General features: G+C 71.5%; 54 protein-coding genes and 1 pseudogene (2 of these 55 running past the window's edge). 19 read left to right on the top strand and 36 right to left on the bottom strand.

Features of this window, described 5'->3' with window-relative positions; all coding sequences use genetic code 11:
* The 3 genes from ABD998_RS12000 to guaB form a co-directional block, all read right to left on the bottom strand.
* Nucleotides 1–1,080, bottom strand: partial view of a GuaB3 family IMP dehydrogenase-related protein gene (locus tag ABD998_RS12000; protein ID WP_345439428.1) — the 5' portion only. The gene continues 39 nt to the left of window position 1, outside the view; 1,080 of the gene's 1,119 nt are visible here — the first part of the coding sequence; its start codon is at nt 1,078–1,080; its stop codon lies beyond the left edge, outside the window.
* A gap of 37 nt (nt 1,081–1,117) precedes the next feature.
* Nucleotides 1,118–1,396 carry a DUF2277 domain-containing protein gene (locus ABD998_RS11995; protein WP_345439426.1) on the bottom strand — a complete coding sequence of 93 codons (279 nt, stop codon included), beginning with the start codon at nt 1,394–1,396 and terminating at the stop codon, nt 1,118–1,120.
* A 77-nt stretch (nt 1,397–1,473) separates the two neighbouring features.
* The gene (gene guaB, locus ABD998_RS11990; RefSeq protein ID WP_345439424.1) at nt 1,474–2,976 is read right to left on the bottom strand and encodes an IMP dehydrogenase; all 1,503 of its coding nucleotides are present in this window, start codon (nt 2,974–2,976) and stop codon (nt 1,474–1,476) included.
* 212 nt (nt 2,977–3,188) lie between these two features.
* Here guaB and ABD998_RS11985 point away from each other — a divergent pair, with 212 nt between their 5' ends.
* The 4 genes from ABD998_RS11985 to ABD998_RS11970 are packed head-to-tail and all read left to right on the top strand — an operon-like array spanning nt 3,189 to nt 7,221.
* Nucleotides 3,189–4,517 carry an ABC transporter permease subunit gene (locus tag ABD998_RS11985; RefSeq protein ID WP_345439422.1) on the top strand — a complete coding sequence of 443 codons (1,329 nt, stop codon included), beginning with the start codon at nt 3,189–3,191 and terminating at the stop codon, nt 4,515–4,517.
* Between the two features lie 10 nt (nt 4,518–4,527).
* Complete coding sequence (locus tag ABD998_RS11980) at nt 4,528–5,508, top strand: branched-chain amino acid ABC transporter permease (RefSeq protein WP_345439420.1); 981 nt, start codon at nt 4,528–4,530, stop codon at nt 5,506–5,508.
* Nucleotides 5,509–5,551: 43 nt separating this feature from the next.
* Nucleotides 5,552–6,490: an ABC transporter ATP-binding protein gene (locus ABD998_RS11975; protein WP_345439877.1), complete on the top strand. Its 939-nt coding sequence runs from the start codon at nt 5,552–5,554 to the stop codon at nt 6,488–6,490.
* A complete protein-coding gene (locus tag ABD998_RS11970) occupies nt 6,487–7,221 on the top strand; it encodes an ABC transporter ATP-binding protein (RefSeq protein WP_345439418.1) in 735 nt (244 codons plus the stop codon). The genes ABD998_RS11975 and ABD998_RS11970 overlap by 4 nt, the downstream gene beginning before the upstream one ends.
* A gap of 51 nt (nt 7,222–7,272) precedes the next feature.
* On the opposite strand, the gene ABD998_RS11965 is transcribed toward ABD998_RS11970, so the two are convergent.
* From ABD998_RS11965 to groES, 6 genes are all read right to left on the bottom strand, one after another.
* A complete protein-coding gene (locus ABD998_RS11965; RefSeq protein ID WP_345439416.1) occupies nt 7,273–8,130 on the bottom strand; it encodes a metal ABC transporter permease in 858 nt (285 codons plus the stop codon).
* Complete coding sequence (locus ABD998_RS11960) at nt 8,127–8,870, bottom strand: metal ABC transporter ATP-binding protein (protein WP_345439414.1); 744 nt, start codon at nt 8,868–8,870, stop codon at nt 8,127–8,129. Before ABD998_RS11960 ends, ABD998_RS11965 begins: the two co-directional genes overlap by 4 nt.
* The gene (locus ABD998_RS11955) at nt 8,867–9,772 is read right to left on the bottom strand and encodes a metal ABC transporter substrate-binding protein (protein ID WP_345439412.1); all 906 of its coding nucleotides are present in this window, start codon (nt 9,770–9,772) and stop codon (nt 8,867–8,869) included. Before ABD998_RS11955 ends, ABD998_RS11960 begins: the two co-directional genes overlap by 4 nt.
* A gap of 108 nt (nt 9,773–9,880) precedes the next feature.
* Nucleotides 9,881–11,170 (bottom strand): ABC transporter substrate-binding protein, encoded by a 1,290-nt coding sequence (locus ABD998_RS11950; protein ID WP_345439410.1) that lies wholly within the window; start codon nt 11,168–11,170, stop codon nt 9,881–9,883.
* A 205-nt stretch (nt 11,171–11,375) separates the two neighbouring features.
* Nucleotides 11,376–12,317 (bottom strand): EamA family transporter RarD, encoded by a 942-nt coding sequence (gene rarD / locus ABD998_RS11945; RefSeq protein WP_345439408.1) that lies wholly within the window; start codon nt 12,315–12,317, stop codon nt 11,376–11,378.
* Nucleotides 12,318–12,509: 192 nt separating this feature from the next.
* The gene (gene groES, locus ABD998_RS11940; RefSeq protein ID WP_067242196.1) at nt 12,510–12,806 is read right to left on the bottom strand and encodes a co-chaperone GroES; all 297 of its coding nucleotides are present in this window, start codon (nt 12,804–12,806) and stop codon (nt 12,510–12,512) included.
* Nucleotides 12,807–12,957: 151 nt separating this feature from the next.
* Between groES and ABD998_RS11935 the strand changes: the two genes are divergently transcribed.
* Nucleotides 12,958–14,145 carry a class I SAM-dependent methyltransferase gene (locus ABD998_RS11935; RefSeq protein ID WP_345439406.1) on the top strand — a complete coding sequence of 396 codons (1,188 nt, stop codon included), beginning with the start codon at nt 12,958–12,960 and terminating at the stop codon, nt 14,143–14,145.
* Nucleotides 14,146–14,244: 99 nt separating this feature from the next.
* Here ABD998_RS11935 and ABD998_RS11930 read toward each other — a convergent pair whose 3' ends face one another.
* The 13 genes and pseudogenes from ABD998_RS11930 to ABD998_RS11870 form a co-directional block, all read right to left on the bottom strand.
* A complete protein-coding gene (locus ABD998_RS11930; protein WP_345439404.1) occupies nt 14,245–14,592 on the bottom strand; it encodes a hypothetical protein in 348 nt (115 codons plus the stop codon).
* Nucleotides 14,589–15,656 (bottom strand): tRNA (adenosine(37)-N6)-threonylcarbamoyltransferase complex transferase subunit TsaD, encoded by a 1,068-nt coding sequence (tsaD, locus tag ABD998_RS11925; RefSeq protein WP_345439402.1) that lies wholly within the window; start codon nt 15,654–15,656, stop codon nt 14,589–14,591. Before tsaD ends, ABD998_RS11930 begins: the two co-directional genes overlap by 4 nt.
* Nucleotides 15,656–16,144: a ribosomal protein S18-alanine N-acetyltransferase gene (rimI, locus tag ABD998_RS11920; RefSeq protein WP_345439400.1), complete on the bottom strand. Its 489-nt coding sequence runs from the start codon at nt 16,142–16,144 to the stop codon at nt 15,656–15,658. The genes tsaD and rimI overlap by 1 nt, the downstream gene beginning before the upstream one ends.
* Nucleotides 16,141–16,893 (bottom strand): tRNA (adenosine(37)-N6)-threonylcarbamoyltransferase complex dimerization subunit type 1 TsaB, encoded by a 753-nt coding sequence (gene tsaB, locus ABD998_RS11915; protein WP_345439398.1) that lies wholly within the window; start codon nt 16,891–16,893, stop codon nt 16,141–16,143. The genes rimI and tsaB overlap by 4 nt, the downstream gene beginning before the upstream one ends.
* Before the next feature lie 99 nt (nt 16,894–16,992).
* Nucleotides 16,993–18,444 carry an APC family permease gene (locus tag ABD998_RS11910; RefSeq protein WP_345439396.1) on the bottom strand — a complete coding sequence of 484 codons (1,452 nt, stop codon included), beginning with the start codon at nt 18,442–18,444 and terminating at the stop codon, nt 16,993–16,995.
* Nucleotides 18,441–18,944 (bottom strand): tRNA (adenosine(37)-N6)-threonylcarbamoyltransferase complex ATPase subunit type 1 TsaE, encoded by a 504-nt coding sequence (gene tsaE / locus ABD998_RS11905; RefSeq protein WP_345439394.1) that lies wholly within the window; start codon nt 18,942–18,944, stop codon nt 18,441–18,443. Before tsaE ends, ABD998_RS11910 begins: the two co-directional genes overlap by 4 nt.
* A complete protein-coding gene (alr, locus tag ABD998_RS11900) occupies nt 18,941–20,158 on the bottom strand; it encodes an alanine racemase (RefSeq protein ID WP_345439392.1) in 1,218 nt (405 codons plus the stop codon). The genes tsaE and alr overlap by 4 nt, the downstream gene beginning before the upstream one ends.
* A 107-nt stretch (nt 20,159–20,265) precedes the next feature.
* Nucleotides 20,266–20,619 (bottom strand): annotated as a pseudogene (locus tag ABD998_RS11895) (holo-ACP synthase); the annotation flags it as partial.
* 187 nt (nt 20,620–20,806) lie between these two features.
* Nucleotides 20,807–22,660 (bottom strand): glutamine--fructose-6-phosphate transaminase (isomerizing), encoded by a 1,854-nt coding sequence (gene glmS / locus ABD998_RS11890; RefSeq protein WP_345439390.1) that lies wholly within the window; start codon nt 22,658–22,660, stop codon nt 20,807–20,809.
* A gap of 310 nt (nt 22,661–22,970) precedes the next feature.
* Nucleotides 22,971–23,291 (bottom strand): universal stress protein, encoded by a 321-nt coding sequence (locus ABD998_RS11885; RefSeq protein WP_345439388.1) that lies wholly within the window; start codon nt 23,289–23,291, stop codon nt 22,971–22,973.
* Nucleotides 23,288–24,790 (bottom strand): tripartite tricarboxylate transporter permease, encoded by a 1,503-nt coding sequence (locus tag ABD998_RS11880; protein WP_345439386.1) that lies wholly within the window; start codon nt 24,788–24,790, stop codon nt 23,288–23,290. Before ABD998_RS11880 ends, ABD998_RS11885 begins: the two co-directional genes overlap by 4 nt.
* Nucleotides 24,791–24,803: 13 nt before the next feature.
* Entirely contained in the window at nt 24,804–25,322 is a 519-nt protein-coding gene (locus ABD998_RS11875) for a tripartite tricarboxylate transporter TctB family protein (protein ID WP_345439384.1), read from the bottom strand.
* Between the two features lie 47 nt (nt 25,323–25,369).
* Nucleotides 25,370–26,353: a tripartite tricarboxylate transporter substrate binding protein gene (locus ABD998_RS11870; protein ID WP_345439382.1), complete on the bottom strand. Its 984-nt coding sequence runs from the start codon at nt 26,351–26,353 to the stop codon at nt 25,370–25,372.
* A 140-nt stretch (nt 26,354–26,493) separates the two neighbouring features.
* Here ABD998_RS11870 and ABD998_RS11865 point away from each other — a divergent pair, with 140 nt between their 5' ends.
* From ABD998_RS11865 to ABD998_RS11840, 6 genes are all read left to right on the top strand, one after another.
* Nucleotides 26,494–27,366: a LysR substrate-binding domain-containing protein gene (locus ABD998_RS11865; RefSeq protein WP_345439875.1), complete on the top strand. Its 873-nt coding sequence runs from the start codon at nt 26,494–26,496 to the stop codon at nt 27,364–27,366.
* Between the two features lie 102 nt (nt 27,367–27,468).
* Nucleotides 27,469–28,407, top strand: coding sequence for a 5-dehydro-4-deoxyglucarate dehydratase (gene kdgD, locus ABD998_RS11860; RefSeq protein ID WP_345439380.1), 939 nt, complete (start codon nt 27,469–27,471; stop codon nt 28,405–28,407).
* On the top strand, nt 28,404–29,990 hold the full coding sequence (locus ABD998_RS11855; RefSeq protein ID WP_345439378.1) for an aldehyde dehydrogenase (NADP(+)): 1,587 nt from the start codon (nt 28,404–28,406) through the stop codon (nt 29,988–29,990). The genes kdgD and ABD998_RS11855 overlap by 4 nt, the downstream gene beginning before the upstream one ends.
* Complete coding sequence (locus ABD998_RS11850) at nt 29,987–31,309, top strand: enolase C-terminal domain-like protein (RefSeq protein WP_345439376.1); 1,323 nt, start codon at nt 29,987–29,989, stop codon at nt 31,307–31,309. The genes ABD998_RS11855 and ABD998_RS11850 overlap by 4 nt, the downstream gene beginning before the upstream one ends.
* Before the next feature lie 107 nt (nt 31,310–31,416).
* Nucleotides 31,417–32,547, top strand: coding sequence for an L-talarate/galactarate dehydratase (locus tag ABD998_RS11845; RefSeq protein WP_345439374.1), 1,131 nt, complete (start codon nt 31,417–31,419; stop codon nt 32,545–32,547).
* 75 nt (nt 32,548–32,622) lie between these two features.
* On the top strand, nt 32,623–33,300 hold the full coding sequence (locus tag ABD998_RS11840; protein WP_345439372.1) for a FadR/GntR family transcriptional regulator: 678 nt from the start codon (nt 32,623–32,625) through the stop codon (nt 33,298–33,300).
* Between the two features lie 48 nt (nt 33,301–33,348).
* Here the strand turns inward: ABD998_RS11840 and coaA are convergent, their stop codons facing one another.
* Nucleotides 33,349–34,293 (bottom strand): type I pantothenate kinase, encoded by a 945-nt coding sequence (coaA, locus tag ABD998_RS11835; RefSeq protein ID WP_345439370.1) that lies wholly within the window; start codon nt 34,291–34,293, stop codon nt 33,349–33,351.
* 108 nt (nt 34,294–34,401) lie between these two features.
* Here coaA and ABD998_RS11830 point away from each other — a divergent pair, with 108 nt between their 5' ends.
* From ABD998_RS11830 to ABD998_RS11815, 4 genes are all read left to right on the top strand, one after another.
* Nucleotides 34,402–34,818, top strand: coding sequence for an arsenate reductase ArsC (locus ABD998_RS11830; protein WP_345439368.1), 417 nt, complete (start codon nt 34,402–34,404; stop codon nt 34,816–34,818).
* A gap of 295 nt (nt 34,819–35,113) precedes the next feature.
* Entirely contained in the window at nt 35,114–36,043 is a 930-nt protein-coding gene (locus tag ABD998_RS11825) for a Ppx/GppA phosphatase family protein (protein WP_345439366.1), read from the top strand.
* A gap of 52 nt (nt 36,044–36,095) precedes the next feature.
* Nucleotides 36,096–36,449, top strand: coding sequence for a YidH family protein (locus tag ABD998_RS11820; RefSeq protein ID WP_345439364.1), 354 nt, complete (start codon nt 36,096–36,098; stop codon nt 36,447–36,449).
* On the top strand, nt 36,446–36,784 hold the full coding sequence (locus ABD998_RS11815) for a DUF202 domain-containing protein (protein WP_345439362.1): 339 nt from the start codon (nt 36,446–36,448) through the stop codon (nt 36,782–36,784). Before ABD998_RS11820 ends, ABD998_RS11815 begins: the two co-directional genes overlap by 4 nt.
* Before the next feature lie 448 nt (nt 36,785–37,232).
* On the opposite strand, the gene ABD998_RS11810 is transcribed toward ABD998_RS11815, so the two are convergent.
* The 7 genes from ABD998_RS11810 to ABD998_RS11780 all read right to left on the bottom strand — a co-directional run bounded on the left by ABD998_RS11810 (nt 37,233) and on the right by ABD998_RS11780 (nt 43,838).
* Entirely contained in the window at nt 37,233–37,703 is a 471-nt protein-coding gene (locus ABD998_RS11810; protein ID WP_345439360.1) for a MarR family winged helix-turn-helix transcriptional regulator, read from the bottom strand.
* The gene (locus ABD998_RS11805) at nt 37,700–38,314 is read right to left on the bottom strand and encodes a GTP cyclohydrolase II (RefSeq protein ID WP_345439358.1); all 615 of its coding nucleotides are present in this window, start codon (nt 38,312–38,314) and stop codon (nt 37,700–37,702) included. The genes ABD998_RS11810 and ABD998_RS11805 overlap by 4 nt, the downstream gene beginning before the upstream one ends.
* Nucleotides 38,315–38,491: 177 nt before the next feature.
* Complete coding sequence (locus ABD998_RS11800) at nt 38,492–39,565, bottom strand: superantigen-like protein SSL4 (protein WP_345439356.1); 1,074 nt, start codon at nt 39,563–39,565, stop codon at nt 38,492–38,494.
* A 26-nt stretch (nt 39,566–39,591) separates the two neighbouring features.
* The gene (glmM, locus tag ABD998_RS11795; RefSeq protein ID WP_345439354.1) at nt 39,592–40,947 is read right to left on the bottom strand and encodes a phosphoglucosamine mutase; all 1,356 of its coding nucleotides are present in this window, start codon (nt 40,945–40,947) and stop codon (nt 39,592–39,594) included.
* A gap of 15 nt (nt 40,948–40,962) precedes the next feature.
* Entirely contained in the window at nt 40,963–41,430 is a 468-nt protein-coding gene (gene rpsI, locus ABD998_RS11790; RefSeq protein WP_425562981.1) for a 30S ribosomal protein S9, read from the bottom strand.
* 35 nt (nt 41,431–41,465) lie between these two features.
* Entirely contained in the window at nt 41,466–41,912 is a 447-nt protein-coding gene (rplM, locus tag ABD998_RS11785; protein WP_345439350.1) for a 50S ribosomal protein L13, read from the bottom strand.
* 312 nt (nt 41,913–42,224) lie between these two features.
* The gene (locus tag ABD998_RS11780) at nt 42,225–43,838 is read right to left on the bottom strand and encodes an ABC transporter substrate-binding protein (RefSeq protein ID WP_345439348.1); all 1,614 of its coding nucleotides are present in this window, start codon (nt 43,836–43,838) and stop codon (nt 42,225–42,227) included.
* A 188-nt stretch (nt 43,839–44,026) separates the two neighbouring features.
* Between ABD998_RS11780 and ABD998_RS11775 the strand changes: the two genes are divergently transcribed.
* Together ABD998_RS11775 and ABD998_RS11770 are read left to right on the top strand one after the other, a co-directional pair.
* Entirely contained in the window at nt 44,027–45,382 is a 1,356-nt protein-coding gene (locus ABD998_RS11775) for an NtaA/DmoA family FMN-dependent monooxygenase (protein WP_345439346.1), read from the top strand.
* Between the two features lie 252 nt (nt 45,383–45,634).
* Nucleotides 45,635–47,191, top strand: a complete 1,557-nt coding sequence (locus tag ABD998_RS11770; protein ID WP_345439344.1) for a sugar transferase — start codon at nt 45,635–45,637, stop codon at nt 47,189–47,191.
* A 634-nt stretch (nt 47,192–47,825) separates the two neighbouring features.
* On the opposite strand, the gene ABD998_RS11765 is transcribed toward ABD998_RS11770, so the two are convergent.
* On the bottom strand, nt 47,826–48,644 hold the full coding sequence (locus ABD998_RS11765; protein ID WP_345439342.1) for a CPBP family intramembrane glutamic endopeptidase: 819 nt from the start codon (nt 48,642–48,644) through the stop codon (nt 47,826–47,828).
* Between the two features lie 29 nt (nt 48,645–48,673).
* On the opposite strand from ABD998_RS11765, the gene ABD998_RS11760 reads away from it, so the two are divergent.
* Nucleotides 48,674–49,270 (top strand): arsenate reductase/protein-tyrosine-phosphatase family protein, encoded by a 597-nt coding sequence (locus ABD998_RS11760; RefSeq protein ID WP_345439873.1) that lies wholly within the window; start codon nt 48,674–48,676, stop codon nt 49,268–49,270.
* A gap of 723 nt (nt 49,271–49,993) precedes the next feature.
* On the opposite strand, the gene ABD998_RS11755 is transcribed toward ABD998_RS11760, so the two are convergent.
* The 3 genes from ABD998_RS11755 to ABD998_RS11745 all read right to left on the bottom strand — a co-directional run bounded on the left by ABD998_RS11755 (nt 49,994) and on the right by ABD998_RS11745 (nt 53,567).
* Nucleotides 49,994–51,499, bottom strand: a complete 1,506-nt coding sequence (locus ABD998_RS11755; protein ID WP_345439340.1) for an HNH endonuclease signature motif containing protein — start codon at nt 51,497–51,499, stop codon at nt 49,994–49,996.
* 689 nt (nt 51,500–52,188) lie between these two features.
* Nucleotides 52,189–52,740 carry a hypothetical protein gene (locus ABD998_RS11750; protein ID WP_345439338.1) on the bottom strand — a complete coding sequence of 184 codons (552 nt, stop codon included), beginning with the start codon at nt 52,738–52,740 and terminating at the stop codon, nt 52,189–52,191.
* Complete coding sequence (locus ABD998_RS11745) at nt 52,737–53,567, bottom strand: HAD hydrolase family protein (RefSeq protein ID WP_345439336.1); 831 nt, start codon at nt 53,565–53,567, stop codon at nt 52,737–52,739. The genes ABD998_RS11750 and ABD998_RS11745 overlap by 4 nt, the downstream gene beginning before the upstream one ends.
* 164 nt (nt 53,568–53,731) lie before the next feature.
* Between ABD998_RS11745 and ABD998_RS11740 the strand changes: the two genes are divergently transcribed.
* A complete protein-coding gene (locus tag ABD998_RS11740) occupies nt 53,732–55,165 on the top strand; it encodes a tyrosine-protein kinase domain-containing protein (RefSeq protein WP_345439334.1) in 1,434 nt (477 codons plus the stop codon).
* A 75-nt stretch (nt 55,166–55,240) separates the two neighbouring features.
* On the opposite strand, the gene ABD998_RS11735 is transcribed toward ABD998_RS11740, so the two are convergent.
* Entirely contained in the window at nt 55,241–56,734 is a 1,494-nt protein-coding gene (locus ABD998_RS11735) for a hypothetical protein (protein WP_345439332.1), read from the bottom strand.
* Nucleotides 56,724–56,844, bottom strand: partial view of a lipopolysaccharide biosynthesis protein gene (locus ABD998_RS11730; protein WP_345439331.1) — the end only. The gene runs 1,070 nt beyond the window's last position; 121 of the gene's 1,191 nt are visible here — the last part of the coding sequence; its start codon lies off the right edge, out of view; its stop codon occupies nt 56,724–56,726. The genes ABD998_RS11735 and ABD998_RS11730 overlap by 11 nt, the downstream gene beginning before the upstream one ends.

Raw genomic sequence — 56,844 nt, 5'->3', positions numbered from 1 at the left:
CTCCTTCAGGTCGGAGTAGCCCGTCGTCGCCATCGACTTGCGCAGCGCGCCGACGAGGTTCGCCGTGCCGTCCGCCACGAGCGCGGGCCCGTACAGGATCTCCTCGAGCGTGCCGACCGGCTCGACCTTCACGCGGTGTCCGCGCGGCAGCTTCGCGTGATGCGCCTCCGGCCCCCAGTGGTACCCGTTGCCGGGGGCGTCCGTCGCGCGTGCGAGCGCGACTCCGAGCATGACGGCGTCGGCGCCCATCGCGAGCGCCTTCACGATGTCGCCGGAGGTGCCGACACCGCCGTCGGCGATGACGTGCACGTAGCGTCCGCCCGACTCGTCGAGGTAGTCGCGGCGGGCGCCGGCCACATCCGCCACGGCGGTCGCCATGGGCGTCGACACCCCGAGGGTCGCGCGCGTCGTCGAGGCCGCTCCCCCGCCGAAGCCGACGAGCACGCCGGCCGCGCCCGTGCGCATGAGGTGGAGCGCCGCGGTGTACGTTCCGACCCCGCCGACGATGACGGGGACGTCGAGCTCGTAGATGAACTCCTTGAGGTTCAGCGGCTCCGCGACGCTCGAGACGTGCTCGGCCGACACCGTCGTGCCGCGGATGACGAACAGGTCGACTCCGGCGGCCACCACCGTCTCCGAGAGCTCCTGGGTGCGCTGCGGCGACAGGGCGCCGGCGACGGTCACGCCGGCCTCGCGGATCTCGGCGAGCCGCTGCGTGATGAGCGCGGGCTTGATGGGCTCGGCGTACAGCGCCTGCATGCGCGCCGTCGCCGACCGGTCCGGCAGCGAGGCGATCTCGGCGAGGAGCGGCTCGGGGTTCTCGTAGCGCGTCCAGAGGCCCTCGAGATCGAGCACCCCGAGCCCGCCGAGGCGGCCGAGCGCGATGGCGGTCTGCGGGCTGACGACGGAGTCCATGGGAGCCCCCACGACCGGCACGTCGAACGCGTAGGCGTCGATCGCCCACGAGGTCGAGACGTCCTCGGGGTTGCGCGTGCGCCGCGAGGGCACGACGGCTATGTCGTCGAACGTGTAGGCGGGTCGGCCCCGCTTGCCGCGGCCCAGCTCGATGTCACTGCTCACCCGATCAGCCTACCCTCACGGGCCGACGGGCCAGGGGTCAGGCGGCGCTGTAGCGCCCCGAGCGGATGGCCCTCGCCCGCGCCTTCTCGGCCTCCTCCTCGCGGTTCTTGGGAGGAGCGGAGGTCGTCAGAGCATCGAGGAGATGCTGCGTGGCGTGCGCGATCGCGTGCACGGCCTCGTAGAAGGCCTCCTCGTTCGCCCTCGACGGCTTCGTCGTGCCGGCGATCTTGCGGACGTACTGGAGGGCGGCCGCGTGCACCTCGTCGGAGGTCGCCGCCGGCTCGAAGTTGTGGAGCGTGTGGATGTTCCGGCACATGCCCCGCACGATACGCCGCTCGCCGGACAGCGGGAAGGGCCTCCGGGACCGTGTCCCGGAGGCCCTTCCCGGGCCTCTCAGCGCTTGTAGTTCGGCGCCTCGACGACGATCTGCACGTCGTGCGGGTGCGACTCCTTGAGCCCGGCCGAGGTGATCCGCACGAACTTGCCGCGCGCCTTCAGCTCCTCGATCGTGCGGGCGCCGACGTAGAACATCGACTGGCGCAGGCCGCCCGTCAGCTGGTAGACGACCGCCGAGAGCGGACCCCGGTAGGGCACCTGCCCCTCGATGCCCTCGGGGATGAGCTTGTCGTCGCTCGGCACGTCCGCCTGGAAGTAGCGGTCCTTCGAGTACGACGTCTGCTTGCCGCGCGTCTGCATGGCGCCCAGCGAGCCCATCCCGCGGTACTGCTTGAACTGCTTGCCGGCCTGGAAGACGATCTCGCCCGGCGACTCCTCGGTGCCGGCGAGGAGGGAGCCGAGCATCACGGTGTCGGCGCCGGCGACGAGGGCCTTCGCGATGTCCCCCGAGTACTGCAGCCCGCCGTCCGCGATGACGGGCACGTCGGCCGCGCGTGCGGCGAGCGACGCCTCGTAGATGGCGGTGACCTGGGGCACGCCGACGCCCGCCACGACGCGGGTGGTGCAGATCGATCCGGGCCCGACGCCGACCTTGACGGCATCGACGCCCGCGTCGATGAGCGCCTGGGCGCCCTCTCGCGTGGCGATGTTGCCGCCTACGACGTCGATGTGGGCGAACGACGGGTCGGCCTTCAGCCGGCGCACGATGTCGATGACGCCCTGCGACTGGCCGTTCGCCGTGTCGACGACGAGCACGTCGACACCGGCGTCGCGCAGCGCCTCGGCGCGCTCCCACGCGTCGCCGAAGAAGCCGATCGCGGCGCCCACGCGGAGGCGGCCCTGCTCGTCCTTCGTCGCGAGGGGGTACTTCTCGCTCTTGTCGAAGTCCTTGATCGTGATGAGGCCGCCGAGGCGCCCGTCCTCGTCGATGAGGGGGAGCTTCTCGACGCGGTGCTCCGCGAACAGGGCGATGACCTGCTCCGCCGCGATGCCCACGGGGCCCGTGACGAGCCCGTCCTTGGTCATGACGTCGGCCACCCGCGTGACGGGTCGCTGGATCTCGGACACGAAGCGCATGTCGCGGTTCGTGATGATGCCGACGAGACGGTCGTCCTCGTCGACCACCGGGAGGCCGGAGATGCGGTACTTCGCGCAGAGCGCGTCGACCTCGGCGACAGTCGCGTCGGGCGTCGTCGTGATGGGGTCGGTGATCATGCCCGACTCGCTGCGCTTCACGCGGTCGACGGCGGTCGCCTGATCGGCGATCGACAGGTTGCGGTGCAGGATGCCGATGCCGCCCTGGCGCGCGAGGGCGATGGCCATACGCGCCTCGGTGACGGTGTCCATGGCGCTCGACAGGAGCGGGATAGCGACCCGGATGCGGCGGGTGAGGCGCGACGACGTGTCCGCCTCGCTGGGGATGACGTCGGTGTGCCCCGGGAGGAGCAGGACGTCGTCGTAGGTCAGTCCTACGAAGCCGAACGGGTCGTGATCTGTCATCTGGGGTGTCTCCTGCCGACGCGATGAGGGCTGCTCCGGGTACGGGAGAGGGTCGCCATCCCGTGAAGAGATTCTATCGGCGCGCCGCAGGCCCGGCGTCGTGTCCCTCACATGGCACACACAGGAAACGGCGGCGACACATTAGGGTCTTAGCGTCGGACACCGATGTCCGGCGAACCGACCGACGGCATCGGTGCCGACCCGGAGGACCCATGAAGCACAACTTCGTCCGACGGAGGCGGGCTCGTCTCGGCGCACTCACCGCGCTGGCAGCCATCGCCTCCGGCCTCTTCCTCGCTCTGACGGCACCATCCGCCGTCCACGCGGCGGAAGGCGACCCCTACACGATCAGCGGGAACGTCCAGCTCGACGGAGAGCCGCTGGAAGGCGTCGTCCTCGTGGTCGACGGCGCCGGCGGCGAGCAGGAGGTGGAGACCGACGCCGACGGCCGCTGGCAGGTGAAGGTGCCGGAGAAGGGCGTCGACTACACCGTCACGCTCGACGAGGAGACCCTCCCCGAGGGCATCGCGGTCGTGGAGGACACCGACGGCGACGGCGAGCCGAACGTCACCACGTCGGAGATGGGGCAGGGCGGACGCCTCACGTTCAACTTCTTCATCGGAGAGGGAGAGCGCAACGTCACGGGCTTCTTCGACCAGTTCGTCCAGCGCCTCGTGCAGGGCCTGAACTTCGGCCTCATGCTCGGGCTCGCGTCGGTCGGCGTCTCGCTCGTGTACGGCACGACGCGCCTGTCGAACTTCGCGCACGCCGAGATGGTCACCTTCGGCTCGATCGCCGCGCTCGTGCTCGTCGGACCCGCCTCCCTCGCCCTTCCGGTGTGGGCCGGCATCCCGCTCGCCGTCATCCTGAGCGGCGTGCTGGGCTTCGTGCTCGACTGGATCATCTGGCGCCCGCTGCGGCGCCGCGGCGTGGGCACGGTGCAGCTCATGATCCTGTCGATCGGGCTGTCGCTCGCGCTGCGGTACGTCTTCCAGTTCTTCATCGGCGGCGGCACGCAGCAGCTGCCGCCCATGGCGGCCACCGACCGCATCCCGCTCTTCGGCGCCGTCGGGCTCAGCGTCACAGAGATGGTGTCGATGGCGATCGCGGTCGTCGTCATCGTCGCCTTCGCGGTGTGGCTCACCTACAGCCGCATCGGCAAGGCGACGAGGGCGATCTCGGACAACCCGTCGCTCGCCGCGGCCTCGGGCATCGACGTCGATCACGTCGTGCGCATCGTCTGGATCGTCTCCGGGGCGCTCGCGGGCCTCGCCGGCGTCCTCTACGCGTACTACCGGCCGGGCATCCGCTGGGACATGGGCGCGCAGGTGCTGCTGCTCGTCTTCGCGGCCGTCACCCTGGGCGGGCTCGGCACGGCGTACGGCGCCCTCGTCGGCTCGATCATCATCGGGCTCCTCGTGGAGGTGTCGAGCCTGTGGATCCCGGCCGACCTCCGCTTCGTCGGCGCGCTCGTCGTGCTCATCCTCATCCTCCTCGTCCGGCCGCAGGGAATCCTGGGCCGGCGAGAGCGAATCGGCTAAGGGGGCTGTCGTGAACTGGTTGCAGATCCTCGACAACACACTGTCGTCCATCATCAGCCCCGCGACCCTGGGCTACGCCCTCGCGGCGCTGGGCCTCGCCATCCACTTCGGGTACGCGGGCCTCATCAACATGGGCATCGCCGGATTCATGGCACTCGGCGCCTACGGATACGCGATCTCCGTGCTCACCTTCGGCCTGCCGTGGTGGGTCGCCGCGCTCATCGGCCTCGGGGCCGCTGCGCTGTTCGCCCTCATCCTCGGCATCCCGACGCTGCGCCTGCGAGGCGACTACCTCGCGATCGCGACGATCGCGGCCGCCGAGGTCGTGCGCCTCCTCTTCCTCACCACCGCCTTCGAGGACGTCACGGGCTCGGCCGACGGCCTGAGCGGGTACCACGGCAGCTTCCGGTCGTCGAACCCGCTGCCCGATGGCACCTACGGCTTCGGCCCGTGGACCTACAACGAGACCGGATGGTGGGTCCGCATCATGGGCATCGTGACGCTCGGCATCGCCGCGCTCGCGGTGTGGATGCTCACGCGCAGCCCGTGGGGACGCGTCATGAAGGGCATCCGGGAGGACGAGGACGCCATCCGCGCCCTCGGCAAGAACGTCTTCTCGTACAAGATGCAGTCGCTCGTGCTGGGCGGCGTGCTCGCCGCGGCCGGAGGCGTCGTCTACGCGCTCCCGTCGGCCGTCAACCCCGGCGTCTACGTCACGTCGCTCACGTTCTTCGTCTGGACGGCGCTCCTCCTCGGCGGCGCCGCCACGGTCTTCGGGCCGCTGCTGGGATCCCTCATCTTCTGGGTGATCCAGACGTTCCTGTCGAACGTGCTCCCGGCGCTCGTCGACGCCGGGCTCCTGCCGTTCATGTCGTCCGTCCAGGCCGGCACGCTGCGGTTCATCCTCGTGGGCGTCGCGCTCATGCTGCTCGTCGTGTTCATGCCGCAGGGCATCCTCGGCAACAAGAAGGAGCTGACCTTTGTCCGATAACGCTCCCGCCACCGCCCCGGTCGCGCGGCCGAAGACCACCGGCCTGCACACGGGCGACGCCGCGCCCGGCTGCGCCAAGGTCGACCCGATCATCGTCGCGGACGGCGTCACCCGCTCGTTCGGGGGCATCACGGCCGTCGACGTCGACCATCTCGAGATCCCGCGCGGCGCGATCACGGCCCTCATCGGGCCCAACGGCGCCGGCAAGACGACGCTCTTCAACCTGCTGACCGGGTTCGACAAGCCCAACGAGGGCACCTGGTCGTTCGACGGCCGGTCGCTCTCGGGCGTGCCGGCCCATCGCGTCGCGCGGATGGGGCTCGTGCGCACCTTCCAGCTCACGAAGGCGCTCGGACTCCTCACCGTCATGGACAACATGAAGCTCGGCCAGAAGGGGCAGGTCGGCGAGCGCTTCTGGTCGAGCCTCATCCCCGCGCTCTGGCGTGCTCAGGACACCGGCATCGAGGATCGCGCGCTCGAGCTGCTGCGCAAGTTCAAGCTCGATGCGAAGAAGGACGACTTCGCCGCATCGTTGTCGGGCGGGCAGCGCAAGCTCCTCGAGATGGCGCGGGCGCTCATGACGGAGCCGACGCTCGTCATGCTCGACGAGCCCATGGCGGGCGTGAACCCGGCGCTCACGCAGTCGCTCCTCGAGCACATCCTCGACCTCAAGGACGAGGGCATGACGGTGCTCTTCGTCGAGCACGACATGCACATGGTGCGCCACATCGCCGACTGGGTCGTGGTGATGGCCGAGGGACGGGTGGTGGCGGAGGGCGCGCCCGACGACGTCATGCGCGATCCCGCCGTCGTCGACGCCTACCTCGGCGCGCACCAGGAGCTCGACCTCGGGGTCGTGACGGGGCGCATCCCCGTCGTCGACGCCGACCCCACGACCGACGCCGCGGCATCCGCGGCCGTCGCGGAGACCGACCTGACCGCAGAGGGCCTCGCCGAGGCCGACGAGGAGGACCGCGCATGACCGGGAACGAGGCCGACCTCGTCGTCTCCGTCGAGGACGTGCACGCCGGCTACCTGCCCGGCGTGAACATCCTGAACGGATGCTCGCTGCAGGCCTACCAGGGCGAGCTCATCGGCATCATCGGCCCCAACGGCGCGGGCAAGTCGACGCTGCTGAAGGCGATCTTCGGACAGGTGAACGTGCGCTCGGGGGCCATCCGCCTCGCCGGCGACGAGATCACGAACCTCAAGGCCGACCGGCTCGTCGCACGCGGCGTGGGGTTCATCCCCCAGACGAACAACGTGTTCCCGTCGCTCACGATCGCCGAGAACCTGCAGATGGGGGCCTACCAGAAGCCGAAGATGTACGCCGAGCGCGTCGACTTCGTCACGTCGGTGTTCCCCGACCTCGCCAAGCGCCTCGGCCAGCGCGCCGGCGGCCTGTCGGGCGGCGAGCGGCAGATGGTCGCGATGGGGCGCGCTCTCATGATGGACCCCAAGGTGCTGCTCCTCGACGAGCCGTCGGCTGGTCTGTCGCCCGTCCGCCAGGACGAGGCGTTCATCCGCGTCTCGGAGATCAACCGCGCCGGAGTGACCTGCATCATGGTCGAGCAGAACGCCCGCCGCTGCCTGCAGATCTGCGACCGCGGCTACGTGCTCGACCAGGGGCGCGACGCGTACACGGGCACGGGCCGGGAGCTGCTCAGCGACCCCAAGGTCACGCAGCTCTACCTCGGCACCCTCGGCGTCTGAGCGGATGGCCGGGGCCGCACCCCGGCCATCCGCCCCTCCGGTCCGATCCCGTCACGCGCGTGCGCGCCTGCGGAAGATCCGCTGCCCGATCACTCCGTGGGCGGGGGCGAACAGGTAGACGAGCGTGAACAGCACCCCCTGGACGAGGATCACGAGCGCACCCGAGGCCGCATCGAGCCAGTAGCTCAGATATATGCCGATCACGGAACATGCCGCGGACAGCGTCGGCGCGATGACGAGCATCCGCCCGAAGCGGTCGGTCAGCAGGTGCGCGGTCGCCCCCGGGATGATGAGCATCGCGACGACGAGGATGACCCCGACCACCTGCAGCGCCACGACCGCCGTGAGTGCCAGCACGCCGAGCAGGACGGCACCCAGCAGGCGCGGAGACAGGCCGATCGCGAAGGCGTGCGTCGGGTCGAAGGCGTACAGCGTGAGGTCGCGGCGCTTCACGAGCAGCACGGCGAGCGCGACGGCGGCGAGCACCCCGATCTGCAGCAGGTCGCCGTCGGACACCCCGAGGATGTTGCCGAAGATGATGTGGTTCAGATCGGTCTGGCTCGGGGTGACCGAGATGAGAGCGAGGCCGAGCGCGAACAGCGTGGTGAACACGATGCCGATCGCGGCATCCTCCTTCACCCGGCTGGTGTCGCGCAGCAGGCCGATGAGTGCGACCGCGAGCAGCCCGAACACGAGGGCGCCGAGCGCGAACGGCGCGCCGACGATGTAGGCGATGACGACGCCCGGGAGCACGGCGTGCGACACCGCGTCGCCCATGAGCGACCATCCCACGAGCACGAGCCAGCACGACAGCAGCGCGCACACGACGGCGGCGACGGCGGTGGCGACGAGCGCCCGGACCATGAAGTCGTACTGCAGCGGCTCCAGCAGCAGATCGAGGATGGTCATGCCACGTCCTCCAGACCGAAGGCGCGCGCGAGGTTCGCCGGCTCGAGCGCCTCCGCGACCGTTCCATGGAACAGCGGACGGCGCAGCAGCAGCACGGCGTCGTCCGCGAGCTGCGGCAGCGCATGCAGGTCGTGCGTGGACACGAGCACGGTGCATCCGTCCGCCGCGAGCTCGCGGAGCAGGCGAACGATCGTCGCCTCCGAGCGCTTGTCGACGCCCGCGAACGGCTCGTCGAGCAGCAGGATCCGCGCTCCGGCGCTCTGCCCCGCGAACTGGGCGATGCCGCGGGCGACGAACGCGCGCTTGCGCTGGCCGCCGGACAGCTGCCCGATCTGGCGGTGGGCGAGATCGACGAGGTCGACGCGCCCGAGCGCCTCCTCGACGGCTGACCGGTCGCTCGCACGCGGCCGGCGCGTGAGCCCCTGGCGGCCGTAGCGCCCCATCATGACGACGTCCCGCACCGAGACGGGGAACGCCCAGTCGACGTCCTCGCTCTGCGGGACGTACCCCACGACGCCGGATCTGCGCGCCGCCGCGGGCGCTGCCCCGTCGATGCGCACGGTGCCCGCGTCCGGCCGGACGAGCCCGAGGACGCTCTTGAACAGGGTCGACTTCCCCGATCCGTTCATCCCGATGAGCGCCGTGACGCGCCCCGCCTCGACCGTGAGGGACGCGTCGTCGAGGGCGAGGACGTCGCGATAGCGGACGGTCACGCCGTCGACCTCGATCGCCGGCCTCACGAGGTCAGCCCTGCCGCGATGGTCTCCGCGTCGTAGCGGAGGAGGTCGAGGTACGTCGGCACGGGGCCATCCGCCTCCGAGAGCGAGTCGACGTAGAGCACACCGCCGTAGGCCGCCCCCGTCGCGTCGACGACCTGCTGCATCGGCTTGTCGGAGACCGTCGACTCGCAGAACACCGCCGGCACGGAGGCGGTGTCGACGAACTCGATCGCGGCGGCGATCTGCTGCGGCGTCGCCTGCTGCTCCGCGTTGACGGGCCAGATGTACGCCTCCTCGAGACCCGCGTCGCGGGCGAGGTAGGAGAACGCGCCCTCGCAGGTCACGAGCGCGCGCTGGGTCGCGGGGAGCGCCTCGAGCTCCCCCACGAGCTCGTCGTGCACGGCCTGCAGCTCGGCGGCGTACGCGTCGCCGTTCGCCGCGTAGTCGTCGGCGTGGTCGGGATCGAGCTCGGAGAACGCGTCGACCATGTTCTCGACGTAGACGAGGGCGTTGAGCGGGCTCATCCACGCGTGCGGGTTCGGAGTGCCTGCGTACGCGTCGCCCGCGATGTCGATGGGGTCGACCCCGTCGGACACGACGACGTGGGGGACGTCGACGGACTCGACGAACTGCGCGAACCACGCCTCGAGGTTCAGGCCGTTGTCGAGGATGAGGTCGGCGTCGGCGGCCCGGCGGATATCGCCCGGGGTCGGCTCGTAGCCGTGGATCTCCGCGCCGGCCTTCGTGATCGACTCGACGCGCAGATGCTCCCCCGCGACGTTCTCGGCCATGTCGGCGAGGACGGTGAAGGTCGTGAGCACGACGGGACGCCCGTCGTCGCCGTCGTCCGCCGCGCTGCACCCCGACAGCGCGACCATGGCCGCGGCGAGGGCGGCAGCACCCTTCGCGAGATTTTTCGGCATGCCGAAAACGTAGCTTTTCGGGTCGCCGAAAACAACTCGGGTCAGCAGGCCCGGGCACGGCCGAGGCCCCGCCTCCCGGGACGGGAGACGGGGCCTCGGAGCGGGTGATCAGCCCTCGAACGGGACGTACGTGTTGTCGTCCTGGTACTGGTAGATGTTGATCATTCCCTCGGTCGGGTCGCCCACGTCGTCGAACGTGACGGGGCTCGAGACGCCGTCGTAGTCGGCGGTGCCGCCGTCGAGGATGATGTCGGCGCAGTCGGCGAACGTCTCGCACTTCTCGCCGTCTCCCGAACCGCCCGAGACCTCCTGCAGCTTCGCCGCGATGTCCGCCGGGTCGGTCGACCCTGCGGCGAGCGCGGCGAGCGCGATGAGGTTCGTCGCGTCGTACGACTCGGGCGCGTAGGTGTAGTCGCTCAGCGCCTCGGTGCCCGACTCCTCCACGAACGCGTCGAGGCCGTCGACGAAGTCCTGCACCTGCGCCGGGGTCGGGCCGGGGTAGGTGCCAAGCGCGCCCGTGAGCGTGCCGGGCTCGAAGTCCTCGGAGTAGTTCGCGAGGTTGCCGTCGACGAAGAAGAGATCCTCGGCAGGGTAGCCCGCGTCCACGAGGTTCGGCACGATAACCTTCGCCTCGTCGAACGTGATGAGCGCGATGGCGTCGGGGTCCTCGGCCGTCACCTCGGCGATCTGCGAGTCGAACGTCGTGTCGCCCGGGTTGAAGGTCGAGCTCGCGACCACCTCGCCGCCGGCCGCCTCGAACGCCTCGGTGACGTACCCGGCGAGGCCCGTGCCGTACGAGTCGTTGAGCACGATGAGGCCGAGCGTCTGATGCCCCTGCTCGGCGATGAAGTTGCCGAGCACGTCGCCCTGCAGCACGTCGGAGGGCGCCGTGCGGAAGTAGAGCCCGTCATCCTCGTACGTCGTGAACGCGTCGGACGTGTTCGCGGGCGAGAACTGGATCACGCCGGCGCCGACGACCTGGTCGATGAACTGGAGCGAGACGCCGGAGGAGGCCGCGCCGATGATGGCCGACACGTTCTCGCTCAGCAGGCGGGGGATCTCGGTCTCGTACGCCTTGTTGTCGAGGTCGCCGGAGTCGCCGTGCACGACCTCCAGGTCGAGGCCGCTCGTCTCGGTGTACTCGTTGATGAGCGACTGGGCGTAGTTCACGCCCGCGATCTCGGGCGGGCCGAGGAACGCGAGCGAGCCCGTCACCGGCAGAGCCGTTCCGATCTTGAGCGCGAGGTCTCCTCCGACGTCGGCGCTCGAATCCGTCGTCTCCTCGGGTTCCTCCGACGCGGTGGTGTCGCCACCGCCGGAGGCGCAGCCGGCGAGCACGAGCGCCGACGCCCCTGCCAACGCGGCGAAGCCCGTGAGAGCCTTCCTGGATCGAACCATGGGATGGGTCCTTTCTCGGTGATCCGGAGATCGGGTGGTAGCGGTGGGTGCCCCGCGACTGTGCGCGGCACGCTACCGATGCATTGCTACGAGGGTGTTTCGGTTTCCGCTCACAGGCGATACCCAGTGAGGCATCGCGACGCAATCGTTACCTGAGCGTCCCTCCGTCGGCACTGCTCATCCGCCGAGCCGGACGTCGTCCGCGTCAGGCGATGGGCTCCGCGACGGCGCGACGACTGCGGCGCGCGTGGCGCACCATGTCGACCGTGAGCACGACGAGCGCGACCCACACGATCGCGAAGCCGATCCAGCGCTCGACCGGCATGGGCTCGTGCAGGACGACGACGCCGCACAGGAACTGCAGGATCGGCGCGATGAACTGCAGCAGCCCGACGGTCGTGAGCGAGACCCGGCGCGCTCCGGCCGCGAAGAGCAGCAGCGGGATGGCGGTCGCCACGCCCGCGAGCGACAGCAGGATCGTGTGCCCGACGCTGACCTGCCCGTACGTGAGCCCCGTCGTCGCGGCCACGACGACGAGCTGCACGACCGCGATGGGCGCGAGCCACATCGTCTCGAGCGCGAGGCCGCTCACGGCGTCGACCGCGCCGCCGATGCGGTTCTTCACGAGGCCGTAGACGCCGAACGACGCCGTCAGGATGAGCGAGATCCACGGCACGGATCCGTACGCGACGACGATGACGATCACCGCGACGGCGGCGATGCCGATCGCCGCCCACTGCGCGGGGCGGACGCGCTCGTGCAGCACGAGCACCGCGAGGAGCACGGTCGTGATCGGGTTGATGAAGTAGCCGAGGCTCGACTCGACGACGTGACCCGTCTGCGTCGCGATGAGGAACGCCTGCCAGTTGACGTAGATGAGGAGCCCCGCGACGGCCGTCCAGAGCGCGAGCCGCGGATTCCGCAGCACGGCGACCATCCGCCCCCAGCCCCGCATGACCGTGAGGAGGAGCGCGCAGAAGACGAGCGAGAGGAGCACGCGCAGCGCGACGACCTCCCACGGGCCCGTGGGCTTCAGCCAGACGAAGTAGAGCGGCAGCACTCCCCAGAGCAGGTACGCGCTGAAGCCGTATCCCGTGCCCAGGGCCCGTTCGCGATCCGACGGGACGAGGGAGGGGGAGCTGCTCACCCGATCAGGCTATCCCCGCGCGGCGGGCCGTCGGCCGCGGGCGGCGGACGGGTGCCGCCGGAATCCTGCCAACCGCGGCGCGGCGTCGTCCTGCCGCGGCGCGGCATCGCCCTGCGGCGGACGGCGTCGTCCTGCCGCGGACGGCGGAAGGGCCCGACGCCGAAGCGCCGGGCCCTTCCAGAGAGGCTGTCGTCAGCGGACGACGACCGCGAGGACGTCGCGGGCCGAGAGCACGAGGTACTCGTCGGCGCCGAACTTGACCTCGGTCCCGCCGTACTTGCTGTACAGGACGCGGTCGCCGACGGCGACGTCGAGCGGAACGCGGTTGCCGTTGTCGTCGATGCGGCCGGGGCCCACGGCCACGACCTCGCCCTCCTGGGGCTTCTCCTTGGCGGTGTCGGGGATGACCAGACCGCTCGCGGTGGTCTGCTCGGCCTCGACCTGCTGGATGACGATGCGGTCCTCGAGCGGCTTGATGGAAACCGACACGGTTCACCTCTTCTTTCGTGTGCTTCGACGGAAGACTGAGTGTTCGCACTCTCATGGTGAGAGTGCTAACGCCAGTGTATGCCCGCCCCTGGCACTCTCGCAACGCGAGTGCCAATCCGTCGACACGGAGCGACACGGGAGAATGGTCACCATGGAACAGGGAGAACTCGACGCGCTGCTCACCTCAGAGGGGCTCGCGCTGCTCGACGCCCTCGACCCCGTCGAGACGACGGCCGACGTCGCGCGCGCCGTCTCCCGCCTCCGTGCCGCCGGGCACTCCCCCGACCTCGTATCGGCCGTGGTCGGGCAGGTGCGCCTGCGCTCGCGCGCCGCGGCGAAGTTCGGCCCGTTCGCCTCGCGCATGCTCTTCACACGCGCGGGCGTCGAGCAGGCCACGCGGATGGCCGTGGCCGCGCACCATGCCGCGCGCATGCGGCGGGCGGGGATGGCCCGGGTCGCCGATCTCGGCTGCGGCATCGGCGGCGACGCCCTCGCGTTCGCGGGCGTCGGGCTCGACGTGCTCGCCGTGGACGCCGACCCCGTCACGGCCGCCCTCGCCGCCTACAACCTGCGCCCCTTCGGCGATGCCGTCGAGGTGCGCTCGGCACGCGCGGAGGTCGTCGACGTCGCCGGCTGGGACGCCGTCTGGCTCGACCCCGCCCGCCGCACGGCCGGCCACTCCGAGACCCGTCGCGTCGCGGCATCCGACTACTCCCCCTCGCTCGACTGGGCGCATGCGCTCGGCGAGAGGATGCCCGTGGGCATGAAGCTGGGCCCGGCGCACGATCGCGAGTCGATCCCCGACGACGTCGAGGCGCAGTGGGTGAGCGTCGACGGGTCCACCGTCGAGGTCGTGCTGTGGTCCGGCGCGCTCGCCCGCGACGGCGTACGGCGCGCCGCGCTCGTGCTGCGCGGCGACGAGTCGCACGAGCTCACGGCGCCGGCCGACGTCGAGGACGAGCCGGTGCACACGCTCGGCGCCTTCCTGCACGAGCCTGAGGGCGCCGTCATCCGCGCGCGCCTCGTGGGCGACGTCGCGCGATCGCTGCAGGCCGGTCCGGTCGCGTCCGGCATCGCCTACCTCACGGGCGACGCGCCGCTCACGACGCCGTTCGTCACGTCGTTCCGCGTCCGCGAGACCCTGCCGGCCGACACGAAGGCGCTCGCGAAGGCCCTCCGTGCCCGCGGCATCGGCACGCTCGAGATCAAGAAGCGCGGCGTCGACCTCGATCCCGCCGAGCTCCGCAAGAAGCTCAACCTGCGGGGTGAGGAGTCGGCCACCCTCATCGTCACGCGGATCGACGGGCGCCGGACGGCCATCCTCGCCGACCGCGTCTGACCCGGGGCTCGCCCCGAACCCGGCGCGCCCCGAGAGTGGGTGGATCCCGCCGCTCACCGCCCGGGAGAGCGGCCGAGATCACCCACTCGCGTCCCCGTGCTACGGCACGGGCAGCTCGATCGCGGGAACCTCGCCGAGCTGATCGAGGATCCAGATCGCCCAGATCGCGCAGAAGGCGAGCGCGACGAGGCCGAACCCCAGCCCCCACCAGGCGAGGGGACGATCCGACTGGCGTCGCAGGAGCGCGACGAGCGCGAGGACGACGGCGACGACCCCCAGCGGCGCGACCCACGGCGTGAACCACGCCATGGTGAGCGAGAACATCCCGAGCGTCATCGACGGGCTCGAGACGGAGACGCGGCGACGGGCGCGCCGCCGCGGCGGAGGCACCGTGTTGAGCAGCTCGTCGTCGGCGAGCTGCGCGGCGTCCTCCGGCTCGGTCGTCATGACCGCCTGGCGACCTGGATGTCGGTGACCGGAAGCGTCGAGTCGGCGCCGAACTCGAGGCTCGACGGCGCATGGCCCGACTGGATGAGCTCGGACGCGAGCGTGGCGATCATGGCGCCGTTGTCGGTGCACAGGCTGAGCGGAGGGATGCGCACGGTGACGCCCGCGGCGGCGCCGCGCTCGAGCGCGACGTCGCGCAGGCGCCGGTTCGCGATGACGCCGCCGCCGAGCAGGAGCCGCGGCACGCCGAACTCGGCGCACGCGTCGAGCGCCTTCGTCACGAGCACGTCGACGACGGCCTCGCGGAAGCTCGCCGCGACATCCGCCATCGGGATGTCGTCGCCCGCCGCCTCGCGCTCCTCGATCCACCGGGCCACGGCGGTCTTCAGGCCCGAGAACGAGAAGTCCCAGCGGTGCTTCTCGCGATCGCTCGCGCGCGACAGCCCGCGTGGGAAGCGGATGGCCGTGGGATCGCCGCCGGCCGCCGCGCGGTCGATCTCCGGGCCGCCGGGGTACGGCAGGCCGAGGATGCGCGCGACCTTGTCGAACGCCTCGCCCGCGGCGTCGTCGACGGTCTCGCCGAGCAGCACGACGTCGCTCGTGAGGTCGCGGACGAGGAGCAGCGACGTGTGCCCGCCCGACACGAGGAGCGCCACCGTGGGGTACTCGAGCGGCGCGGCATCCGGCGTGAGGATGTCGGCGGCGATGTGCCCGACGAGATGGTTCACGGCGTAGAGCGGCTTGTCGAGCGAGACGGCGAGGGCCTTCGCGGCGCCGACACCGACCATGAGCGCGCCCGCGAGGCCCGGCCCGCTCGTCACGGCGACGGCGTCGACGTCGGCGAGCGCGACGCCCGCCTCGGCGACGGCCTTCTCGATCGCGGGCTGCAGCGCCTCAAGGTGCGCGCGGGCGGCGACCTCCGGCACGACCCCGCCGTAGCGGGCGTGCTCGTCCATGCTGCTCGCGATGGTGTTGCTCAGCAGCGTGCGACCGCGCACGATGCCGATGCCGGTCTCGTCGCAGCTCGTCTCGATGCCGAGCACGAGGGGTTCGGCGACGTTCATCAGCAGGCTCCTGCGGTGTCGGGATGGCGGCCCGCGCGCCAGGCGGGGACGTCGAGCTTCATGATGATCGCGTCGACGTCGTCGGGCTGGTAGTAGTGCGGTCGCCGGGCGATCTCGGCGAAGCCCTCGGAGACGTACAGCGCCTGCGCGACGGGGTTGTCGGCGCGCACCTCGAGGAACACCTCGCGCACGCCCCGTCGATCCGCCTCCGCGACGAGCGCGCGAAGGAGGGCGCGGCCCTGCCCGCGGCCACGGGCATCCGGTGCGACGGCGATGGTCTGCACGTCGCCGTCCGCCGCCTTCGGCAGGCTGCGGAATCCCGCGTACCCCGCGAACGCCGGCCCCTGCTCGAGCACGAGGTAGTGCCCGAACGGCGACGCGAGCTCCTCGCGCATCATCGTCTCGCTCCACGCGTCGGAGGGGAACGAGGCGCGCTCAAGCGCCATGATGTCGGCGAGGTCGGCGGGCGTCGCAGGGCGGATGGTCACGAGCCGACCTTCTTGCGCGGGGCGGGGGCCTTCACATCGGGCGAGCGCAGGTAGAGCGGCTCGTCGACGTCGGGCGTCTCGCCGCGGGCGATGCGGATGGCCGCCACGCGTCCCAGCACGCCGATCGGGATGCGCGTCGCGAGGACGAGGCGGTCGCCGAGTGCCGGGTCGACGGCTCCGACCCGGGCGAGGGCGTCGCGAGCTCCCGCGGGATCGGGCGCAGCGACATCCGCACCGGCGAATGACGCGGCAGCGGCGACATCCGCACCGGCGAGTGCGGCGAGCAGGGGGTCTGCCGACAGATCGGCGTCACGGGGGCGCAGCTCGGGGCCGGCGACGCGCACCGGAAGGCCCTTCGACGGACCGCCGTAGACCGAGATCGCGTTCTCCTTGCGCCGCGCGTCGGTGGCGACCGCGAAGCCCCCGGCGGGGAAGACGACGCCGAGCTCGTGCGCGACGGCGTCGTGGCTGACGACGCCGAAGACGGGGATGCCGCGCCCCAGCGCGAAGGCGCGCGCGGCGGCGATCCCGATGCGGAGCCCCGTGAACGGGCCGGGCCCCATGCCGGCCGCGACGTGCGTGACGGCGTCGGACCGGATGCCCGCGTCGGCGAGCGCGCGCTCGAGGAGCGTGCCGATGACCTCGGCGTGCCCGAGGGCGTTCTCGCTCACGGCCTCGGAGCGGATCTCGCCATCGGGCGCGACGACGGCGACGCCCGTGCCGATGGAGGTGTCGACGGCCAGGATCATGCCATCCAGCGTAGTTTCCCGCGGGTCACGGAACGCCGAGAGCCCGCGGCGGTGCGGTGTGCGCGCGCGGCGACCCCCGCCATCCCTCCGGAGCCGGCGCTACTCCGCGGCGAGCGCGGCGCGGTAGGCGGCGTCGTCGAGCGCTCCGACGCGCGAGTGCCGGCGGCCGTAGGCGGCGTAGACGAGCGCGCCCACGGCCATCCAGCAGGCGAACGCGACCCACGTCGCGGCCGACAGCTGCGTCATGAGCGCGACGCACGTGAGCGCGCCGAGCGCGGGGACGACGGGGAACAGCGGCACGCGGTACGTGCGGGGCAGGTCGGGTCGGCGCACGCGCAGCACGATGACGGCGATGTTCACGACAGTGAACGCCGCGAACGTGCCGATGCTCGTCGCGTTGGCGAGCTCGCCGAGCGGCACGATGCCGGCGGCGACCGCGATGACGCTGCCCGTGATGAGCGTGCCGGCCACGGGCGTGCGGGTGGTCCGGGAGATGCGGCCGAACACGCGCGGCACGAGCCCGTCGCGCGACATCGTCAGCAGGATGCGCGTCTGCCCGTAGAGCACCGTGAGGACGATGCTCGCGAAGGCGATGAGGGCGCCCACGGAGAACACGACGCCGAACCACGGCTCGCCGGTCACCTCGGCGAGCACCGTGACGAGCCCGTTGTCGGCGAACCACGACGCCTCCCGCGCGCCGACGGCCGCGACCGCGACGAGCACGTAGATGACCGTCACGAGGCCCATCCCCAGCAGGATGGCACGGGGCAGGTCGCGCGCGGGCTCGCGCGCCTCCTCCCCCGCCGTCGACGCCGCGTCGAAGCCGATGTACGAGAAGAAGAGCACGGCCGCCGCGCCCGTGATCCCGGGGACGAACGCGTCGAACATCCCCGCGAAGTGGTCGACGCGGAACGCGGTGAACGCGACGGCGGCGAAGAACAGCAGCACGGCGATCTTGAGGACGACGAGCACGGTGTTCACCCACGCCGCCTCCCGCACGCCCCGCACGAGGAACACCATCGCGAGCACGACGAGCACGAACGCGCTGAGGTTGAACACGCCGCCCTCCGCCGACGGATCCGACGCGATCGCGGCCGGGAGCGACAGCCCGAAGATCCGCAGCGTCTCGTCGACGTACTGTCCCGCGCCCGAGGCGACGGCGGCCACCGAGACGCCGTACTCGAGCACGAGGCACCACCCGACGACCCACGCGACGCCCTCGCCGAGCGTCACGTACGCGTACGAGTAGCTCGATCCCGACACCGGCACGGCGCCCGCCATCTCGGCGTACGACAGGGCCGAGAGCAGTGCGGGGATCGCGGCGAGGAGGACGCTCATCCAGATGCCGGGACCCGCGTGCGGGATCTGCTCGGCCAGCAGCGCGAGGATGCCCGTTCCGAGCGTCGCCCCGACGGAGATCATGGCGAGCTGGATCATGGAGAGGTGCCGGCCCAGGGTCGCGTCGCCCTGCGTGCCCTGCCCCGCCTCCGCGACGAGCATGCCGATGGGCCGGCGCCGTCCGAGCTGGGCGCCGAGGGACGGGCGGGTCATGCCGTGCGCTTCTCGATCACGACGACGCGAGGGGCATCGTCGTCGAGCGCGGCCGTCGACCGGCCCAGATCGCCGCACATGGTGTCGGCGCCGCGCCCTCCGACGGGACGGGTGATCTCGACATCCCACCAGGTGTCGCGCAGGCCGTCGACCTTGTCGCGCCCCCACTCCATGACGACGACCGAGCCGTCGACGTCGATGTCGAGATCGTCGAGCTCGAGCGCCGACGAGAGCCGGTAGGCGTCGGCGTGCACGAGTGGCGCGCCGCCGACGAGCGACGGATGCGTGCGGGCGATGACGAAGGTGGGGCTCTGGATGGGCCCGCGCACGCCGAGCGATTCCGCGAGCCCGCGCGTGAGGGTCGTCTTCCCGGCGCCGAGCGGGCCGGTGAGGACGACGAGGTCGCCCGCGGCGAGCGTCGCTCCGAGCCGGCGCCCGAGCTCCTCCATGTCGGATGCCGTTGGCACGTCGTGCGCGCCCAGCAGGTCGTCGGGGATCATCCCTCCACCCTCCGCGTCACGCGCGGTCCGATGCGCGTGACGATCTCGTAGTTGATGGTGTCGGCCGCGGCGGCCCATTCCTCGACGGGAGGCGCGCCATCCGCCGGGTCGCCGAACAGCAGCACCGTGTCGCCGACCGCGACGGGATGGTCGCCGACGTCGACGACGAACTGGTCCATCGCGATGCGCCCCGACACGCGGAAGCGCTCCGCGCCGATCCGGACGGGGGCGCGTCCCGACGCCTGGCGCGGGATGCCGTCGGCGTATCCGAGCGGCACGAGGGCGAGCGTCGTCTCGCGAGCGGTGCGGTGCGCGTATCCGTAGGACACGCCCTGCCCCTCCGGGACGCGGCGCACGGCGGCGACGCGTCCGCGCACGGTCATCGCAGGACGCAGGCCGAGGTCGGCCGACGAGGCGTCGTCGAACGGCGACAGGCCGTAGATGCCGATCCCGACGCGGACCGCGTCGAAGCGCGCGGCGGGCAGGCGGATGGCCGCGGCCGTGGCGGCGAGATGGCGGATGACCGGGCGGAGCCCCGCGGCGGAGGCCAGCGCGAGACCCTGTTCGAACGCGGCGACCTGCGCGAGGTCGTCGGCGTCGCTCGTCCCGGAGAGGTGGCTGAAGACGCCCTCGACGACGATGCGGCCCTCGGCCTCGAGCCGTGCCGCCTCGGCGAAGGCCTCCGGCCACTCCGCGGGGGCGAGCCCGTTGCGGCCGAGCCCGGTCTCGAGCTTGAGGTGCACGCGGGGGGCGCCGCCCCCCGCCGTCCGGGTCGCAGTTCGCGTCCCGGAATCGCCCCCTGAGGACGCGAACTGCGACCCCGGCGAGGAAGCGGCGGCGGCGGGCGCGGCGGCGACGGCGGAGCCGGAAGCCGCGATCGCGGCGAGCTGGGGGATGCGCGAGACGCCGAGCTCGATGCCCGCGGCCACGGCGGACGCGAAGTCGTCGACGGGGTCGTGCAGCCAGGCGATGATGGGAGCCTCGATGCCCGCGGCGCGCAGCGCGAGCGCCTCGGGGATCTCGGCGACGCCGAGCCGCGTCGCGCCGCCCTCGATCGCGGCGAGCGCGGCCGTCAGCGCTCCGTGCCCATAGCCGTCGGCCTTCACGACGGCGATGAACTCCCGTGTGCCGGCGACCTCGCGCAGCCGACGCACGTTGTGGGCGATCGCGGCGCGGTCGATGACGGCCTCGCGCATGGTCCGCTCCTCGGTCATCCTCGTCCTCCCCGGGTCGCGCCCGTGTCATCCAACTCGGCAGGACCATCCGACTCGGCCGGGTCATCCGACTCAGCCGCGCGATCCGCCCCCGCAGGACCATCGCCATCCGACTCGGCCACGACGTATGCGATGGCCAAGCCTGCGTCGTGCGAGAGCGACAGGTGCAGGCGCGCGATGCCGCGTGCGGCGACGACGCGCGCGGTGGCGCCCGTCAGCTCGAACCGGGGCGCTTCGCGCTCGCCCAGCCGCGCGATCTCGATCTCCGTCCAGGTGACGCCGTCGGAGCCGCCGAGCGCCTTGATGAGGGCCTCCTTCGCGGCGTAGCGCGCCGCGAGCGACCGCAGCGGCAGCCCGGCCTCATGGGGCGTGAACAGCCGCTCGGCGAGGCGCGGCGTGCGCGCGAGTGTGCGTTCGAACCGCGGCACGTCGACGAGGTCGACGCCGATCCCGATGATCATGCGTTCATCTCCTCCTCGTCCTCGGGTTGCTCGCCCCGCGATCCCCTCGTCCAACGGATATCCCATTGCCCCGACCACATCCGATTTCACGTCATCCCGTGTGCTCTCGTCCAACGGATATCCGTTGGACGAGAGCAAGGAAAGGGGCAGGCGGAGAGAAGGGCGGGGGCGGGCGGGACGCCCGGGGCTACTCGACCGTGACCGACTTCGCGAGGTTGCGGGGCTGGTCGACGTCGAGACCCTTCGCCGTCGCGAGCCCCATCGCGAAGACGTGCAGCGGCACGACGGCGAGGATCGGCTCGAACAGCGGCGAGGCCAGCGGCACGCGCAGCACCTCGTCGGCGAACGGCAGCACGGCGGCGTCGCCCTCCTCCGCGACCGCGATCACGCGGGCGCCGCGCGCGCGGATCTCCTCGATGTTCGAGATGACCTTGGCGTGCAGCGTGGCGGCGCCGCGCGGCGACGGCACCATGACGAACACGGGCTGCCCCGGCTCGATGAGCGCGATGGGGCCGTGCTTCAGCTCGCCGGCCGCGAACCCCTCGGCGTGGATGTACGACAGCTCCTTGAGCTTGAGCGCACCCTCGAGCGCGATCGGGTATCCGACGTGACGGCCGAGGAAGAGTACCGACCGCGTGTCCGACATCCAGCGCGAGAGCTGCTCGATGCGCTCCTGCTCGTTCTCGAGGATCCACTGGATCTTCTCCGGCAGCGCCTCGAGCTCGCGGATGCTCGCGGCCGCGACCGCGGGCGACAGCGCACCGCGCACGCGGCCGACGTGGAGGGCGAGCAGGTAGAGCGCCGTGATCTGCGCGACGAACGCCTTCGTCGACGCGACCGCGACCTCGGGGCCGGCGTGCGTGTAGACGATGGCGTCCGACTCGCGCGGGATGGTCGCCCCCTGCGTGTTGCAGATCGACAGCGTGCGCGCGCCGAGGCGCGCGGCCTCCTTGACCGCCATGAGCGTGTCCATCGTCTCGCCCGACTGGCTGATCGAGACGACCAGCGTGTCGGGCCCCACGATGGGGTCGCGGTAGCGGAACTCGTGCGCGAGCTCGACGTCGACCGGGATGCGCGCCCACTGCTCGATGGCGTACTTGCCGACCAGGCCCGCGTAGTAGGCCGTGCCGCACGCGAGGACGATGACGCGGCTCACCCCCTGGAAGAGGTCGTCGAGGCCGTCGAGCTCGGGGATGACGATCTCGCCGTCCTTGACGCGGCCGCGGATGGTGTTGGCGACGGCCTCCGGCTCCTCCGAGACCTCCTTCGCCATGAAGCTCGACCATCCGCCCTTGTCGGCGGCGGAGGCGTCCCACGAGACCTCGAAGGGCTCCACCGCCACCTCGCCGCCGTCGAAGTCGGTGACCTCCACGCCCGCCGGGGTGATGGCGACGATCTGGTCCTGTCCGATCGCGAGAGCGCGGCGGGTGTGCTCGACGAACGCGGCGACGTCCGAGCCGAGGAAGTTCTCCCCTTCGCCGAGCCCGATGACGAGCGGCGAGTTGCGTCGCGCGGCGACGACGAGGCCCGGGTGGTCCTCGTGCATCGCGAGCAGCGTGAACGCGCCCTCGAAGCGGCGGACCGCGGCGCGGAACGCGGCGGCGAGATCTCCGCCGGACGCCCGGTACTCGCGGCCGAGCAGGACGGCGGCGACCTCGGTGTCGGTCTGGCTGCGGAACACGTGCCCCTCGGCGACGAGCTCGGCCTTGAGATCCGCGAAGTTCTCGATGATGCCGTTGTGGATGACGGCGAGCCTGTCGTCGTCGGCCAGGTGCGGGTGCGCGTTGAGGTCGGTCGGGCCGCCGTGCGTGGCCCAGCGGGTGTGGCCGATGCCCGTCGTGCCCGCGGCGATCGGGCTCTCCGCGAGGGTCTCGCGCAGGCGGGCGAGCTTCCCCGCCTTCTTCCGCATGCCGAGGGCGCCGTCGCGGTCGATGACGGCGATGCCCGCGGAGTCGTAGCCCCGGTACTCGAGGCGGGCGAGGCCCGCGAGGAGGATGTCCTGGCTCTCACGAGGTCCGACGTATCCGACGATTCCGCACATGCGCTCAATCCTAGGATCGGCATCCTGTGAAGGGCACCAGGCGCCGCCGAGGGCCTCCACGCGGCCTCCGGGCGGGCGGGGAAGGAGCGCGGCGAGAGGCGCCGCACGACGACCCGACGCGGATGGCCGTGCCCCCTCCCGAGACACGCCACCGCGCTTCGGCTCGCTCCGCGCGTGAAGTGGCCGGAAAGGCCGCGGGGGTGCGGAGCACACCACGCCGTCGCCATCCCGGTCGTCGAGCAAGCGAGGAACGAGCGCGCCGAAACACCGCAAGACGAACCCGATCCGGGGCCGCGCCCCCTCCCGCGCGCTACGGGCGCGCGACGAGCACGGGCGCCTCGGAGCCGAGCACGACGCGCATCGCGGGCGTCGCGAGGACGAACCGCGCGGCACCCTCGCGCTGCCGCAGCCCGACGACGACGAGCGACGCGTCGCGGATGGCGGCGGAGATCGCCCCCGGCTCGTCCGGGTCGACGACGCGATCGGCGGCGGCGGTCGGGACGATGGCGGCCTGCACGACGACGAGGGGCATGCCGCGCTCGTCGGCGGCCGCGCGGCCGGCGGCGAGGGCGGCCCGTCCCTCCGCGCCTCCTGTGTCGACGACGACCACGGGCCCGGCCGCGGGGGTCACGGGCGCAGGGCCGGATCGCGCCGGCGCCGCAGCGCCGACTGGATGAGCGGCAGGACGACGACCACCACCGCGACGACGATGAGCACCCCTGAGATGGGCCGCGTGAGGAAGCCGGTCGGGTCGCCGTCGAAGAGCAGGAGCGCACGGCGGATGCTCGACTCCAGCAGCGACCCGAGCACGAACGCGAGCACGAGCGGCCCCGGCTCGAACCCGTACTTCTTCATGAGGTAGCCGATCGCGCCGAAGGCCACGACGAGGCCGACGTCGAAGATCGAGTTGTTGATCGTGTACGCGCCGACGAGGGTGATGAGCGCCGTGATCGGCGCGAGGATGGCCGCGCGCACGCGCAGGATGCGCACGAACAGCCCCACGAGCGGCAGCGACATGATGAGCAGCAGCACGTTGCCGATGTACATCGAGTTGACGACGCCCCAGAACAGGTCGGGATGCTGGTCGACGAGCTGCGGCCCTGGCGTGACCCCCTGGATGAGCAGGGCGCCGAACATGAGCGCCATGGTCGCGTTCGCGGGGATGCCGAGGGTGAGCAGCGGGATGAACGAGCTCGTCGCGGCCGCGTTGTTGGCGGTCTCGGGGCCCGCGATGCCCTCGACGGCCCCGTGTCCGAAGCGCGAGGGGTCCTTGGCGCGCTTCTTCTCGACGGCGTAGCCCGCCATGGAGGCGATCGTCGCGCCGCCGCCGGGGAGCAGTCCGAGCAGGAACCCCACGACCGACCCGCGGGCGAACGCGCCGGACGACTGACGCAGATCCGACCTGCTCGGCCACACGTTCGCGACGCGCGCGGGCGTCATCGTCTCGGCGCGGTGGCGCTCCTCGAGGCTGTAAAGGATCTCGCCGAGGCCGAACAGGCCCATCGCGATCGGCACGAAGTCGATGCCGTCGGCGAGCTGCAGGCTCTCGAAGGTGAAGCGCTCGGCGCCCGTGAACGGGTCGCGCCCCACGGTGGCGAGGAGGAGGCCGATGCCCGCCGCGATCACGGCCTTCAGCTTGGATCCGCTCGAGATCGTCGCGACGAGCAGGATGCCGAGCAGCGCGAGCGCGGCGTACTCGGCCGGGCCGAAGCTCAGCGCCCAGCCCGCGACGACGGGCGCGAACAGCGTCAGCCCCAGGATGGCGACGGTGCCGCCGATGAACGATCCGATCGCGGCGATGCCGAGGGCGGTGCCGGCGCGCCCGCGCTTGGCGAGCGCGTAGCCGTCGAACACGGTGACGACGGAGCTCGCCTCGCCGGGCAGCCGCAGCAGGACGGAGGTGATGGTGCCGCCGTACTGGGCGCCGTAGAAGATGCCGGCGAGCATGATGATCGCCGTGACGGGCTCGATCCCGTAGGTGAGCGGCAGCAGGATGGCGATGGTCGCCGCGGGGCCGAGCCCCGGCAGCACGCCCACGAGCATGCCGACGACGACGCCGATGAGGCAGTACAGCAGGTTGAGGGGCTCGAAGACGGTGGCGAAGCCGTCGAGCACGGGCTGGAGGTCCATGGTGTCGTCTGCCTCAGATCAGGTGCGGGATGGCGGTTCCGAGCGCGCCGACGAAGACGAGGTAGAACCCCGCGACGACGGCGACGGACGTGACGAGGGTGGTGAGCCAGCGCTCGTGCCCGAGCACGCGCAGCCAGAGCACGCAGAGGAGCAGCGACGGGATCTCGAAGCCGACGTGCGGCATCAGGGCGACGAGCGCGACGAGGCTCGCGAACCCCCACAGGGCCATCCACGATGCCCGGGTGAACGTCTCGCCGTCCCCGCCGCGGCGGCCGACGACGAGCTGCGCGGCCGACAGGACGAGCACGACGACGCCGACGGCGAGCGGCCACAGGCCCGGCCCCGGCTGCGCGGGGGTTCCCGTGCCGAGGACGATCGACAGCGCGATGGCGGCGGCGCCGACGGCGGCCGTCACGAGCGACGAGGCGAGGTTGGCGACGGGCCCGGCGGGAGGCGGGGTGTCGTCGATGGGGACGGGGGTGGTGTCCGTGGGCAGCGCTGCCTGCGGTTTCGTGATCGGCTGGTCTGCCATGAGACTGCCTCCTCGGGTTCGGATGAGCGGAAGCGGGCGACGCGGGGTCAGCCCGTGAGCGAGATGCCGTGCTCGTCGACGAGCGCCCGGTAGGTCTCGGCGAGCTCCGTCCACTCCTCGACGACCTCGGAGCCGGAGATCTCGCGCGGTGTGAGCAGGCTCGTCTCGTTGAACGAGGTGTAGGCGCCGGTCGCGAGCGCGTCGTCGATCGCCGCGACGAGGGCGGCCTGGACGTCGTCGGGCATGTCGGCGGGGCCGGCGATGGCGCGGTACTGCGCGACGGGCACGGTGTATCCGAGCTCGGCGGCCGTGGGGACGTCGGGCAGGAAGGCGTTTCGCTCCTGGGAGAACACGACGAGGGGCGTCACGGTGCCGGCGTCGATCTGCGGCTTCGCCTCGCCGAGCTGGATGGTCGACACCTGCACCTGGTCGCCCATGACCGCCGTGAGCGCCGGGGAGCCGGAATCGAACGGCACGGCCTCGCCCGTCACCCCGGCCTCCGCGAAGAGGATGGCCTGGGCGAGCTGCGAGCCCGTGCCGACGCCCGTCGTGCCGTAGTCGAGGTCGTCGGCCGCGATCAGGTCGTCGAGGCTCTCGAAGCCCGACGCCGTGCTGGCGACGAGCACGTAGTCGTCCTGCGACAGGCCCTTCAGCACCGTGAGGTCGTCGAGGTCGACGGCCTCGGCGGGGCTCACCGCGAGCGGCGTGATGGTGATGAGCGAGGCGTTGAGCAGCACGAGCTCGTAGCCGTCCGGCGAGGAGGCCGCGACCTCCTCCGTCGCGAGGGCGCCGTTGGCGCCCTCCTTGTTGAGCACGGGGACGGCGACGCCGAGCGACTCGGCCATCCCCTCGGCGACCGCGCGGGCCACGAGGTCGCTCGATCCGCCGGGAGCCTGCCCCACCGTGATCGTGACGGGACCGGTCGGGAAATCGCTGCTCCCCTCCATCCAGTGGAGGTTGCCGCCGCACGCCGTGAGGGCGAGGGCGGAGGCCGCGAGCGCGGCGACGCCGGCGAGGCGGGTGGCTTTCATGTCGGCTCTTCCTTCCGGGCAGGGCGACGTCGCGCTGCTCCTGTCCGTCGCACGGCCGTGTGGACGGGAGTTCAGACTAGGAACGACGATCCATGCACGTCCAAGCCCGAATCCGCATGGCGCGATACCCTGAGGGCATCATGTTCACGCTCGACCAGGTCCGCTGCTTCGTCACCGTGGCGGAGGAGCTCCACTTCGGACGCGCCGCCGAGCGCCTGCGGATGACGCAGCCTCCGCTGAGCCGGCAGATCCAGCGGCTCGAGGCGCTTCTCGGCGTCGTCCTGCTCGATCGCGACAACCGGAGGGTCGTGCTCACCGAGGCCGGACACGCGTTCCTCCGGGAGGCGAGAGAGATCCTCGCCGCCGTCGAGCGCGCCCCGGCGACCGCACGCGAGGTCGCGGCGGGACGCAGCGGCGTCGTGCGCATCGGCTTCACGGCCGCCTCGGGCTACAGCGTGCTCGGCCCCCTGCTCGCCGCCGTCTCGGAGGCGCTTCCGCACGTGCGCATCGAACTCGACGAGCTCGTCACCGGGCAGCAGAAGGACGCGCTGTCCGACGGCTCCCTCGACCTGGGGCTCGCGCGTCCGCCGTTCGATCCGGACCTGTTGGACTCCCGGCTCGTGCTCGCCGAGGACCTCGTGCTCGCGGTTCCCGCTGCCCACCCGCTCGCAGCGTCGGAGGCGCCGCCGATGCCGGAGGCGCTGCGCGCGGAGCCCCTCATCATGCACTCGGCGACGAAGGCCCGCTACTTCCACGATCTCGCCGTGCGCATGCTGCCCGTCGACCACGCCGGCGCCGTGCACGTCGTCAGCCAGATCGCCACGATGGTCGCGCTCGTCGCGGCCGGTCGCGGCATCGCGTTCGTCCCGGAGTCGGCACGGCTGCTCGGCATCGACGGCGTCGCATACCTCGACCTCGGGCCCTCCGCGCACGACGTCGTGCAACTGCACGCCATCTGGAACCGATCCAGCACGAACCCCGCCCTGCAGCGCTTCGTCGCCCTGCTGTCTTGATACCCACAGGGCATCGAATCATCCAGAAGTCGTCTTGGACAGGTATGGAGCACGCGTCCTAGCGTGGCGTTCAGACCCGTTCGATCCGACGTTGGAGAACTCGTGGCACGTTTCACCCCCGCCGAGCTGGCGGCGCACCTGAAGGACGGGCTGCTGTCCTTCCCCGTCACGGCATTCACCGCCGATCTCGCGTTCGACGAGGCGGCGTACCGGGCGCACGTCGAGTGGCAGTCGAGCTACGACGTCGCCGGCCTGTTCGCCGCCGGCGGCACGGGCGAGGGCTTCTCGCTCACCCCGGCCGAGTCGGCCGCCGTGGTGCGCGCCGCTGTGGAGTCCTCGCGCCCCGAGGTGCCCGTGCTCGCGTCGGCGGGCGGCGCGACCTGGCAGGCCGTGGCGAACGCGGAGGCCGCCGAGGCCGCGGGCGCCGAGGGACTGCTCGTGCTGCCGCCCTACCTCACCGAATGCGACCAGGAGGGCCTGGAGGCGCACGTCGACGCCATCGCCTCGGCGACCTCGCTGGCGATCATCGTCTACAACCGGGGGAACGCGATCTACTCGGCGGAGACGGTGGCGCGCCTCGCCGACCGGCACGAGAACTTCATCGGCTTCAAGGACGCGATCGGCGACATCGAGCACCTCGCGAAGGTGTATGCGCGCAACGGCGACCGCCTCTTCTACCTCGGCGGCCTGCCGACGGCCGAGACGTTCGCCCTGCCGCTGTTGCAGATGGGCATGAGCACGTACTCATCGGCGCTGTTCAACTTCGTCCCCGAGTTCGCGCTCGACTTCTACCGCGACGTGCGCGCGCAGGATCGCGCCGCCGTCACCGAGAAGCTCACCCGCTTCGTGCTGCCGTACCTCGAGATCCGCGACCGCGGGCGCGGCTACGGCGTCTCGATCGTGAAGGCGGGTCTGCGCGCCGTCGGGCGCGATGCCGGCCCCGTCCGCCCGCCGCTGCACGATCTGCGCAAGACCGAGTTCGCCGACCTGTCCGCCCTCATCGAGACCGCGGGCGTCGCCCCCGAGAGGATCGCCGCATGACCACGCTCACCGGACACTCCTTCATCGCCGGCGCACGCGTGCCGGGCACCGCCGGCACGACGCATGGCGTCTCACCCGCGACGGGCGAGCCGCTCGAGCCCCCCTACTCGCTGCTCGACGTCGCCCAGGTGGGCGCGGCGACGGCCGCGGCCGCCGAGGCCTTCCCCTCGTTCTCGGCGCTCGACCCCGAGACCCACGCGGCGTTCCTCGAGGGAGTGGCGGACCGTATCGACGCGCTCGGCGACGACCTCATCGAGCGCGCCGGGCTCGAGACGGGGCTGCCTGCGGCGCGACTGACGGGCGAGCGCGCCCGCACGACGAACCAGCTGCGCCTGTTCGCACAGGTCGTGCGCCAGGGCGACCACCGCGGCGTGCGCATCGACCCCGCCCTCCCCGACCGCGCTCCGCTGCCGCGCGTCGACATCCGCCAGCGCAAGGTGCCGCTCGGGCCCGTCGCCGTGTTCGGCGCCTCGAACTTCCCGCTCGCCTTCTCCACGGCGGGAGGGGACACCGCCTCGGCGCTCGCGGCGGGCTGCCCCGTCGTCTTCAAGGCGCACAACGCGCATCCCGGCACGAGCGAGCTCGTCGCGACGGCCATCGCCGACGCCATCGCCGAGCACGGTCTGCACCCCGGCGTGTTCTCGCTCGTCTACGGCCCCGGCGCAGCGGTCGGGCAGGCGCTCGTCGCCGATCCCGCCATCCAGGCGGTGGGCTTCACGGGCTCGCGCGGCGGCGGCCTCTCGATCGTGCGCACGGCGCAGGAGCGCCCCGTGCCGATCCCCGTCTACGCCGAGATGAGCTCGGTGAACCCGGTCTTCATCCTGCCGGGGGCGCTGGACGGCGACATCGACGCGCTCGCGTCGGCCTACGTCGCGAGCGTGACGGGGTCGAGCGGCCAGCTGTGCACGCAGCCGGGCGTCGTGTTCGTGCCGCGCGGCGAGGAGGGCGACCGCTTCCTCGCGGCGACGACGCGCATCGTCGACGACGCGAGCGGCCAGGTCATGCTGACCCCCGGCATCGCGCGCTCCTGGCGCGAGGGCGTCTCGACGCGGTCGGAGCGCGCCGACGTGCTCGCCCGAGGCGCGGAGGGCCCCGGCGCGAACGCGCCGGCCCCCGTCATCCACGGGGTGTCGTCCGAGGCGTTCCTCTCCGACGAGGTGCTGCAGGAGGAGATCTTCGGCGCGGCGTCGCTCGTCGTGCGCTACGGCTCGGCCGACGAGCTCGCCGCGGCGGCCGAGCGCCTGGAGGGGCAGCTGACCGCGACCATCCAGCTCGCCGATCGCGACCATCCGCTCGCGGCGGCCCTGCTGCCCGTGCTCGAGCGAAAGGCCGGGCGCATCCTCGCGAACGGATGGCCGACGGGCGTCGAGGTGGGGCACGCGATGGTGCACGGCGGGCCGTTCCCCGCCACGAGCGACTCGCGCACGACGAGCGTCGGCACGCTCGCGATCGACCGTTTCCTGCGCCCCGTCGCGTATCAGAACCTGCCCGACGCGCTGCTGCCCGCGGCGCTCCGCGACGCCAACCCGTGGCACCTCACGCGCCGCGTCGACGGCGTGCTCCAGCCGGGGAGCGCGGGATGACCGCGACCGTCGCCCGCGTCGAGGTCGTCCCGGTAGCCGGACACGACTCGATGCTGCTCAACCTGTCGGGGGCGCACGGTCCGTTCTTCACGCGGAACATCGCCATCCTCACCGACTCCGAGGGCCGCGAGGGGCTCGGCGAGGTGCCGGGCGGCGAGGCCATCCGCGCCACGATCGAGGAGGCGGGCGCGCTGCTCGTCGGAGCGCCGGTGGCGCGGTTCCGGTCGCTGCTGCGCGACATCGCCCGCCGGTTCGCCGGACGCGACGCCGGAGGGAGGGGACTGCAGACGTTCGACCTCCGCACGACCGTGCACGCCGTCACGGCTCTCGAGTCCGCCCTCCTCGATCTGCACGGCCAGGAGCTGGGCGTGCCCGTCGCGGAGCTCCTCGGCTCCGGCCAGCAGCGCGACGCCGTCCCCATGCTCGGCTACCTGTTCTTCGTCGGCGACCCCGACCGCACCGACCTGCCGTATCTGCGCGAGACGGCAGGAGCGGACGCCTGGGAGCGCGTGCGCCGGGAGGAGGCGATGACCGCCGACGCCGTCGTGCGGCTGGCGGAGGCGGCGCAGGAGCGCTACGGCTTCGCCGACTTCAAGCTCAAGGGCGGCGTGCTCGAGGGCGACGCGGAGGTCGACGTCGTCACGGCTCTCGCGGCGCGCTTCCCCGATGCGCGCATCACGCTCGACCCGAACGGCGGATGGCTGCTGGAGGACGCCGTGCGCCTCGGCGAGCGCCTGCGGGGCGTCGTCGCGTACGCGGAGGACCCGTGCGGCGCCGAGGGCCGCTTCTCCGGACGGGAGGTCATGGCGGAGTTCCGGCGGCGCACAGGGCTGCGCACGGCGACGAACATGATCGCGACCGACTGGCGCGAGATGGCGCACGCCGTGCGCGAGAACGCCGTCGACATCCCGCTCGCCGACCCGCACTTCTGGACCATGGCGGGGTCGGTGCGGGTCGCCGAGCTGTGCGCCGACTTCGACCTGACCTGGGGCTCGCACTCGAACAACCACTTCGACGTGTCGCTCGCGATGTTCACGCACGTCGGCGCGGCGGCTCCGGGCGAGATCACGGCGCTCGACACGCACTGGATCTGGCAGGACGGCCAGGAGCTCACGAGCGCTCCCCCGGCCATCCGGGATGGCGCGGTGCGCGTGCCCGACGCGGCCGGCCTCGGTGTCGCGATCGACCGCGACCGCCTCGCGGCTGCTCACGAGCTCTACCTCGAGCACGGCCTCGGGGCGCGCGACGACGCCGTCTCGATGCAGTACCTGGTCGAGGACTGGGCCTTCGATCCGAAGCGCCCGTGCCTCGTGCGCTGAGCATCCTCGTCGACGGGCGCCCCTCTCCGGAGGGGCGCCCGCTTGGTTGTTATACAGCTTTCTAATCTGTACGATGGATCTGCCCGACCACTCGACGAGGAGCCCCCGTGACCTACGTGCCCGACGCCATCCGCGCCATCCGCCTCTCGACCCTGCGCCTGCCGCTCTCCGTCCCGATCTCGGACGCCAAGGTGTTCACGGGCCGCCAGAAGCCCATGACGGAGGTCGTCTTCCTCCTGGCCGAGATCGAGACGGCCCAGGGCTTCGCGGGCCATGGCTTCAGCTACTCCAAGCGCGCGGGCGGCCCCGCCCAGTACGCGCACGCGCGGGAGGTCGCGGGCGTCGCGATCGGCGAGGACCCCAACGACATCCAGAAGCTGTACACGAAGCTGCTCTGGGCCGGCGCGTCGGTCGGCCGCTCGGGCGTCGCGACGCAGGCGCTCGCGGCCATCGACATCGCGCTGTACGACCTCAAGGCCAAGCGCGCGGGACTCCCGCTGTCGAAGCTGCTCGGTGCGCATCGCGACTCGGTGCGCACCTACAACACTTCCGGCGGCTTCCTGAACGCCTCGATCGACGAGGTGGGCGAGCGCGCGTCGCAGTCGATCGAGGAGGGCATCGGCGGCATCAAGATCAAGGTGGGGCTGCCCGACACCGCGGAGGACCTTCGCCGCGTGCGCGCCGTCCGCGACCACATCGGCGACGTCGTGCCGCTCATGGTCGACGCGAACCAGCAGTGGGATCGCGCCACGGCGCTGCGGATGGGCCGCCGCCTCGAGGAGTTCGACCTCGTCTGGATCGAGGAGCCCCTCGACGCGTACGACGCGGAGGGGCACGCCGACCTGGCCCGCGCTCTCGAAACCCCGATCGCCACGGGCGAGATGCTCGCCTCCGTCGCCGAGCACGAGCGCCTCATCGCGGCGCGGTCGTGCGACATCATCCAGCCCGACGCCCCGCGCGTGGGCGGCATCACGCCGTTCCTGCGGCTCATGACGTTCGCCGACCAGGCGGGCCTCGACCTCGCACCGCACTTCGCGATGGAGATCCACCTGCACCTGGCGGCGTGCTACCCGCGGGAGCCGTGGGTCGAGCACTTCGACTGGCTCGACCCGCTCTTCGAGGAGCGTCTCGAGACCCTCGACGGCCGCATGATCGTGCCGGACCGCCCTGGCCTGGGCTTCACGTTCAGCGACCAGGCGCGGGCCTGGACGACCGACTCGGTCACGATCGGGGCATGAGCCCGTCGGGGCGTGAACGCCTCGGGGCGTGAGCGCGTCGGGGCGTGAACGCCTCGGGGATGGGACGATGAGCGGATGACGACATCACGCGGCGAGGAGATCGCCCGTCTCATCGGAGAGCGCATCGTCGAGGGGGCCATCGCCGCGGGCGAGCGGCTGCCGAGCGAGAGCCGTCTGATGGACGAGTTCGGCGTCAGCCGCACGGTCGTCCGCGAGGCGCTGCAGCGCCTGCAGTCGCGCGGGCTCGTGCGCACCCGCGTAGGTTCGGGCAGCTACGCGCTGACCCCGCCCGCACCCCCGGCGGGCGGGGACGACTGGCTCGCCGCGCGGGACGCGGCGGAGCGCGCCGAGCTCCACGCCCTCCGCATCGCGATCGAGGCCGAGGCCGCCGCGCTCGCGGCGCGCGCGCCATCCGCCGCCGGCATCGCGATGATCGACGCGGCGCTCGCCGATCTCGCCGCGGCGACGCTGCCCTCCGCGACGGTCGAGGCCGACTTCGCGTTCCACCGCGCCGTCGCAGCCGCCTCGGGCAACCGCTACCTGCTGGCCGTGCTCGACCGCATCGGCGCTCGCGCGATCGTGCTGCCGTCCGCGCGGATCGCCGACGGCGAGCGCGACGCCGCTGATGCCGCGGCGGTGCTCGCCGAGCATGCGGCCGTGGCGACGGCCATCCGCCACGCCGACCCGCTGGCGGCGGCCGCCGCCATGCGCGCGCACCTCACGGCGTCGGCTGCGCGCCGCGCGAGCGGCTGAGCGCATCCCGAGCGCCATCCGCACCTCGCGGCGATCGGATGGCCCTGCCTACAGCTTGCGCAGCAGCACGCTCTCGACGGAGTGCGAGGCGCCCTTGTTGAGCACGAGCGTCGCGCGGTGCTTCGTGGGCGCGACGTTCTCGAGCAGGTTCGGCAGGTTGATGTCGCCCCAGATGCCGCGGGCCGTGCCGATGGCCTCCTCGTCGCTGAGGTGCTGGAAGACGTTGAAGTACGAAGACGGGTTCGAGAACGCGCCCTCGCGCAGTGCGAGGAACCTGTTCACGAACCACTGCTCGATGTGCGCGGCGTCGGCGTCGACGTAGATCGAGAAGTCGAACAGGTCGCTCACCGCGACGTCGTTGGGGGTGGGCGGCGGCTGAAGAACGTTGAGGCCCTCGATGATGAGCACGTCGGGCCGTCGCACGACGACCTGCGCATCCGGCATGATGTCGTACTTCATGTGCGAGTAGAAGGGCGCGCGCACCTCGGCCGCGCCGCTCTTCACCTTCGTGACGAAGTCGACGAGCGCGCGGCGGTCGTACGACTCCGGGAACCCCTTGCGCCCCATGATGCCGCGCCGTTCGAGCTCGGCGTTGGGATAGAGGAACCCGTCGGTGGTGACGAGCTCCACACGGGGGGTGTCGGGCCAGCGGCTGATGAGCTCGCGCAGGAGCCGCGCGACCGTCGACTTGCCCACCGCGACCGAGCCCGCGACGCCGATGACGAACGGCGTGGTGGGGTCGTCCTCCTGGAGGAACGCCGACACCTCCGCGCCGATGCGGCGCACGCCAGACGCCCAGATGCTGAGCGTGCGGCTGAGAGGCAGGTAGACGTCGCGCACCTCGGCGATGTCGAGGCGGTCGCCGAGACCCCGCAGCTGCACGACCTCGGTCTCGGTGAGGGGCTGGTCCACGCCCGCCGCCATGCGCGCCCAGTCCGAACGGGAGATCTCCCGGTACAGCGAGAGCGAAGCGGGGGCCGCGGTCGACGTCACCGTGACATCGTACCGGCGCAGACGGCGCGGGCTCGGATCGCGGGCGACCCGCCATCGCAGCAGGAGGTTCCTCTAGGGTGGAGGCGCTGCGACCCCCGAGGAGTACCGATGTCCGCCACCGCCACGCCCACCGTGCTCTTCGTCTGCGTGCACAACGCCGGCCGCTCGCAGATGGCCGCAGGATGGCTGCGGCACCTCGCGGGAGACCGGGTCGAGGTGCTCTCGGCGGGCTCCGCGCCCAAGGACGAGATCAACCCCGTCGCGGTCGAGGCGATGGCCGAGGTCGGCATCGACATCGCGGCGAACACGCCCAAGGTGCTGACGACGGAGGCGGTGAAGGCGTCCGACGCCGTCATCACGATGGGGTGCGGCGACGCCTGCCCCGTCTTCCCCGGGAAGCGCTACGAGGACTGGCAGCTCGACGACCCCGCGGGGCAGGGCATCGAAGCCGTGCGGCCGATCCGCGACGAGATCCGCGCCCGCGTGGAGGCCCTCCTGAAGGAGCTGCTCCCCACCGAGGGGTGACCTCTTCCCTCCGCTCACCGACGCATTCCCCTCCCTTCTCGCCCAGGTCGCAGTTCTCGGCCCGAAACGGCCGTTTCAGGACGGGAGCTGCGACCCGGGCGAGGCCGGATGCCGTTCAGGTCGCGGTTCGCGGCCCCGAACGGCGATTTCAGGGCGGTAACTGCGACCTGGGCAAGGGCGGATCTCCTCCAGGTCGCAGTTCTCGGCCCGAAACGGCCGCTTCAGGGCGGGAGCTGCGACCCGGGCGAGGCCGGATGCCGTTCAGGTCGCGGTTCGCGGCCGATAGCCTGTGTCCGTGCGCCTGGGAGTCCTCGACATCGGTTCGAATACCGTCCATCTGCTCGTCGCCGACGCACATCCGGGTGGACGCCCGCTCGCGACGACGAGCGAGAAGTCGGTGCTGCGGCTCATGCGCTATCTCGAAGACGACGGACGCATCTCCGACGAGGGTGTCGCGGCCATCGTCGACGCCGTCACGCGGGCGCGTGCCGTCGCCGAGCAGGAGGGCGTCGACGAGCTGCTCGCGACCGCGACCTCCGCCGTGCGGGAGGCGAAGAACGGGCCCGACGTCATCCTTCAGATCGAGGCGGCACTCGGGCAGCCGCTGCAGGTTCTCGGCGGCGAGCAGGAGGCGCGGTTCACCTTCCTCGCCGTGCGCCGCTGGTTCGGATGGTCGGCGGGTCAGATCCTGCTCTTCGACATCGGCGGCGGATCGCTCGAGATCGCCGGGGGAAGCGAGGAGCTGCCCGATCACGCCGAGTCGGTGCAGCTGGGCGCGGGGCGGATGACCATCGGCTTCCTGCCCGACGACCCGCCGGGCGACCACCAGGTCGACCGGCTCCGTGCGCATGCCGCGTCCGTCCTCGCACCCGTCGCGGAGCGGTTCAGCGCGCTCCCCCGCCCCGAGCACGTCGTCGGGTCGTCGAAGACCATCCGCTCCCTCGCGAAGCTCGCCGGCCATCCGCTGCCGGGATGGTCGGGCATCGAGCGGATGGTCCTCCGCCGCGAGTCGCTCGGCTCCTGGATTCCTGTGCTCGCGCGCATCCCCGCCAAGGCGCGACGCGAGCTCCCCGGGATCACCGCCGACCGCACGTTCCAGATCACGGCGGGAGCCGTCGTCCTGCACGAGGCGATGGCCGCGCTCGACGTCGAGGAGCTCGAGGTGTCGCCGTGGGCGCTGCGCGAGGGCGTGCTGCTGCGCTACATCGAGGATCTCGGCTGGTAGCCCCACCCGCCCGGCCGGGATTCCCCGCCGCGTCGCGGGCTACCGTGAGGGGGTGACCCGCTTCCCGAGCCGCGTGTACAGAGAAGGCGACGAGCCCGACCCGCGCTTCAGCCTCGCGAACGAGCGCACCTTCCTCGCGTGGCTGCGGACGGCCCTCGCGATGTACGCGGCCGCATTCGCGCTCGAGGCGCTCTCGATCCCGACGGCGACCGGATGGCGCGTGGCCGCCGCCGGCGTGTTCCTCGCGCTCGGCACGCTCTCGGCCCTGCAGGCCTGGTTCGGCTGGGCGCGCACGGAGACGTCGCTGCGCCTCGGGCGGCCGTTGCCGGGGCTCGCCGTGGGCGGGATGATCGTCGTCGGCGTGATCGCCGCGGTCGCCCTCGTCGCGATCGGGATGTTCGTGTGACGCAGGAGGTCTTCGACGCGGGGCTGCAGCCCGAGCGCACGCTGCTCGCCTGGCGCCGCACGTGCCTGTCATTCGGTCTCGCCAGCGTCGTCGCCATGCGCTTCACCGTCGAGGTCGTCGGCGCCGTCGCCGTGCTCGTCGGCGTGGTCGGCGCCGGTATCGCGGTCGCCGCCTACCTCGCCGCGGCGGCGGGGTACCGGCGCGCCCACCGCGATCTCCACGCCACGGGTGGGCTGCGCCGCAGCGGACGGCCGATGGCGCTCGCCACGCTCGCCGCGCTCCTGCTCGGCGCGGCGTGCGCTGCATACCTCCTGCTCAAGGCTCTGGAGGGCTGAGCGGGTGGGCGTCCGAGGCGCTCGGCTGCCCCTTGCACGCCTCGCCCTCGCGCCCCGCGCCCTTGCGGATGTCGCCAGTGCGCCCCTCGCCAGTGCGCCCTCCGCCACTCGCCAGTGCGGATGTCGACGTGCGCGCACCTCGCCAGTGCGGATGTCGACGTGGGGGGCTGTTCCCGCCAACATCCGCACTGGCGAAGCTACGCCGCGGCGCCAGCACGGCTGTCGCCCTCCACGCTCCTCGCCAGCGCGGATGTAGGGATGCGCGCTCCTCGCCAGTGCGGATGTGCACGTCAGAGGTCGTTCAGATCTACATCCGCACTGGCGAACGCCGCAAGGATCTACATCCGCACTGGCGAACGCGGGTGCTGGCGAACCCGGGTGCTGGCGAACCCGGGTGCTGGCGAACCCGGGTGAACGCGAACCCGGCTGAACGGGGAATCCGCCCCGCCTAAACCGCGCTCTCGATCCCGGGCAGAAGCTTCCCGAGAAGATGCGTCAGGGTCTCGCGCTCGTCATCCGAGAGCCGTTCCAGCACGAGCGCGCGGATCTGGGCGACGTGCGCCGGCGCGGCCCGCCGCACCATGTCGCGGCCGGCCTCGGTCAGAACGGCGGAGCCGGTGCGCTTGTCCGTCGAGCACGATGTGCGCTCGACCCATCCGCGCCGCGCCAGGGCATCCAGCGCGTGGCTCAGCCGCGACCGGCTGAGCCCGGCGATCCGGGCGATCTCGCCGAGCGTCGGCGGCGCCTCGGCGTCCTGGGCGAGAGTCACGAGGATGGCGTAGTGCGCATGGTTGATGCCGCCCTCCTCCCGCAAGGTGCGGTCGAGCGCTTGCGGGAGGAGCTGGACGAGGCGGATGAGCGGCAGCCAGCTCGCCATCTCGTCGTCCGAGAGGCGACGGTCGGTGCCCGATCGGGTCACGCCGCTGGCAGGTCGAGCGTGTGCGCCGTGTGATCGCGCTTGGCGCGCAGGTACCGCGCGTTCGCCGACGAGAGGTGCACGGCGGTCGGCACCCGCTCGACCACGGCGACGCCGAGGCGCTCGAGCTGAGCGGCCTTGTCGGGGTTGTTGCTGAGCAGGCGGATGGTGTCGGCTCCCACGGCGCGCAGCATCTGGGCGGCAGGGGTGTAGTCGCGCTCGTCCTCGCCGCGCCCGAGCGCGACGTTCGCCTCGTACGTGTCGAGGCCGGCGTCCTGCAGCGCGTACGCGTCGAGCTTGGCGTAGAGTCCGATGCCACGCCCCTCCTGACGCAGGTAGAGGAGGAAGCCGCCGTCCTCCGCGATGCGCTCCACCGCCTCGCGGAGCTGAGGGCCGCAGTCGCAGCGCTCCGACCCGAAGACGTCACCCGTCAGGCACTCGCTGTGGGGGCGGACGAGCGGGGCGTCGCCGCGCTCGAGCGCGCCGCGCCAGTCACCGAGGCCGAGCAGCAGGTGCTCCTTGCCGTCGACGAGGCCGTCGAACGTGAAGACGTCGGCGGTCGTCGTGTATCCGTCTGCGAAACGCAGCGGCACGACCACGCGCACGCGCTCCACGGCCTCGGTGTGGGCTGCGATAAGTGAAGTCTCAATCACATCGTCGTTCAACGTCGACGGGTGAGACGTATTCCCTGGGTCGTTCCGCACTCCGTCATCGTCCGTCACCGGCCGTGCGCATTTCGCGGGTTGACACCGGATGGCCGATGTGCGTTCAGCTGGATGGGATGCGCGCGATCACTCCTCTGCCGGCGTCTCCTCGGGGGTCGGCGTCTCGACCGGCGTCGTCTCCTCCGGCGCGGGGGTCTCGACGGGAGCGGTCTCCTCGGGAGCCGGGGTCTCCGACGGCGCCGGAGTCTCCGACGGCGCCTGCGTCTCGGAAGGCGCCGGCGTCTCTGACGGGGCCGGTGTCTCTGACGGGGCCGGCGTCTCCGACGGAGCCGGTGTCTCCACCGGCGCGGGCTGCTGCTCGTCCTCCTCCGCGCGCTGCTCGTCGTACGCGATCGCGAACCGCAGCTGATCGGCACGGAGGGCGGCCACGGCCGCGGTGTAGTCCGCGAGCGACGCCGCGAAGGCGGCCGGCTCGGCGGCGTCGGCGACCGTCTGGGCGGCATCCGACACCGCCGTGCGGAAGGCGACCGCGGCGTCGGGGTTCTCGGCGCCGACGGCCGCGGCGTGCGCGGTCATGGCGCCGCGGAGGGGGTCGAGCGCCGCGGCGAATGCCGACACCGTGTCATCCGCCGTTCCGGAGACCTGCGCGAGCTCCGCCATCCGGTCGTCGATCCCGGCCGTCGCCTCGTCCAGCGCGGCGAGGGCGTCGCTCAGCTCGTCGGATGACGCCGGCTCGACGACGGCGGGCACCAGGTCGTCTGCCGACGCGGGGATGGCCAGTTCCGTGAGCGCCGCGCGCGCCGATCCGCCCGCGTCGAGCGCCGCAGTCCGCAGCGCGTCGTCGAGGGCGCCGGCCGCGCCGTCGAGCGCCGCGACCGCATCGTCGACGACCGCGATATCGCTCGCGAGCGCATCAGCGGTCTCGTTCCGCGTCGCGTCATATGAGGCGGCGGCCTCCTCGACCCCCGTGCGCACCTCCGAGTACTCCGCCGTGTCGACCGCGGCGACGGCGGGCGGGGCGTCGTCGGCCCCCGACAGCGCGACGGCTGCGGTCACCCCGCCGACGAGCGCCACGGCGAGACCGGCCCCGGCCCACGCCATCCACGGCCGGATGCGCCGACGTCGCGTGCGCACCCGCAGCGCGGGAGCATCCGCGGCGCGGCCGCGCCGGTAGTGCCTCTCGAGATCCTCGGTGCCCATGGTCCTCCCCCTCGGCATCGCGGCTCCTACTGCCCCAGGCGCTCCTCGACGACGGCCGCGAGGGCGTCGGCATGGCGCTGGGCGGTCTCGGCGTCGGCCGCCTCGACCATGACGCGGACGAGCTGCTCGGTTCCCGAGGCGCGCAGCAGCACGCGTCCGGAGTCGCCGAGCTCCGTCTCGACGCGGCGGACCGTCTCCTGCACGACCTCGTCCGAGACGCGGTCCTTGTCGACGTCGCGCACGTTGACGAGCACCTGCGGGTAGACCGTCATGATCGACGCGAGCTCGGCGAGGCTCTTGCCCTGCCGCGCCATCTCCGACACGAGGTGCAGGCCCGTGAGCACTCCGTCGCCCGTCGTCGCATGCGCGCTCATGATGACGTGCCCCGACTGCTCGCCGCCGAGCGAGTAGCCGTGCGCGTTCATCTCCTCGAGCACGTAGCGGTCGCCCACCGACGTGGTCTTGACGGCGATGCCGTGCTCGCGCATGGCGACGTGCAGGCCGAGGTTGCTCATGACGGTCGCGACGAGGGTGTCGTCCGCGAGCAGCCCGCGCTCCTGCATCGACACGGCGAGGATGGCCATGATCTGGTCGCCGTCGATCGGCGTCCCGTCGGCCGTCACGGCGAGGCACCGGTCGGCGTCGCCGTCGTGGGCGATCCCGACGTCCGCGCCGTGCGCCAGCACGGCCTCCGCGAGCTTGTCGATGTGCGTGGAGCCGACGCCGTCGTTGATGTTGAGCCCGTCGGGGTCTGCGCCGATGACGGTGACGCGCGCACCGGCATCCTTGAACACCTCGGGCGAGACGCCGGAGGCCGCTCCGTGCGCGCAGTCGAGCACGACGTGGATGCCGTCGAGCCGAGCGGGCAGCGAGCCGAGCAGGTGCAGGACGTAGCGGTCCTCGGCGTCGGAGAAGCGGCGGATGCGCCCCACGTCGCCGCCCGTGGGCAGCAGCTTGTCGCGGGTCATGTACCGCTCGATGCGCTCCTCGACGACATCGGGCAGCTTGACGCCGCCGCGCGCGAAGATCTTGATGCCGTTGTCTGCGGCGGGGTTGTGCGACGCCGACACCATCACGCCGAAGTCGGCGTCGCGGTCGGCGATGAGGAAGGCGAGCGCGGGGGTCGGGATGACGCCCGCGTCGTACACGTCGACGCCCGACGCGGCGAGCCCGGCGGCGACAGCGGCGCTCAGGAACTCGCCCGAGATGCGCGGATCACGGGCGATCACCGCGGAGGTGCGCCGGCCTGCGGCCCGTCGCGCCTCCGCGGAACGCCCCTGGCCCAGGACGACGGCGGTCGCCTGGGCCAGGGAGAGTGCGAGGTCGGCGGTGAGGGCTCCGTTCGCGAGCCCCCGCACGCCGTCCGTGCCGAAAAGCGGCATGGAGTGGATCTCGCCTTAGCGCTTCGAGAACTGCGAAGCCTTGCGGGCCTTCTTGAGACCGGCCTTCTTGCGCTCGATGACGCGGGCGTCGCGCGTGAGGAAGCCGGCCTTCTTGAGGGTCGGGCGGTTGTTCTCGCGGTCGACCTCGTTGAGCGCACGCGCGATGGCGAGACGCAGAGCGCCGGCCTGGCCCGAGGGGCCGCCGCCGCTGATGCGCGCGATCACGTCGTACGCGCCACCCAGGTTGAGAATGGTGAACGGGTCGGTGATGAGCTGCTGGTGCAGCTTGTTCGGGAAGTAGTCCTCGAGCGTGCGGCCGTTGACCGTGAACGAGCCGGCGCCGGGGATGATGCGCACGCGGGCGATGGCCTGCTTGCGACGGCCCACTGCCGCGCCGGGGACGCTCACAACGGGACGCTCGGCCACGACGACGTCGCTGGCCGGGGTCTCGGTCGAGAAGTTCTGGAAGTCTTCGGTTTCGATTTCGTTCGCCACGATGAAGTCCTTACGGGAGCCGCTTACTGGGCGACCTGGTCGAGGGTGTACGTCTTGGGCTGCTGAGCGGCGTGCGGGTGCTCGGCACCGGTGTACACCTTCAGCTTCGCGAGCTGCTCACGACCAAGCGAGTTCTTGGGGAGCATGCCGCGGATGGCCTTCTCGACAGCGCGGACCGGGTTCTTCTCGAGGAGCTCGGCGTACGTGACGGCCTTGAGCCCGCCCGGGTAGCCCGAGTGGCGGTAGGCCTTCTTCTGCTGGAGCTTCTGACCGGTGAGCGCGACCTTGTCGGCGTTCACGATGATGACGAAGTCGCCCATGTCCATGTGGGGGGCGAACGTCGCCTTGTGCTTGCCGCGGAGGAGCGCGGCGGCGTGCGAGGCGAGGCGGCCGAGGACGACGTCGGTGGCGTCGATCACGAGCCACTCGCGCTGGGCTTCACCGGCCTTCGGGCTGTAAGTGCGCGTCACAGTAGTGCTGCTTTCTGTTCGAACGGAGACGTTCGTGAATCCCGCTCCAGACGGTTTGGACGGTCGATGCCGGCCAGCACACGCGGTGGAGGGCTCACGTTCGCGGCACCCGGTACGGGCACCAAGGGTCAAGCTTAGACGATCCCGCCCCGGATGGCGAATGCGGGCGCCATCGTACCGGTCGCCCATGCGGATGCCCGCGCGACCGTGCCCCTTCGCCAGTGCGGATGAAGGCGAAACGCCGGCTTCATCCCGACATCCGCACTGGCGACTGGTGACCAGGCCGACATCCGCACTGGCGAAGGCGAGGTCTCAGCCCTTCCAGGTGTCGTAGAAGTACGGGCGCCCCACCGCGTTGGTCGTGAGCCCGTGCACCTGCTCGCCTGTGACGTAGACCTGGTAGTTGTCGACGAGCGGCACCGTGTACGCCTCCGACACCGTCGTCTCCTGCAGGATGCGCAGGGCCTCGTCGCGCTCCGCCGTCGACGCCGTCGTCTGCGCGACGTCCGCGAGCAGGGGCTCGAGCACGTCGCTCGTCAGCTTGAACTGGTTGGTCGCGTCGACACCCCAGTACTGGCGCAGCGTCGCGGGGTCGAGGAACGTGTTCGCCGTCGGGATGAGCGGCGTCTCGGCGCTCGCGAAGATCTCGCCGTACGTGCTCGCGTCGGTCTGCGTGATCTCGAGGTCGACGCCGATCTCCCGCAGCTGCTGCGCGATGAGCTCGAGCAGCTGCGGCGTCGTGTTGAGGTTGGGCGAGGTGTAGCCGGGCAGCACGAGCCGCTCGCCGTCCTTCTCGCGGATGCCGTCGGCGCCTTCCTCCCAGCCGGCGTCCTCGAGCAGGTGCGCCGCGCCATCCGGGTCGTAGGCGAGCTGCTCGCTCAGATCGACCCACCCCGGCGATGCCTGCTGGATGGACGACGTCGCGGGCTTCCACGCCGCGTTGTAGACGGTGTCGACGAGCTCCTGCCGGTCGATGCCGATCTGCAGGGCCTGGCGGACGCGCTCATCCGAGAGGATGGCCGTCTCCGGCCGCAGCACGAAGTTGATCGGGGTGCCGAAGTACGGCGCGTGCACGACGTTCCAGCCGTCGGCCTCGAGCCGCTCCTCCTCGCTCGGCTGCACGTAGTGGAGCGAGTCGATCTGGTTCGATTCGAGCGCACCGAGACGCGCGCCGTCCTCGGAGAGCACCGTGAAGGTGATGCCGTCGAGATACGCCGCCCCCTCGTGCTCGAACGCGTCGCTCGCCCAGTCGTAGTCGTCGCGGCGGACGAGGTCGATGCTCCGCTCGGCCTCCTCCGATTCGAAGACGAAGGGACCCGTGCCCACGACGTTGGCGATATCGGACTGTCCTTCGAGCGGGAGGTCGAGCGTCGCGTCGCCGAGGATGCCCGCGGCGAAGAACCCGAGGCTCGGCAGGAACCCGCCGTTGGGGCTCGAGAGCGTCACCTCGACGGTGAGGGCGTCGACCGCTTCGGCGGCGACGTACTCCAGCGGGATCATGGGCGACCGGGCGATGCCCTGATCGACGTCGCCGAGCCCGAGCACGTCGAGGTTGCGGGCGACGGTCTCGGCGGTGAGCGCCGTGCCGTCCGAGAACGTCACGTCGTCGCGCAGATGGAAGGTGTAGACGAGGCCGTCGTCGCTCTGCTCCCATGACTCGGCGAGCCACGGGTGCACCGTGCCGTCGGCGTCGACGTAGACGAGGGTCTCGACGAGCTGCGCCCACACCTGGCTCTTGTACCAGTTGTTGGCGGCCTGCTGCTGCCATCCGGCATCGAGCGCCGGCAGGGCGTGCACGAGGGTGCCGCCCGACACGGGCTCGGTCGACGAGCCTTCGGCGGGGGCGGCCGACGCAGCGCAGCCGCTGAGGAGCAGGGCGCCCGCGGCGAGCGCGGCCGCGAACGTGCGGGAACGTGTGAGGGTCATGGGGTCCGTCCTGGTGGGGGATGGCGCGGGAGGGTGCTGTGTGCGCCCCGCGATGCTCCCGGATGGGCGGGGCGGGCAGGACGGGGTCGGTAACGTCGCGCAATGCACCGTCACGCGGCGTCGCGCGGCGTGCATGGAAGACTCGGATGCACGGCGCCGGCTCCACGCGGCGCCGCGGAAGGATCCCCATGCCCGAGCCGAAGAAGCTCATCGTCAACCTGTTCGAGATGAACACGCCGGGTCACATCAGCCACGGGCTGTGGCGTCTGCCCGAGAACAACCGGGAGCGGTTCAACGACCTCGACTACTGGGTGGAGCTGGCGCAGCTGCTCGAGCACGGCGGCTTCGACGGGATCTTCCTCGCCGATGTCGTCGGGGCCTACGACGTGTTCCGCGGGGGCATCGAGACGGCGCTGCGCGAGGGCGTGCAGATTCCGGGCAACGACCCTCTGCTCGTCGTCCCCGCGATGGCGGCCGTGACGAAGCGGCTCGGCTTCGGCGTCACGTTCTCGACGACGTACGAGCCGCCCTTCGCGTTCGCGCGGCGGATGTCGACGCTCGACCACCTGACGAAGGGCCGCGTCGGCTGGAACATCGTCACGTCGTATCTGCCGAACGCGGCGCAGAACTTCGGCTTGGACGGGGAGATCCCGAAGGACCGCCGCTACGCCATGGCCGACGAGTACCTCGATGTGCTGTACAAGCTGTGGGAGGGGTCGTGGGACGACGACGCGGTCGTCGTCGATCGCGAGCGCGGCGTCTACACCGATCCGTCGAAGGTGCGCTACATCGACCACGTCGGCGAGACGTTCCGCGTGAAGGGGCCGCACCTGTCGCAGCCGTCGCCGCAGCGCACGCCCGTGCTCTACCAGGCGACGGGGTCGCCTGCGGGGATGGCCATGGCCGGCAAGCACGCCGAGGTCGTCTTCACGGGCGGCCGCACCCTGGAGGACTTCCAGCGGAACGCGCGCGCGATGCAGGACGCGGCCGTGCAGCAGGGCCGCGCCGCCGACGACCTGAAGTTCATCGTGCAGGCCGGCGTCATCGTCGGCCGGACCGAGGACGAGGCAGCCGACAAGCTGCGTGCGACGAGGGAGCTGCGGAGCGTCGAGGGGATCCTCGCGCATCTCAGCGTGCCGGTCGACCTGCTCGCCTACCCGCGCGAGACGCCCATGGCCGACGTGACCGCCGAGACCGGCTTCACGCTGCCGTTCGCGGCCCCCACCGTGGGCGAGACGGTCGACCGCATCGTGGAGTCGCGGGAGGACCGGTTCTTCGTCGCGGGCACGCCGTCGGTCGTCGCCGACGAGATCGAGACGTGGCTCGACGTCGCGGGCATCGACGGCATCAACCTGCGCCAGTACCACTCGTTCGGGACCGCGCGCGATTTCGCCGAGCTCGTGATGCCGGAGCTGCGTCGCCGCGGTCGCCTGCGTGAGGACGGGGAGCCGACGACGCTGCGGGAGCGCCTGTTCGGCCGGGGCGACCGCCTTCCGGACGGCCATTGGGGCGCAAGGTACCGCGGGGGTGCGCACCTCGGCTGAGCGCGTTCGCGTCGACGCGGGCGTCGCCGAAGATGTGATCTTCGTTTCGCCGGATGTCACAGAACGGAAATTCCGATACGGCAGTATCCGGGTACCCGGTATTACTCCGATATTCTGACCGGGTGCTGCGCGCCGACCGGCGATCCCGACGACGCACATCACCCCGACGACGCATTGCTCCGACCATCCTCCGGCGCGATGCGATCGTCTGCTTCACCCTCCGCTCTTCCGTCTCTCCCCCAAGGCGGCCCCATGCCCGTGGAGCAGTTCCTCCCTTCGACCTCCCCCGCGACAGCCCTGGCCTCCTCCGGCGACCTGTCGGCCGTGCGCGTCGCCACCGCCCCCGTGGCGACGGTCGCGAAGAAGATCCCGGCACGCCGGTCGTGGCAGCGCGCCTATGCGAGGCGCCTCCTCGTCACGGATGCGCTCGTCATCGTGATCACGACCGTCGCGGTGCAGCTGCTCTCGCCGTACGGACCGACGCTCGACGACGTCAGCCGCCTCATCCCCGGCGTCGACGGGCTCTTCACGACCTTCACCCTCGGTCTGACGCTGCTGTGGCTCTCAGCCCTCGCGTTCAGCGACTCGCGCAGCCCCCGCATCGTCGGACAGGGGCTCGAGGAGTATCGCAGGCTCACGAGCGCGAGCGTCTCGCTCTTCGGCCTGCTCGCGATCGCGTGCCTGCCGCTCGGCCTCGACCTGCAGGGCGGCTATCTGCTGCTGTCGCTGCCGATCGGCGTCGCCGCGCTGATCGCCGAGCGGTTCGCGTGGCGGAAGTGGCTGCGCACTCAGCGGCGGCGAGGCGGCTATGTGTCGCGTGCGCTGCTCGTCGGGTCCGCCGCGTCGGTCGCGCAGGTGGCGGCGACGCTGCGCAGCAGTCCGTCGTCGGGGTACCGCGTCGTCGGCGCGTGCATCCCCACGGGCCGCATCGCCGACGTCGTCGCGGGTACCGACATCCCCGTCATGGGTTCGGTCGACTCCGTCGAACGCGCCCTCGCCTCCGTCCAGGCCGACACGGTCGTGGTGACGAGCACCGACGAGCTGCCCGCGGACAAGGTCAAGCGCATCTCGTGGGCGCTCGAGGCGGGGCGTCAGCACCTCGTCCTCGCGCCGAGCATCACCGACATCGCGGGGCCCCGCATCCACACCCGGCCCGTTGCGGGGCTGCCGCTCATCCATGTCGAGACGCCGCGCTTCTCGGCGGGTCAGCGCGTCGCGAAGCGGGCTCTCGACCTGTTCGGCAGCACGGTCGCCGTCCTGATCTTCAGCCCGGTGATGCTCTTCGTCGCCGCGAGCGTGCGGCTCACCTCTCCCGGCCCGGTTCTCTTCCGTCAGACGCGTGTGGGGCGCGGCGGGCGCACCTTCGAGATGCTCAAGTTCCGCTCGATGGTGGTCGACGCCGAGGCGCGGCTGGAGACGCTGCGCACCCAGCAGGACCACGGCAACGCGGTGATGTTCAAGATGAAGGACGATCCGCGCGTCACCCCGGTCGGACGCTTCATGCGGCGTTTCAGCATCGACGAGCTCCCTCAGCTGTTCAATGTGATCGGCGGGAGCATGTCGCTCGTGGGGCCGCGTCCTCCGCTCCCGCGTGAGGTGGAGCAGTATGCGACGCACGTGCATCGCCGATTCCTCGTGAAGCCCGGCATCACGGGGCTGTGGCAGGTGTCGGGTCGGTCGACGCTGTCGTGGGAGGACACGGTGCGTCTCGATCTCTCCTATGTCGAGAACTGGAATCTCGTCGGCGACCTCATCATCATCGCGAAGACGGCGCGGGCTGCGCTCGCTCCCGGCGACACGGCGTCCTGAGGCGCCCGGGATGTCGTCGGCGAGACGGATGGCGCGGCTCGCGTCATCGACGTCAGTCGCGCCGTCTCGACATCCGTCGGATCTTGCTCGTCGTCTCGGCCGGCCCAACGCGCCGTTCCTTCCCCGGCTGCAGAGCGACCCGCTCCCCCTCCGGTTGTTGAGCCATCCGCTCTCTCCCCAGCCGCAGAGCCACCCGTTCCCCCTCCGGTCGTTGAGCCATCCGCTCTCTCCCCAGCCGCAGAGCCACCCGCTCCCCCTCCGGTCGTTGAGCGAGCGAAGCGAGACGAAACGCGCCGCCCCGCCTCTCCCGGCCAACCGGACGACCGTCCCCCAGCGACGTCACCCGGGCCTCGTTCCTGCGAGCGGCGCCTCACCCCGACCATCCGACGACCCGCTCCCCCTCCACTCGCAGAGCCACCCGCTCCCCCTCCACTCGCAGAGCCACCCGCTCCCCCTCCGACCGTTGAGCGAGCGAAGCGAGCTGAGACGCCCCACGCCGCCGTCACCGCACGCCATCCAGCCGCTCGGCATCGCGAGTCACACCGATGTCCCGCGCGCCGACATCCCGCGCGCCGGCGTCCCGCGCTCTCGCAGGCCTCGCCTCATCGCCCTGCCGCGGGGGCTGGCGCAGCTCTCAGCCGAGCAGCGTGCCGGCGAGCGAGAGCACCACCCAGCTGCCGTTGAACACGACGTGCACGAGCACCGCGCCCCAGATGCGACCGGTCGACATGACGACGACACCGCAGGCGATTCCGACGAGGGCGAGCACGAAGGGCTCGTCCCATCGGGCCATGCCGCTGACGGCATGGAGGGCGACGAACACCGCGGTGGAGGCGATGACGGCGAGCACCGCTCCTTCGAGACCGCGGCGCGCGATGCGGTAGACGGCGACCAGGATCACGCCGCGGAAGAGCACCTCTTCGACGAGGGGCGCGACGGCGACCGGCAGGACGATGGCCGTCAGCCACCACAGCGCGGGCAGCTGCCCATCCAGCGTCGGATAGCCGGGCAGCGCCCCGCTGTCACCGGCGGCGACCGCGAGCCAGCCCTGCACCGTGCGCAGGAGGAGGCCGAGGGCGACACCCCAGAGGATGTCCGTGGCTCGGAACGCGAACAGCCCGGTCGGGCGCCCGCGTCGGATGGCGATGACGATGGGCACGACCATCCCCGCCCAGAGGGCGAGCGGGCCCACGATCGACGCCGTGGCCGCAGGCAGGAGAAGGCTTGCGCTGAGGGAGGCGAGCACGCCGACGCCCAGCGACACCGCCGTCCAGGCGATCAGGTCCGTGTTCCAGCGGCGCGTGGTGCGGCTGCTCTCGAGCCAGGATCGCGCGTCACGGCGTTCGCGGGAGCGGCGCGGTGTCAGGTGCGCGACCGACGTCTCGTCGAGGAGGGCGGAATGCTCGTCCGACTCCCCGGGCAGGTTCGTGTCGAAGCGGGCATCCAGGGGCACGCGGACAGAGTATCGGGAGTGTGGACGAGATGTTGAGGATTCTGACGGTGTGCACGGGCAACATCTGCCGGTCGCCGCTGGCGGAGGTGCTGCTGCGGACGCGCCTGTCGGACATCCGTCTGCAGGTGGAGAGCGTGGGGGTGCGGGCGATGACGGGGCGCCCGATGACGGCGGAGACGGTGCGCCTCGCGCAGGGGCTCGGCATCGCCGATGACATCGTTGCGGGCCATCGTGCGCGCCAGATCACCGAGCCGGTCGTGAAGGACGCAGATCTGGTGCTGGCGATGTCGCGCGAGCATCGCAGCTCCATCGTCGAGGCGGTGCCGTCGGCCCTGCGGTCGACATTCACCCTGCGTGAGTTCGCGCGGCTGGCTCGCGAGGCGAGTGATGCGGAGCTGCTCGAGGCGATGGGCGAGACGCGCGGTTCGCGTCAGCGGGTGAAGCTGGCTGCGGCGTTTGTCGCGGGGTTGCGGGGCGAGGTGGGGCCGCCGCGCAACCCGTTCGACGACGACATCCCCGACCCGTACGGGCGCGGTTGGGACGCATATGAGAAGTCTGCTTCGGTGCTGGTTCCCGCCGTCGAGGAGGCGGCGCGCGTGATCCGGATGGCGACGGGGCGCACGTGATCGGGCTGGGCTGACGGCGCACACCCGATGCGGTCCGCTCCGGGGCCGAGCCCGCCACGCGCCTCTCCGGGGGCGAATCCGACGACGTTCCTTCCGGCTCACGTCCGGTGATCTCCGCGTCCGAAGTACGCCCTCCGGGGCGCGCCTGGTGCACCCGGATCCGGAGAGAGCGCCGCGCGGACTCCACCCGAGCCGCAAGCGCGACGCAGTCCGCCCAGGCGCGAGCCCGGCGCCCTCGCGTCCGGAGAGAGCGCCCGACGCACTCCGCTCCGCGGTCACGCCCGGCACACTCCGCTCCGCGGTCAAGCCCGGCACACTCCGCGACAAACCCGAGCCCGACGCACTCCGCTCCGCAGTCAAGCCCGACGGCCTCCGCCCGGGCGCAAGCCCGGCCGAGGCACAAGCCCGACGCACTCCGCCCCAGGCGCGTGCCCTGAGCATTCGCATCCGGGGGGGGGACAACCCCCGACGACCTCCGCCCCAGGCGCAAGCCCGACCGCCTCCGCCCCCAGCGCAAGCCCGGCGCGCTCGCCTCCGGAGACAGCCCGACGTCTTCCCGAAGCGCGCCGGCGCGCTCGCCCCGCACCTCACCTCGCCGCGATGTGCATCCGGGGCCGACCCCGCGCCGTCCGCTCCGCGCAAGCTCGGGTTCGACGCGCACTCGGTGCGTGCCATCCCGCATCCATCCCGGCACGCGCGGCTCCGGCGCCCACCGCCCCAGGCTCACGCCGCGGGGCGGAAACGACGGGGCGGCGGGTCGACACCCCAGAGGTAGCGGGTGGCGAGCGGCGGATGCAGCACGCCCGGAGGGCCCCCGCCGGGCGGATGGAGCAGGAAGTCGCCGAGCCCCTCGCGGGTGACGGTCCATCCGCCGTTGTGCAGCGTCATGTGGTGGAACCGGCACAGGAGGATGCCCCGATCGATGTCGGTGCGGCCGCCCGACGCGTACTCATCGATGTGATGCGCCTCGCAGTACGAGGCCGGCCTTCCGCACCCGGTCCACCGGCATCCCGCGTCGCGCACAGCGAGCGCCACACGCTGCTTCGGGGTGAAGAGACGGTGCTCGCGTCCGACGTCGAGCGGATTGCCGTGTCCGTCGACCGTGCACTCGCGCGCACCGGCGTGGCAGCGGGCTGCGGCCGCGATCCACGGTGGCACGGGCACGCCGTCTTCCTCCGCATGCGGGAAGAGACCCGCCGACGCGCCGTCGCGGTCGACGACGTGCACGATTCGAACTCCGGGCTGTCGCGCGCCGAAGACGTCCGCGGCCTCGGCGAGGGCCCCTGCCCGCAGCAGGTCCATCACGAGGTCGTATGCGAGCTGGTCGTTGGTTCGCGGGTCGTCGGTCAACGACCGCGCCGCAGCCCGCTCCGCGGAATCGACGAACCGGGGGCCGCCGCGACGCGGACGGAGTGCCGCGTCGCTGATCGCCCGCATCCACAGGGCGCCGTCGTCGTCGAAGGCCATGTGCGCGTGCTGCACGCCGTCGGCGTCGGTCCACATACGGAACGACCGCGCCTCGTGCCGCGCGCGGAACCGGGCCAGCGCGCCGTCTTGATCGAGCCGGTCGCGGATGGTCCGCGCCGACTTCGCGAGCTCCTCCAGCGGCAGAGAGGCGGCTTCTGCGGCGAGTACGCTCGCCGCGAGCTCCCACGCCTCTTCGGCACCGTCTGGCGGCTCGCCGAGCCCGCGCCGGATGGCGTCGTGCTGCGCGGCGGTGAGGCGGCCATCCATCAGCGCCCGCGAGAGCGCCGCATGCCATGGCGGGGGCGCCGACTTCGGCTCGCCGGGGCCGGCGTCTGAGGAGTCGGCATCGACGTCCGGGGAGTCGGCGTCATCGACATTGGAACCGTCGATCCCCGCTTCGGGCTCATCCGACGACCCGAGTGTGTCGAGCAGGTCTTCGCCGACGCGGATCTGCTTCGCGGCCTCCGCTCGCGTGCCGCCCGTCACGCTCTGCACGTAGGCGGCTCCGTTGCGGTGCCCGCGCGACTGCGCGATGCCGCCGTGCCCCGCGTCGCGGTCCGATCGACGCGAGACGATCGCGGAAGCCACGGTCGTGATCCGCTCGATCGCACGAGCCGCCGCTGTCGCCTCGTTCAGGAGGGCGACGACGTCGGCGTCGTCGAGCGCGCCGATCTCACGAGGGATGTCCACCGCCTCGACGACAGCCCCGAGCAGCCCGCGCATGGCGCAGATCCGCTCGTCGACGTCGGCGAAGAAGCTCATGACCTCAGCATCCTCCCGACCACCGACACTGCCCGCGGACCGCGGCAGCGCCGACCGCGTATGCGCAGAGCCGCGCGGCGCACTCGGCGCACTCGTCGACATCGGCGAAGAAGCTCATGACCTCAGCATCCTCCCGACCACCGACACTGCTCCGCGCCCGCCCGCGCAGCACGACACGAGCCGCGACGCGACCCGCGCCCACCCGTCGACACCGGCGAAGAACTCATGTCCTCAGCATCCTCCCGACCACCGACACTGCCCCCGCCCTCGCGTGCCGCACCGTCCACGTACCAGGTGCATCGCCCTCTCGCCGCCCCGGCCGCGACGCTCATGCCCTCAACGTTCTCCCGACCACCGGCCCTTCGACCGTGCGAGCGCGTGGAGAGCGGTTCAGCCGAGTCGGATCCGGTCGGATTCGTCGGCGAGACTCAGCTCCCCCCGCGGCGCGATGAGCCAGACTCGTCGCGATCAATGGGGCGCTTGCGTCTTCCTGCTGAGATCCCTGGACAGTTCTCACTGACCATCGCCCGATGGCTCACCATCGTCTACGACGCCGACACCCGGTCAGACGCTCCGCCGCCACGGGGACGTCGCGCTCGTCGACGCGACATGAGACGGTGGATGGCCCCAGCCATCGAAGCGAGGCACCCCGCGCCGCCCCACCCCGCGCCGCCCCGCCATCCCGCGCCTCACTCCACGGTCAGCATCGTGATCCCTCCCTCGTCGGAGACGGTGACGTCCCACACGGCGTGGCCGTCGGCCATCCGCCGTTCGAGTTCGATGAGGCGGGGTGCCGGCCATTCCTCACCCGAGCGCTGCGCCGCGTCGTACGCGGATACGCCGCTCTCGGCCATCTCCGCCTCGGTGAGCGTCACGTGCCGCTGCACGACGAGCTCGAGGGTCGCCGCGTCGACGAGCGCCTCGCGCCCGCGATCGGGTTCGGTCACCGCTTCATCGAAGACGTCACGCCCGGGGTCGTGGCTGCGGATACGCCAGAACCACACGTCGTCGACGTACTCGAGTCGCATCCCGACAATCTCGCCGCCGACTGCATCCGACTCGCTCGTGAAGCCCTCCAGCCAATCGGATGGCCATGCGACGTCAGAGGGGACGCCTCCCGCCGGGTAGGCGACCTCGTCGGGCAGGGCGGGGAACGGCGCGCACCCGGCCAGGGCGGCGAGCAGCGCGGCTGCGGGAAGCAGGGCGGCAACGGCCATCCGCCGCCGGCGCAGCGGTGTCACGGCCGGAAGGGCCGCCCGGTCGGGAAGTACTTGCGCACGATCATCCCGACGCCGTCCTCGTCGTTGGTCAGGGTGCGCTCGACGTGCGGCGCGGCGTCGACGACCGCGTTGCCCATGAGCACTCCCCTGCCGGCTGCTTCGAGCATCCCGACGTCGGCGGACGTGTCGCCGAACGCGAGGACGTCCGCCATGGCGATGCCGAAGTGGGCGCTGAGGGTCTCGAGGGCGGGCAGCTTCACGGCGCTCGCCGACACGATCTCGAGCACGCGTCCGGCGAAGTGGGCGTAGGCACGGTCGGCGAACGGCGCGAGCGCGTCGGCGAGGATGGCCAGGTCGGCCGGCTCGCCGCGGAACATGATCTTGTACACGGGGCCGATCGCGTCGACGAGCGTCGCGTCGATCGGGGCGACCTCGGGCCACACCGCGGTGTTGCGCGCTTCGCGCAGCCCCCAGTAGTCGAGCGCGCTGACGTACCAGGTCTCGTGCGTGTAGATGCCCTTGTGGACGGGGGCGTCCGCTGCGGCGGCGAGGATGCCGCGCACGATGTCATCGTCGAGCGACGTCTCGCTGAGCGTCTCGAAGGCGCCATCGGATGTCCGTGCCCATACGAGCGAGCCGCCGAACGTCGCGTACGAGCCGGCGACCCCGAGGTGCTCCTCGATGACGGCCGTCGACTGCGGTCCGCGCGCCGTGACGAAGAAGACGCGCGCGCCGTACTCGTCAACCGCCCGCTGGATCTCGGAGCGCGTGAACGCCGGGATGCGCTTGTCCGAGCCGATGAGGGTTCCGTCGATGTCGAGCGCGATCGCCGCGGGAGTGTTCGTCACGTTCCTATCGAACACCACGGTGGATGGCCGCGGCCTCGTCCCTCTCCGGCCGCCCGGCCCGCGCCATCCGCCGCTTGTTTGAAGCTCTCGTTACGTCTCGTCGCATGGGCAGGGTGCCCGGGGTGCGCTGTGGGAGGATGAATTCCAGAATCCGAAGGGAAGCCGTGGAACTCAGCGACTACCTGCGCATCCTGCGCAAGAACTGGCTCGTCATCACCGTGATCCTGCTGGTCGGGGTGGGCGCTGCCGCGGCGTACTCCTTCACGCGCACCCCTCTCTACGAGTCGACGAGCGAGGTGTTTGTCTCGTCGCAGGCGGGCACGACGATCGCCGAGCAGCAGCAGGGCAACACGTACACGCTCGCGCGCGTGGCGTCGTATGTGCAGCTCGCGACGTCGCCGCGCGTGCTCGATCCCGTCATCGAGCAGCTCGGGCTCACGCGGACGGCCGCGTCCCTCGCCGGTGAGGTGAATGTGGCGAGCACGCTCAACACCACGGTGGTGCGCGTCACGGTGACGGATGCCGATCCCGTCCTCGCCGCCGACATCTCCAATGCGGTCTCGGCGAGCCTCACGGAGGCGATCTACGACGTCGAGACGCTGCCCGGCACGGATGGCGCGCCCGTCCAGGTGACGACGATCACGCCCGCGATCGCGTCGGATGATCCCGTCAGCCCGAACATCCCGCTGAACCTTGCGCTCGGCGGCCTGATCGGCCTCGCTCTCGGCGTCGGGTTCGCCGTGATGCGCACCGTGCTCGACACGCGCATCCGGTCGTCGAGAGACGTCGAGGGGATCACGGATCGCCCCATCATCGGCACCATTCCGCTGGATCCGAAGGCGAAGGAGCGGCCGATCATCCTGCAGGCCGACCCGCGCAATCCTCGCAGCGAGGCGTTCCGGATGCTGCGCACGAACCTCCAGTTCGTGGATGTGGAGGGCGGCGCGCACAGCTTCGTGATCACGTCGAGCGTTCCGAGCGAGGGCAAGTCGACGACGGCGGCGAACCTCGCCATCGCGCTCGCCGATGCCGGCCAGCGGGTCGTGCTGATCGATGCGGATCTCCGCAAGCCGAAGGTCGCCGAGTACCTGAGCATCGAGGGCGGAGTCGGGCTCACCGATGTCCTGATCGGCCGTGCCGAGCTCGCAGACGTGGTCCAGCGGTGGGGCCGTCGTTCGCTGTACGTGCTGCCGGCCGGCAAGATCCCGCCGAACCCGAGCGAACTGCTCGGCTCGAAGAAGATGGCTCAGCTGCTGCGCGACCTCGGCATGGATGCCGACATCATGATCCTCGACGCCCCGCCCCTGCTGCCCGTGACCGACGCCGCTGTCGTCGCGAAGCACACGAGCGGCGCACTCCTCGTCGTCGCAGCCGGCAAGACGCATCGCCGTCAGCTGGATGCCGCGGTGGACGCCCTCGAGACCGTCGACGCCCGCATCGCGGGGATGGTCGTGACGATGGTCCCGACCCGCGGCCCGGACGCATACGACTACGGGTACGGGTATGGATACGGGTACGGGGATGAGGAAGAGGAGGAACGGTCCTCACGACGCCCGAAGGCCGGGCCCCGACGGACTTCGACCGCGCGCGCCGCATAGGCTCTGGACGCAGCAATCGACCGCGACCCCGGGTGCAGACGTGCTGCGAGACCGACACGGCGCACGTGAGTGCCCTCAGCTTCTTGTGTGGGCCCGGCGAGACTGCCGTCGCCTGGGCAGAAGCTGAGCCAGAATGCAACAGACGGCGACGATGACGAACAACCGAGCAGACGCTTGGAGCAACGGTCCGCGAAGGATGATGAACAGGTAGCCGGAGAAGACGGCGGCGCCGACGACTGTCACCGCGCCGCTAACACCGCCTTGTGCGCGCGCACGATCATATGCTCGATCGACGGCCGCACAGACGACACCGAGCGTGGCGAGCAGGACGGCAGTGCCGATAAAACCGAAGTCGACCCAGCCCTCCGCCCAGAGCGGCGAGGAGAGGTTCGTGTTCCGCATACCCATCCACTCACCTACCATCACACCCGTATCAACGGGCTTCGTGTTCCATATCGACCGGGGGACCCAGAAGAAGAGCACACCCAGAATTTGCGAACCGTGCGCGAACCCCTCATCGCGTGTGTAGTCCAGGATGTTGGAGATCATCACGAACTGGTCGAAATCCTTCGTGGCGATCGTCGACCAGAAGTCGGCTGACGGGGAGGCACTCGCTCCGCTGGCGTATCTCGTCACGTCCGAAATGGGGAAGACGACGAGTGCGAGGAATACCCCACCGAGCACTCCGAGATCGTGCACACGCTTCGCTCGAAACATGGTGAAGAAGACCCCGAGAGCGACAGCGAGGACCCAGTATCTAGGGTTCGAGATCGGGTTGTTGACCACGATGTTCACAGCGATGAGGACGGCGAGAAGCGCGACATTCGTCGCGGTGTAGCGGACGTGACCGAGCTGGAGTAGCGCGATCATGACGAGCATCATGATGAGAGGGAAGACGGTACCCAGAGCGCCGACCGTCGCGCGCACAGACTCGCCACTATCTGCGTCGGTGAGAGCAGACGCGGTCGCGACTCCAAGATCCTGACGGGACGAGAAGAACACGGGCACGCCCCCAGCGCTGAGCACGTAATAGCCCGCGGCGAGAATGCTCAACATCGCTGCGGCGACGAGGAGGTTGGAGTTGACACCAACGAGATCATCCCGAGCAAGCTGGCGCGACCCCTGACGTTCCGAAGCGATCGGCGAACGCGTCCATCGCTGGGCAGCAACATACGCGGCGTCGAACGCGAGGAGGCCTGCCAGCACGATGAGCGCTGCCATCGTCGGATCCGTCCCGAACGCGTAGTACTGCCGCACGCCGGTGAGTTCCTGCACCAGCGGGACGATTCCGAGCGTGATGTACGAGAACATCCAGAACACAGCGCCTGACGGCACATATGCAGATGCGCCGATAAACGAGCTCAGCCGGACACCGGTGTAGAGCAGGACCAGCAGTCGGAGGACGAGCGTCTCCGGCTCCACATCCGCCCCGAGAGCCAAGACGATCCCGGCAGGCAGCGCAATGCTGAGGCCGAGAACCGCGAATGCCCTTCGTGCAATCGACGGCCGTCTGCTCGACGACGAGATGTCGACGTGACGCCGTCTGTCGGCGACCGGGTTACGAACCATGCTCTGAACGATCCCACAGCAGTTTGACGATGTGCGTCGCCCATCGGATCAGCGCACCGATGAAGAGGCCGATAGCGGCTCCTACGCTCTGCCCCAGCACTGCCCCGATT

It is taken from the genome of Microbacterium gilvum (assembly GCF_039543865.1).
Classification (GTDB): Bacteria; Actinomycetota; Actinomycetes; order Actinomycetales; family Microbacteriaceae; genus Microbacterium; species Microbacterium gilvum.
Note: the sequence above shows the minus strand (reverse complement) of the source record. Positions and strands in the feature narration are given on the sequence as shown.

Bases quoted from the DNA above. Each gene is read 5' to 3' on its own strand.
- ABD998_RS11995 (WP_345439426.1), bottom strand. From the start codon at position 1,396: ATGTGCCGGAACATCCACACGCTCCACAACTTCGAGCCGGCGGCGACC.
- guaB (WP_345439424.1), bottom strand. From the start codon at position 2,976: ATGACAGATCACGACCCGTTCGGCTTCGTAGGACTGACCTACGACGAC.
- ABD998_RS11985 (WP_345439422.1), top strand. From the start codon at position 3,189: ATGAAGCACAACTTCGTCCGACGGAGGCGGGCTCGTCTCGGCGCACTC.
- ABD998_RS11970 (WP_345439418.1), top strand. From the start codon at position 6,487: ATGACCGGGAACGAGGCCGACCTCGTCGTCTCCGTCGAGGACGTGCAC.
- ABD998_RS11965 (WP_345439416.1), bottom strand. From the start codon at position 8,130: ATGACCATCCTCGATCTGCTGCTGGAGCCGCTGCAGTACGACTTCATG.
- ABD998_RS11955 (WP_345439412.1), bottom strand. From the start codon at position 9,772: ATGCCGAAAAATCTCGCGAAGGGTGCTGCCGCCCTCGCCGCGGCCATG.
- ABD998_RS11950 (WP_345439410.1), bottom strand. From the start codon at position 11,170: ATGGTTCGATCCAGGAAGGCTCTCACGGGCTTCGCCGCGTTGGCAGGG.
- ABD998_RS11935 (WP_345439406.1), top strand. From the start codon at position 12,958: ATGGAACAGGGAGAACTCGACGCGCTGCTCACCTCAGAGGGGCTCGCG.
- ABD998_RS11930 (WP_345439404.1), bottom strand. From the start codon at position 14,592: ATGACGACCGAGCCGGAGGACGCCGCGCAGCTCGCCGACGACGAGCTG.
- tsaD (WP_345439402.1), bottom strand. From the start codon at position 15,656: ATGAACGTCGCCGAACCCCTCGTGCTCGGCATCGAGACGAGCTGCGAC.
- tsaB (WP_345439398.1), bottom strand. From the start codon at position 16,893: ATGATCCTGGCCGTCGACACCTCCATCGGCACGGGCGTCGCCGTCGTC.
- ABD998_RS11910 (WP_345439396.1), bottom strand. From the start codon at position 18,444: ATGACCCGCCCGTCCCTCGGCGCCCAGCTCGGACGGCGCCGGCCCATC.
- tsaE (WP_345439394.1), bottom strand. From the start codon at position 18,944: ATGATCCCCGACGACCTGCTGGGCGCGCACGACGTGCCAACGGCATCC.
- alr (WP_345439392.1), bottom strand. From the start codon at position 20,158: ATGACCGAGGAGCGGACCATGCGCGAGGCCGTCATCGACCGCGCCGCG.
- glmS (WP_345439390.1), bottom strand. From the start codon at position 22,660: ATGTGCGGAATCGTCGGATACGTCGGACCTCGTGAGAGCCAGGACATC.
- ABD998_RS11880 (WP_345439386.1), bottom strand. From the start codon at position 24,790: ATGGACCTCCAGCCCGTGCTCGACGGCTTCGCCACCGTCTTCGAGCCC.
- ABD998_RS11875 (WP_345439384.1), bottom strand. From the start codon at position 25,322: ATGGCAGACCAGCCGATCACGAAACCGCAGGCAGCGCTGCCCACGGAC.
- ABD998_RS11870 (WP_345439382.1), bottom strand. From the start codon at position 26,353: ATGAAAGCCACCCGCCTCGCCGGCGTCGCCGCGCTCGCGGCCTCCGCC.
- ABD998_RS11865 (WP_345439875.1), top strand. From the start codon at position 26,494: ATGTTCACGCTCGACCAGGTCCGCTGCTTCGTCACCGTGGCGGAGGAG.
- ABD998_RS11855 (WP_345439378.1), top strand. From the start codon at position 28,404: ATGACCACGCTCACCGGACACTCCTTCATCGCCGGCGCACGCGTGCCG.
- ABD998_RS11850 (WP_345439376.1), top strand. From the start codon at position 29,987: ATGACCGCGACCGTCGCCCGCGTCGAGGTCGTCCCGGTAGCCGGACAC.
- ABD998_RS11840 (WP_345439372.1), top strand. From the start codon at position 32,623: ATGACGACATCACGCGGCGAGGAGATCGCCCGTCTCATCGGAGAGCGC.
- ABD998_RS11830 (WP_345439368.1), top strand. From the start codon at position 34,402: ATGTCCGCCACCGCCACGCCCACCGTGCTCTTCGTCTGCGTGCACAAC.
- ABD998_RS11800 (WP_345439356.1), bottom strand. From the start codon at position 39,565: ATGGGCACCGAGGATCTCGAGAGGCACTACCGGCGCGGCCGCGCCGCG.
- glmM (WP_345439354.1), bottom strand. From the start codon at position 40,947: ATGCCGCTTTTCGGCACGGACGGCGTGCGGGGGCTCGCGAACGGAGCC.
- ABD998_RS11780 (WP_345439348.1), bottom strand. From the start codon at position 43,838: ATGACCCTCACACGTTCCCGCACGTTCGCGGCCGCGCTCGCCGCGGGC.
- ABD998_RS11775 (WP_345439346.1), top strand. From the start codon at position 44,027: ATGCCCGAGCCGAAGAAGCTCATCGTCAACCTGTTCGAGATGAACACG.
- ABD998_RS11770 (WP_345439344.1), top strand. From the start codon at position 45,635: ATGCCCGTGGAGCAGTTCCTCCCTTCGACCTCCCCCGCGACAGCCCTG.
- ABD998_RS11760 (WP_345439873.1), top strand. From the start codon at position 48,674: ATGTTGAGGATTCTGACGGTGTGCACGGGCAACATCTGCCGGTCGCCG.
- ABD998_RS11755 (WP_345439340.1), bottom strand. From the start codon at position 51,499: ATGAGCTTCTTCGCCGACGTCGACGAGCGGATCTGCGCCATGCGCGGG.
- ABD998_RS11735 (WP_345439332.1), bottom strand. From the start codon at position 56,734: ATGGTTCGTAACCCGGTCGCCGACAGACGGCGTCACGTCGACATCTCG.